At 33.9% G+C, this 57,671-nt stretch carries 47 protein-coding genes (1 of these 47 running past the window's edge); 19 read left to right on the forward strand and 28 right to left on the reverse strand.

Annotated elements, in window-relative coordinates; genetic code table 11:
* The first annotated feature begins 172 nt into the window (after positions 1–172).
* Positions 173–1,156, forward strand: a complete 984-nt coding sequence (locus DZ60_RS0107670) for a polysaccharide lyase family 7 protein (RefSeq protein ID WP_025741507.1) — start codon at positions 173–175, stop codon at positions 1,154–1,156.
* Between the two features lie 63 nt (positions 1,157–1,219).
* On the opposite strand, the gene DZ60_RS0107675 is transcribed toward DZ60_RS0107670, so the two are convergent.
* Positions 1,220–1,546, reverse strand: coding sequence for a hypothetical protein (locus DZ60_RS0107675; protein WP_025741508.1), 327 nt, complete (start codon positions 1,544–1,546; stop codon positions 1,220–1,222).
* Positions 1,547–1,574: 28 nt separating this feature from the next.
* Between DZ60_RS0107675 and DZ60_RS25085 the strand changes: the two genes are divergently transcribed.
* The 3 genes from DZ60_RS25085 (at position 1,575) to DZ60_RS0107685 (ending at position 3,132) form a co-directional block, all read left to right on the forward strand.
* Entirely contained in the window at positions 1,575–1,751 is a 177-nt protein-coding gene (locus DZ60_RS25085) for a DUF5522 domain-containing protein (protein WP_161634374.1), read from the forward strand.
* Positions 1,752–1,889: 138 nt separating this feature from the next.
* Positions 1,890–2,420 carry a DUF4136 domain-containing protein gene (locus DZ60_RS0107680; RefSeq protein WP_025741509.1) on the forward strand — a complete coding sequence of 177 codons (531 nt, stop codon included), beginning with the start codon at positions 1,890–1,892 and terminating at the stop codon, positions 2,418–2,420.
* A 91-nt stretch (positions 2,421–2,511) separates the two neighbouring features.
* Positions 2,512–3,132, forward strand: a complete 621-nt coding sequence (locus tag DZ60_RS0107685) for a DUF4230 domain-containing protein (RefSeq protein ID WP_025741510.1) — start codon at positions 2,512–2,514, stop codon at positions 3,130–3,132.
* Positions 3,133–3,514: 382 nt separating this feature from the next.
* Here DZ60_RS0107685 and DZ60_RS0107690 read toward each other — a convergent pair whose 3' ends face one another.
* Positions 3,515–3,955 carry a hypothetical protein gene (locus DZ60_RS0107690; protein WP_025741511.1) on the reverse strand — a complete coding sequence of 147 codons (441 nt, stop codon included), beginning with the start codon at positions 3,953–3,955 and terminating at the stop codon, positions 3,515–3,517.
* A 262-nt stretch (positions 3,956–4,217) separates the two neighbouring features.
* Positions 4,218–4,925 carry a class I SAM-dependent methyltransferase gene (locus tag DZ60_RS0107695; RefSeq protein ID WP_025741512.1) on the reverse strand — a complete coding sequence of 236 codons (708 nt, stop codon included), beginning with the start codon at positions 4,923–4,925 and terminating at the stop codon, positions 4,218–4,220.
* Positions 4,926–5,034: 109 nt separating this feature from the next.
* Here DZ60_RS0107695 and DZ60_RS0107700 point away from each other — a divergent pair, with 109 nt between their 5' ends.
* Positions 5,035–5,904, forward strand: coding sequence for a LysR family transcriptional regulator (locus DZ60_RS0107700; protein WP_025741513.1), 870 nt, complete (start codon positions 5,035–5,037; stop codon positions 5,902–5,904).
* Between the two features lie 9 nt (positions 5,905–5,913).
* Here the strand turns inward: DZ60_RS0107700 and DZ60_RS0107705 are convergent, their stop codons facing one another.
* The 4 genes from DZ60_RS0107705 to DZ60_RS0107720 all read right to left on the reverse strand — a co-directional run bounded on the left by DZ60_RS0107705 (position 5,914) and on the right by DZ60_RS0107720 (position 8,160).
* Positions 5,914–6,447: an alpha/beta hydrolase family protein gene (locus tag DZ60_RS0107705; RefSeq protein ID WP_025741514.1), complete on the reverse strand. Its 534-nt coding sequence runs from the start codon at positions 6,445–6,447 to the stop codon at positions 5,914–5,916.
* Positions 6,448–6,501: 54 nt separating this feature from the next.
* Entirely contained in the window at positions 6,502–7,029 is a 528-nt protein-coding gene (locus DZ60_RS0107710) for a hypothetical protein (protein ID WP_025741515.1), read from the reverse strand.
* A gap of 324 nt (positions 7,030–7,353) precedes the next feature.
* Positions 7,354–7,737 carry a VOC family protein gene (locus DZ60_RS0107715; RefSeq protein WP_025741516.1) on the reverse strand — a complete coding sequence of 128 codons (384 nt, stop codon included), beginning with the start codon at positions 7,735–7,737 and terminating at the stop codon, positions 7,354–7,356.
* A gap of 63 nt (positions 7,738–7,800) precedes the next feature.
* Positions 7,801–8,160, reverse strand: coding sequence for a hypothetical protein (locus DZ60_RS0107720; protein ID WP_025741517.1), 360 nt, complete (start codon positions 8,158–8,160; stop codon positions 7,801–7,803).
* Between the two features lie 1,000 nt (positions 8,161–9,160).
* Between DZ60_RS0107720 and DZ60_RS0107730 the strand changes: the two genes are divergently transcribed.
* Positions 9,161–9,496, forward strand: a complete 336-nt coding sequence (locus tag DZ60_RS0107730; RefSeq protein ID WP_025741519.1) for a single-stranded DNA-binding protein — start codon at positions 9,161–9,163, stop codon at positions 9,494–9,496.
* 180 nt (positions 9,497–9,676) lie between these two features.
* Here the strand turns inward: DZ60_RS0107730 and DZ60_RS0107735 are convergent, their stop codons facing one another.
* Both DZ60_RS0107735 and DZ60_RS0107740 read right to left on the reverse strand, forming a co-directional pair.
* Positions 9,677–10,540 (reverse strand): bile acid:sodium symporter family protein, encoded by an 864-nt coding sequence (locus tag DZ60_RS0107735; protein ID WP_025741520.1) that lies wholly within the window; start codon positions 10,538–10,540, stop codon positions 9,677–9,679.
* Between the two features lie 161 nt (positions 10,541–10,701).
* Positions 10,702–11,280 carry a TetR/AcrR family transcriptional regulator gene (locus tag DZ60_RS0107740; protein ID WP_025741521.1) on the reverse strand — a complete coding sequence of 193 codons (579 nt, stop codon included), beginning with the start codon at positions 11,278–11,280 and terminating at the stop codon, positions 10,702–10,704.
* Positions 11,281–11,495: 215 nt separating this feature from the next.
* Between DZ60_RS0107740 and DZ60_RS0107745 the strand changes: the two genes are divergently transcribed.
* A complete protein-coding gene (locus DZ60_RS0107745) occupies positions 11,496–11,936 on the forward strand; it encodes an META domain-containing protein (RefSeq protein ID WP_025741522.1) in 441 nt (146 codons plus the stop codon).
* A gap of 40 nt (positions 11,937–11,976) precedes the next feature.
* Here the strand turns inward: DZ60_RS0107745 and DZ60_RS0107750 are convergent, their stop codons facing one another.
* Positions 11,977–13,626 (reverse strand): T9SS type A sorting domain-containing protein, encoded by a 1,650-nt coding sequence (locus tag DZ60_RS0107750; RefSeq protein ID WP_152537392.1) that lies wholly within the window; start codon positions 13,624–13,626, stop codon positions 11,977–11,979.
* A 117-nt stretch (positions 13,627–13,743) separates the two neighbouring features.
* Here DZ60_RS0107750 and DZ60_RS0107755 point away from each other — a divergent pair, with 117 nt between their 5' ends.
* Both DZ60_RS0107755 and DZ60_RS0107760 read left to right on the forward strand, forming a co-directional pair.
* Complete coding sequence (locus tag DZ60_RS0107755) at positions 13,744–15,510, forward strand: aromatic amino acid hydroxylase (protein WP_025741524.1); 1,767 nt, start codon at positions 13,744–13,746, stop codon at positions 15,508–15,510.
* 285 nt (positions 15,511–15,795) lie between these two features.
* Positions 15,796–16,599, forward strand: a complete 804-nt coding sequence (locus tag DZ60_RS0107760) for a hypothetical protein (protein WP_025741525.1) — start codon at positions 15,796–15,798, stop codon at positions 16,597–16,599.
* 77 nt (positions 16,600–16,676) lie between these two features.
* Here DZ60_RS0107760 and DZ60_RS0107765 read toward each other — a convergent pair whose 3' ends face one another.
* Complete coding sequence (locus DZ60_RS0107765) at positions 16,677–17,624, reverse strand: GSCFA domain-containing protein (protein ID WP_025741526.1); 948 nt, start codon at positions 17,622–17,624, stop codon at positions 16,677–16,679.
* Between the two features lie 60 nt (positions 17,625–17,684).
* Positions 17,685–20,318: an alanine--tRNA ligase gene (gene alaS, locus DZ60_RS0107770; protein WP_025741527.1), complete on the reverse strand. Its 2,634-nt coding sequence runs from the start codon at positions 20,316–20,318 to the stop codon at positions 17,685–17,687.
* A gap of 358 nt (positions 20,319–20,676) precedes the next feature.
* Between alaS and DZ60_RS0107775 the strand changes: the two genes are divergently transcribed.
* From DZ60_RS0107775 to DZ60_RS0107800, 6 genes are all read left to right on the forward strand, one after another.
* On the forward strand, positions 20,677–21,654 hold the full coding sequence (locus tag DZ60_RS0107775) for a M23 family metallopeptidase (protein ID WP_025741528.1): 978 nt from the start codon (positions 20,677–20,679) through the stop codon (positions 21,652–21,654).
* Between the two features lie 10 nt (positions 21,655–21,664).
* Positions 21,665–22,771: a CapA family protein gene (locus tag DZ60_RS0107780; protein ID WP_025741529.1), complete on the forward strand. Its 1,107-nt coding sequence runs from the start codon at positions 21,665–21,667 to the stop codon at positions 22,769–22,771.
* A gap of 3 nt (positions 22,772–22,774) precedes the next feature.
* The gene (locus tag DZ60_RS0107785) at positions 22,775–23,104 is read left to right on the forward strand and encodes a MerR family transcriptional regulator (RefSeq protein ID WP_025741530.1); all 330 of its coding nucleotides are present in this window, start codon (positions 22,775–22,777) and stop codon (positions 23,102–23,104) included.
* Between the two features lie 15 nt (positions 23,105–23,119).
* Positions 23,120–23,722, forward strand: a complete 603-nt coding sequence (locus DZ60_RS0107790) for a LemA family protein (protein ID WP_025741531.1) — start codon at positions 23,120–23,122, stop codon at positions 23,720–23,722.
* The gene (locus DZ60_RS0107795; protein ID WP_025741532.1) at positions 23,722–24,159 is read left to right on the forward strand and encodes a TPM domain-containing protein; all 438 of its coding nucleotides are present in this window, start codon (positions 23,722–23,724) and stop codon (positions 24,157–24,159) included. Before DZ60_RS0107790 ends, DZ60_RS0107795 begins: the two co-directional genes overlap by 1 nt.
* 74 nt (positions 24,160–24,233) lie before the next feature.
* Positions 24,234–24,959, forward strand: coding sequence for a TPM domain-containing protein (locus DZ60_RS0107800; protein ID WP_152537393.1), 726 nt, complete (start codon positions 24,234–24,236; stop codon positions 24,957–24,959).
* Between the two features lie 10 nt (positions 24,960–24,969).
* On the opposite strand, the gene DZ60_RS0107805 is transcribed toward DZ60_RS0107800, so the two are convergent.
* Entirely contained in the window at positions 24,970–26,859 is a 1,890-nt protein-coding gene (locus DZ60_RS0107805) for a tetratricopeptide repeat-containing sensor histidine kinase (protein ID WP_025741534.1), read from the reverse strand.
* A gap of 96 nt (positions 26,860–26,955) precedes the next feature.
* On the opposite strand from DZ60_RS0107805, the gene DZ60_RS0107810 reads away from it, so the two are divergent.
* The 3 genes from DZ60_RS0107810 to DZ60_RS25095 all read left to right on the forward strand — a co-directional run bounded on the left by DZ60_RS0107810 (position 26,956) and on the right by DZ60_RS25095 (position 28,978).
* Positions 26,956–27,702, forward strand: coding sequence for a LytR/AlgR family response regulator transcription factor (locus DZ60_RS0107810; RefSeq protein ID WP_025741535.1), 747 nt, complete (start codon positions 26,956–26,958; stop codon positions 27,700–27,702).
* Positions 27,703–27,949: 247 nt separating this feature from the next.
* On the forward strand, positions 27,950–28,102 hold the full coding sequence (locus DZ60_RS25090) for a hypothetical protein (RefSeq protein WP_161634375.1): 153 nt from the start codon (positions 27,950–27,952) through the stop codon (positions 28,100–28,102).
* A gap of 726 nt (positions 28,103–28,828) precedes the next feature.
* A complete protein-coding gene (locus DZ60_RS25095; RefSeq protein ID WP_161634376.1) occupies positions 28,829–28,978 on the forward strand; it encodes a hypothetical protein in 150 nt (49 codons plus the stop codon).
* Between the two features lie 62 nt (positions 28,979–29,040).
* Here the strand turns inward: DZ60_RS25095 and der are convergent, their stop codons facing one another.
* The 3 genes from der to era all read right to left on the reverse strand — a co-directional run bounded on the left by der (position 29,041) and on the right by era (position 33,562).
* Positions 29,041–30,348, reverse strand: coding sequence for a ribosome biogenesis GTPase Der (gene der, locus DZ60_RS0107825; RefSeq protein ID WP_025741536.1), 1,308 nt, complete (start codon positions 30,346–30,348; stop codon positions 29,041–29,043).
* Between the two features lie 459 nt (positions 30,349–30,807).
* Complete coding sequence (locus tag DZ60_RS0107830) at positions 30,808–32,340, reverse strand: choice-of-anchor I family protein (protein ID WP_025741537.1); 1,533 nt, start codon at positions 32,338–32,340, stop codon at positions 30,808–30,810.
* A 340-nt stretch (positions 32,341–32,680) separates the two neighbouring features.
* Positions 32,681–33,562 (reverse strand): GTPase Era, encoded by an 882-nt coding sequence (gene era, locus DZ60_RS0107835; protein ID WP_025741538.1) that lies wholly within the window; start codon positions 33,560–33,562, stop codon positions 32,681–32,683.
* A gap of 285 nt (positions 33,563–33,847) precedes the next feature.
* Between era and DZ60_RS0107840 the strand changes: the two genes are divergently transcribed.
* Positions 33,848–35,872, forward strand: a complete 2,025-nt coding sequence (locus DZ60_RS0107840; protein WP_241448731.1) for an OmpA family protein — start codon at positions 33,848–33,850, stop codon at positions 35,870–35,872.
* A 288-nt stretch (positions 35,873–36,160) separates the two neighbouring features.
* On the opposite strand, the gene DZ60_RS22700 is transcribed toward DZ60_RS0107840, so the two are convergent.
* The 12 genes from DZ60_RS22700 to DZ60_RS0107900 form a co-directional block, all read right to left on the reverse strand.
* Positions 36,161–37,234 (reverse strand): polysaccharide lyase family 7 protein, encoded by a 1,074-nt coding sequence (locus tag DZ60_RS22700; protein ID WP_025741540.1) that lies wholly within the window; start codon positions 37,232–37,234, stop codon positions 36,161–36,163.
* 187 nt (positions 37,235–37,421) lie between these two features.
* Positions 37,422–41,186 carry an amino acid adenylation domain-containing protein gene (locus DZ60_RS0107850; RefSeq protein ID WP_025741541.1) on the reverse strand — a complete coding sequence of 1,255 codons (3,765 nt, stop codon included), beginning with the start codon at positions 41,184–41,186 and terminating at the stop codon, positions 37,422–37,424.
* A gap of 185 nt (positions 41,187–41,371) precedes the next feature.
* Entirely contained in the window at positions 41,372–42,715 is a 1,344-nt protein-coding gene (locus tag DZ60_RS0107855; RefSeq protein ID WP_025741542.1) for an alanine/glycine:cation symporter family protein, read from the reverse strand.
* 36 nt (positions 42,716–42,751) lie between these two features.
* On the reverse strand, positions 42,752–44,101 hold the full coding sequence (locus tag DZ60_RS0107860) for an ATP-binding protein (protein ID WP_241448732.1): 1,350 nt from the start codon (positions 44,099–44,101) through the stop codon (positions 42,752–42,754).
* Positions 44,079–44,921 carry an N-acetylmuramidase domain-containing protein gene (locus tag DZ60_RS0107865; protein ID WP_025741544.1) on the reverse strand — a complete coding sequence of 281 codons (843 nt, stop codon included), beginning with the start codon at positions 44,919–44,921 and terminating at the stop codon, positions 44,079–44,081. Before DZ60_RS0107865 ends, DZ60_RS0107860 begins: the two co-directional genes overlap by 23 nt.
* 51 nt (positions 44,922–44,972) lie before the next feature.
* Positions 44,973–49,016, reverse strand: coding sequence for a PKD domain-containing protein (locus DZ60_RS0107870; protein ID WP_025741545.1), 4,044 nt, complete (start codon positions 49,014–49,016; stop codon positions 44,973–44,975).
* Between the two features lie 46 nt (positions 49,017–49,062).
* Positions 49,063–50,595, reverse strand: coding sequence for a contractile injection system tape measure protein (locus DZ60_RS24120; protein ID WP_025741546.1), 1,533 nt, complete (start codon positions 50,593–50,595; stop codon positions 49,063–49,065).
* Complete coding sequence (locus DZ60_RS0107880; protein WP_025741547.1) at positions 50,596–51,513, reverse strand: DUF6734 family protein; 918 nt, start codon at positions 51,511–51,513, stop codon at positions 50,596–50,598.
* On the reverse strand, positions 51,485–53,146 hold the full coding sequence (locus DZ60_RS0107885; RefSeq protein WP_025741548.1) for a DUF6734 family protein: 1,662 nt from the start codon (positions 53,144–53,146) through the stop codon (positions 51,485–51,487). The genes DZ60_RS0107880 and DZ60_RS0107885 overlap by 29 nt, the downstream gene beginning before the upstream one ends.
* Positions 53,143–54,012, reverse strand: coding sequence for a DUF6734 family protein (locus tag DZ60_RS0107890; protein WP_025741549.1), 870 nt, complete (start codon positions 54,010–54,012; stop codon positions 53,143–53,145). The genes DZ60_RS0107885 and DZ60_RS0107890 overlap by 4 nt, the downstream gene beginning before the upstream one ends.
* Positions 54,013–54,015: 3 nt before the next feature.
* Positions 54,016–57,210, reverse strand: a complete 3,195-nt coding sequence (locus DZ60_RS24125; RefSeq protein ID WP_025741550.1) for a hypothetical protein — start codon at positions 57,208–57,210, stop codon at positions 54,016–54,018.
* Positions 57,211–57,221: 11 nt separating this feature from the next.
* Positions 57,222–57,671 carry the end of a hypothetical protein gene (locus tag DZ60_RS0107900; protein WP_025741551.1) on the reverse strand. 1,041 nt of this gene lie beyond the right edge of the window, so the window shows 450 of its 1,491 coding nt (coding positions 1,042–1,491); the start codon falls outside the window, past its right edge — the gene reads right to left on this strand; it ends in the stop codon at positions 57,222–57,224.

Genomic DNA, 57,671 nt, shown 5'->3' on the forward strand with positions numbered 1-57,671 from the left:
TCTTGTAACGATTATTCAGGACGTCACAATCATATAATTACTAAGAGACACTATTAGATATCGAAGACCTAAACACATATCTTTAAAAATCAAACTATTATATTAGCACATTTGATTTTCTTTAATAGCACAAAAAAGATCTGTACACCTATCAAAAACGGCCATTAAAACTATGATTATATCTACAAAAACTATTTACATAATCGCTTTATTCTTTTTGGCTCTTTTATTGAATAGCTGCAGTTCTGATGAGAATACTTCGAACCAATTAGATTCTCAAGAACAAATTAATGAAGATCAAATAAGAGAAGAAGATACTTCTGGGGAAGAACCCGAAGAAGTGCAGGAACAAGAAGAGGAACAACAACAGGAAGAAGAAGAAGAAGAGCATGAAGAAAGGGAAAATATTGTATGGAAAAACTGGTATCTTTCTGTTCCCCTTGAAAAAAGTGATGCATCAGGAAAAGCAACTTCTATATATTATGAAGATATTATAAATGACCAATTAACAGCTCCTCAAAGAGAATATTTCTATAAAAATGAAGACGGCAGTTACACAATGTACACCAAGTTTACTGGTTTTACGACATCGGGCTTTTCTGAAACAGCACCAAATGGAGGAACCAAATTTTGCAGAACAGAATTAAGGGAATATTGGAAAGGGAATCAGGATGCGACGGATAATTGGTATATGGATACAGGTACACATGAAATGGAATCAACCCTAAAAGTAAATTACTGCGGTGGAAGTAACCAAACCTATGTCGCACAAATTCACGCACGAAGTAGTCCTACCAAACCAGGCTCTGCTGCCACTGTAAAAGTACTATGGAAAAACGGAGATCTGGTGATTGAATATTACATAAAGCCTGATAACGGTATATGGACCAGCGATTACATTGAAAAAATCACAATTGCCACCGTAGACTATGAGAAATTCACGATCAAGCTTCGCATTATAGATGGCACACTAGAATATGCTTTAACATGTGAAGCAAAAAGTATCGTACAACCCTACCAAGAATTATATGATTATGTAAGTAATGGATATGATTTTGACAACTATTTTAAAACAGGAAATTATTTTAAATGGAATTCTGATTACACAGAATCCGCCGAAGTTATCCTATATGAAGTAAAAACTAATCATTACTAAAACATTAGCAGAACATTCTTGAATTAATACAACCGTTACTAATTTTAGAAATTTTCTCTGCAACTACATGTATCTAATAAAACTCCAAGGTCTTCGTCCTTTTAGATAATTTAGATCCTCCTCTTTTCTATAAGCCTCTCGTTCAAAAGAAATGTTTCTATAAGCTTCTTGAGAATTTCTATATTGCAATAGTCTAATTATATATTCGAACAAATAAATAATATAAAAAGGGAGTACGAGAAGTTCTGCTTGTTGTCTCAAATGAATTTTTTCGTGATTAATAAAGACCGCATCCGCTTTAAGAAAGGGATCTCTAATCACAATAAAGGGCCATAAGGCAATGCCTACAAAATGACGACCTATCAAATATTTGTTAACAACAACAGGCATATTACTGCAAGATACTATTTTTGTACATATGAACAATCCTAAAAAAGTATTAACTCCCAAAGAAGGAGATTATTATATCACTCCAGAAGGATATCGATGTTTTACAGAAAAATACCATCTTAGACGAGGGTATTGTTGCGAAAGTGGCTGTAGACATTGCCCATATGGGTATGACAAGAAAACAAATAGTTACAAAAAAAAGTAACCAATACTATAATCGAATTACATGGTATGATTATTGTGACTAGAAAATTAAAATAATAATAACTTTATCAAGCAAATACCCCGTTCATTAATAAAGGCTTAGGGGCTTACTTTTTCTTGATAGTAAAAAAACAGGATTATGAAAAAAATTTCATTGCTATCACTAATCCTTATCATAACCATCACTTCTTGCTCAACTGTGCGTGTTGCATCGGATTATGATAAGCAGGCAAATTTTGACACGTATAAAAGTTTTGCTTTTTATAAACCAGGGATTGATAAAGCAGAAGTTAGTGACCTTGACAAGAAACGTATTCTTAGAGCCATCGAAACTGATATGATTTCTAAGGGGTTTTCAAAATCTTCTTCGCCTGATGTCCTCGTAAGTATTTTTACAAAAACAAAAGAAAACGTAAATGTATACCAAAACAACTTTGGTTGGGGGTATGGATGGGGTTGGAATCCATGGTTCTGGGGAGCAGGCTACAACACTGTATCAAGAACAACTGAAGGCACTCTATACATAGACCTTATAGATGCAACAAAAAAAGAATTAATATGGCAAGGAATGGGTACCGCAGCTTTGACTAAAAATGTAGATAGAAAACAAGAAAAAATGAATGAAATAGTTTCTGCAATATTAGAGAAGTACCCCCCAGAAAATCAATAAAAACCATTTTTATACTAATTGATATAGCCTTTCTTTTTTTAGAAAGGCTATATTTTTATGTACATTTATATAAATCTTGACATATCCGTATATGCGTAATTTTTTTATAGGTGCTATTTTTACCGCAATTCTGGTATTTGGTGTTACATTTTTTATAGATAAACACAACACAGAAAAAGCAGTAATCGAGTCTTCTGATGCTATTTTATCACAAATAAAAAATGTAGGAAAATTGGTAGTAACCGAAGGGCATTTTGCTGAAGTAATTACATATAAAGATGATAAAAAACTGTATCTGGATCTAATTACAGCAACGAAAAAAGCAATTGTCGTGGTGAATGCAAAAGTTTTGATTTCTTATGACTTGAGTATGGTTACTCATCAAATAGATACTGAAAATAAAATCGTAACCATAACCAAAATTCCTGAGCCCGAAATCGATATTAACCCCGAAATAAAGTACCATGCCCTAGAAGAAGATTTTTTAAATCAATTCGATCCAGAAGATCATAATAAAATTAGAAAAACGGTAATTTCAGAATTAGATAAAAGAGTAAAAACATCAACACTGGTTGCAAATTCAAAAAATCGTCTCATTAGCGAACTACAAAAAATATACATTCTTACCAATTCTCTGGGATGGACGCTACAATATGAAGAAAAAGTAATCAATACTCAAATCGATATTCAGGAACTAATTCTACATCCTTAATCCAAGATTTACAAACACCAAAAGCATCACCAAAATTATATCACTTTCATTGTACCTAGAACGAAAAAAGATGAAAAAAGCAAAACTTTCTCCATCTCTTTTTATATAAATCTGAATTGTTAATAGAATTTATTTTGTCCCTTAAACGCTACGTATTATACAGATTTTTTTATTATTTACGTATATAGAACGAACCACATATGATATACCCTACCTTATCTAATATTTATTTAAAAAAAATACTCTTGATAAAAGATTACAAATTCTATTAGTTCGTTACTATAAGTTTATTTATTATCGCAACTCCTGAAAATAGTAACTTCTACTATCCTTTTGCTCACAATAATACAAGTTACTTATGTCATAGTACCTGCTAGTACTCTTATATACCACTCTGATGACTACACTCTGGATACTCTACATTGAAGGTGTAATCCTTATCATTTTTCTTTATCACACTTGATTCTCCATTATGATCTGGTTTATGGGCTGCCCCAGTCCCTAGATCAATAAACATACCCAACAATCCCCAGCTAAAAGCACTTAGCATAAAACTACCTGTTCTAAAAACACTGTGATATGTTTTCTTATGTTCTTCACAGTCTTCATGCTTTAGCTTTACTTCTAGTGGCCTGTTACGGTAATAAGAAGCGTTAACAGAACCCTTTCCTGCTTTTTCTCCATTAACATAGATATCTGCATTAGGGTGATTTTTCGCAACTATTGTTGCGTTATATTTACTTCCCCCAAACATTACTCCACAACTGTTCATCGTAATTGAAATTAAAATCATCGTTGCTAAAAATAGACTTCTTTTTTTCATAAAATTAAATTTGATTATTTGTAATTTTTCACATCGTTATACATCATCCATGTAAACGATATATGTTTATGTAAGATCAACTCAAAATGTTACAAACGATCGCCATTTTTTTTTACGACTTTATATAGAGATCAAATTTTCAGCTACACCAAAGCAAAAATAGTGAGGCAGTTATAAGAACTAAACGAAAATTAAACACTGAAAATTTATTTAACTGTTAATTTTCAGAATTAAAAATACCTCATTCACTTATGGCTATTTTTTATTTAATTCCGGCAAAAGCACCAAAACACATATTCTTATGTAAAATTTCTGTGGTACCAAAACCAACTTTTTTCATCAAGTCTAATTGATACGTCATTGACCTAGGCGAATCCTCTTTTTTAATATAATCAAGAACTTTATCTCTGTATTCTTTCCCATTTATACTTTCTAAATACTCTCCGTAACGCTGCCATGTATACTCATTGATCGCATACGTTTCTTGCGTGATTAAATCCGAAATCATCAAACATCCATTCTCGGTAAGTAATGAAAATAATTTTTTGAACACAGTTTCCCAATCTTTATCATCCCTTAAATGATGCAAAACCGCTCCAGCCAATATAATATCAAAATGATTTTCTTCTAAAAGCACATCTCTTATATCTCCTTGTATAATCCGTACAGATTGATTTGTATGTAAAGAAACTCTCCCTAAGGCACTATCCAACATAGGACGACTCAAATCAACTAGGGTACACTGTAAATTCGGGATTTTGGATAACATTTTTAATGTATAATTACCTGCACCACAGCCTATATCTAACACTCTTTGCGCATTTGGCTGGATTCTTTTTGCACCTTCGGTTAATACTTCTAATGAGATTTTTGCATCTATCGTCGCCACCTGCCCTGTCTCTAAATTTGAAAATCTTTCTACATCCTTATCAAACCGCTCTTTAATTTCTTTTACTGTGGATTTTTTCATAATTATCTGATTTATGTATTTGTATTTATCGAATAATTAAAAATAGTATTTCATAATATGATTCAAAAAGACTTATTTTGTTATAGAATAATACCTTATAAGTATTACTATGGAATTAAGACACCTCAGATATTTTTTGGCTGTAGCCAATGAATTAAATTTTACAAAAGCTTCTGAGAAGCTATTTATTTCTCAACCTCCCTTAAGTCGCCAAATAAAAGAGCTTGAAAATGAGATCGGAGTTCAACTTTTTGAACGCACCAATAAAAAAGTACTATTGACAGAAGCTGGCAAGTACTTTAAGAAAGAAATAACCCATCAATTACAAAATTTAGAAGCGATAGTTCTTAAAACCAAGAAGATTTCAGAAAGTGTAAGTGGTGAATACAGAATTGCTTATATAAGTTCTACTTTTTCTGATACGATTACAAAACTTGTTCAGTTTTTGACACAAAAATACCCGTACCTCAATATCAAATTATTTGAAGTTTCTACGGCAAAGCAAATCTTGGCACTCGAACAAAATAAATTAGATTTAGGTATTCTCAGAGCTCCTATTATATCTACAAAAATTGATTCTAGACTTTGGTTTAAAGATTCATATTCTTTGGTTTTCAATAATACCCATACTGAAATCAAACACGTAAATGACTTAAAAAAACTGAAAGATGAAGTCTTTGTCTTTTTTAATAAAGAGCATGCTCCTGTTTATTATAGTTCATTACTACAAATTTGTTCTCGATATGGGTTCATGCCTAATATTGTTCATGAATCTAATAATATAAACTCTATTATTCAATTGGTAAGAAATGGTTTGGGAGTTTCTATTGTTCCTACAAGTCTACAAAAAAGTCATATATATCCAGAATTATCCTTTTTGGACCTCGACCCTAATTTTTCTACTAATGTTTTACTTGCTACACCCAAAAACGAAACTTCGCAAGTAACGGCTTCAGTCGCCTCTTTTTTGTTGGAATAATTTTCTTGGCTATCGAGAAATTTTCGCTAACGCTTCGGCTACATCAATACTCAATTGTTCGCGATCTTCAATATACATCTGATGTTCTTTTCCTTTTATGATCTTATAATTGAGTTTCATTTTGTCAAACCAAGCATTTTTAGGTTTGAATATATCTTCAGCTCCATAGTACAGCTCTATTTCGCCTTTTGGTCTTTCTGTTTCATACCGCAATCTTGTTGAGGACATACAAATAAGGGAATTAATTCTATTGGTTTCGATGCCGAATCTCCAAGCAATTGTGCCTCCAATACTAAAAGCAAGAATATGTACTTTATTTTTTTCTAACCCTATCAACGCCTCAACAGCTCTATCAATCCCTCCTGCTACAAATTCTTTATGAAGACTCTCTTCTTGATATTCTGCAATATTAATCTGACCTAATTCGCAACAATCATAATATGTAATATCAAAATCTCTATCAAGAGCTGCGCTATAAGTCGCTACCCATTTAGAATGTCTTCTACCCCATAAATCCGAAAGAATCAATAGTCTTTTTCTCATGTTAGTATTTTCCTAAATTCTTTAACACATCAATCAAAGGGCTACTACTCATCACTAATTAGATGTTGTTTGGTACTTTTTGAATAAATAGACGTTCGGAATGGGGGTGTCTTTTGTTTCATTAGTGAATAGCGTACTTGCTATCCACCACCTATCTTCTAGATATACTAACTGATAACTATTTACTCCTCTCTTTTCATATGTGCCTTTTAAATTTCTACAATAGAAACTTTGAAACACAGTTGCAATTCCATTAAACTCATTTATAGTCAACCCAATAGCATATTCTTCAAAACCATCTCTTGCATAATAGGGCCCTACGTTTCTAACAAACTCTTCTAAATTCATCACATTGACCTTACTTTTGCCATCCTTTGTTTTTCTCAGTGATGTTTTTTGAGCAGTAGGCAAAAACAAATTTCTATATTCCTCCCAATTTCTTTCTTCTCCGATTTCTCCTGATATTAATTCTATCATTTTATTCGTTATTCCTTCTATTGACTTTAAGGGTAATGTATCTATTTGTCCTATCGCGTTTATATGAATCCCAAATACGCATAGTACGAGTATTATTTTTTTCATTTGGCTATTATATTTTATTCATTTGGCAAAACAAATTACGTATTTCAACGCTGTCTTTTAGTTCAAAAAACGTTAATTATCATTTATCTAGCCTAATTTTTAATTTAGACATTACACTTATGAATCAGTGAAGAAAAATGCTACTCTATTTCTCGAGTATTCTATTCTAAACACCTAGATTATATAAAATTAGTATCCATCAATTTCAATACAGATATATCCTGATTTATAGTGCTATCAGTTATTATACCTCTGAGTTACCAACCCATATAGATATGAAGTTCTATGTTATAGATATTGTAAATCGAACATCAAATAATGTTATTAAACATCATCATTTATTTCAACCCAATATCCATTTGGATCTTGAAAGTAAACCTGCTTAACCCCATCTTTTCGAATGTAATCTTTGTTTGGTGTATTAAGCCAATCAGAATAATCAATTTTCAGTATTTGCAAATGCTTTACAAATGAATGTATATCGTTTGTTGTTAAAGCAAAATGAACTGCTTTATTGATTTTTATTTCAGCATTTGGACGAGGAATGAGGTGAAGTTGTATCCCTTCATCAAAAGACAACCATCTGGTTTTAGAGCTTGAAGCGGTATTCTTGATTTCTTTAATCTGAAATACCTTTTGATAAAATTCAACGGATTCGTCAACATCTTTTACCGAAAGCGCTATATGATCAAAAGAAAAAGTATGCATGTAGTAAAGTTTATTAGGTTCAAATATCTGTATTAATAATTTAATGTAACAACTTTTATAGTCCTAAATAACACCGGTTATTGCGGCAATGAATCCAGTAACAAGAATCAATATAAACAGGCACAAGCCAATAGCATAAATCATCACTACCTCTGAGTTTGTAGAACTTTTAGGGCTGAAATATTTATGTATAAAAGGAACCCCCAAAACAGTACCAAATATTAGTAATAGAGTAAAAGGAATGGCATTTGTGAAAGTAGCAGTTTCTTTACTTCGTTTAACTATAGCTGACCGCGCGGCATAGTGACAGATTATTGGGTAAGCAATCATAATGCCTCCAAAATTTATAAATTCGCGCGAGGCATTAATTAGAGATCGATATTCTCTCCAACTACTATTGTCAAAATAGGTTTCTAGCGACAATACTATTAGATTAAAAATAACGAAGAACCCTATAAAAAATTAAGCGATTTTAAACCCTCTTCGGGCCAATCCAATTTTTGCTTCTTCGACAGAATAGACTGTACAGCGCAACCAAACAAACCATAACGACAGAAAAATACCAAAAAAAACAGAAAGAAAACTCAATAACATTGTGAACGTAACTTGTGTTGCGTGAGATTCCTCAGAAATGATCGAAAAAGTAATAATTATAATAGTGTACACCAAAAATAAAATTAACGGACCTAACACAAGATATATGGCTATTTTTTTTGGGGAAAGATTGAAAATATAATCTGCGACTTTTTGCATATCCGATTTTATAATTAAAAAAAAGAAACTAATTTTTATCCTTTTCGAATTGTAGGGAATTCTTGAATATACAATATATTGATAAAAATAGTACACGTTATAACAATCAATCATTACTTAATTATTGGTATTTCGTCTTCACAAATCTGAAGTAAACATTCAATTCATTTCCTAGTAGCTGTAATCACACAAACCTTATAACATACCTTTTTTATTCTGTTTGTTAATTCGCTAAACTTTATTTTAATTTTTCTATCAAGGTATAGGGAGTCGATATTTTTGTCAATAAAAGATGCTCTTGCACTACTACTGAAAATTTAATCTTCTTATTCAAAGATGATGTTTTTTATATACGCTTTCCTTTTCTAAACTGCATCATTTAAGACTTCAATTCATTGATATTCGTATACATTAACCAAACCCCAGTCACCTTGTTCGTATAGAAAATATTCATACACTTATTTAATTACAAACGGTTACAATCGCTTACAAACACATACAAGCGAAACTAAACACTTCCTAACCGAATCACATTTCTAAAGCATCCTATGTTTGCAGTGTTGAATTAAACACCAGAGATTAACGCTGATATCATGTTAGTACAAATAAAATCAACATAACAATTGAATACTACTAGTCAAGAAAATAATAACCATAAAAAATTAATATTATGAACACACTAAAAAACAAAGTACAATTAATTGGTAACCTAGGACAAGAGCCAGAAATCTTACTTCTCGAATCTGGAAAAAAACTAGCGAAATTCTCAATTGCAACAAATGATTATTACTACAACAAACAAGGAGATAAAATTACCGACACCCAATGGCATAATATAATTGCATGGGGTAAAACAGCCGATATCGTAGAAAAATACATCAATAAAGGACAAGAAATTGCCGTAGAAGGTAAACTCACATCACGCAGTTACCAAGATAGTGAAGGTACAAAAAGATACATCACAGAAATTGTCTGTAGCGAGCTCTTAATGTTAGGAAATAAATAAAAAACGAAATTCTAAAATGCAGCACCTCTTAAATGATCATGTTCTACCTCTAGAAAAGTTCTAGAAAAAATTATCTATTTACATATAAACAATTATTTACTAATGATACTTTATGGCCTGTTTGTTTACAAAAACAAACAGGCCTTATTTTATTTTTCTATACTGTATGTGAAAAGATAACTATACCGTTTTTTTATCGTTGCGCATCCCTAAATATACTAATGCAGCTCCTGTAAAAAACATTAACAAACTATACACTGCTGGTGCAATAGCAAAAGAGCTATTATTAAGAAGAACAACTGCAATTGTTATAGCCAGCGTTCCGTTTTGAATCCCTGATTCGATTGCAATAGAAATCGATCTTTTTGTAGTAACCCTAAATAATCTTGCTGAAAAATACCCTATTAACATAGTAAAAAGATTAAGACATATAGAAACTAAACCTGCCTCTTTAAAACCTGTAATAAGACTATCTTTTTCCTGAATAGTGATTCCTAAAATAACAACTGCCATAACAACCCCAGAAGCAATCCTAACAGGTTTTTCCATCTTTGCTGCAAAATTCTCTTTATATCTTCTAATTACCATTCCTAAGGATACAGGAATAACAGTAATTGCCAAAATCTGAACAACCGTCTTAACAATGTCTAGCTCTATTACCTGTCCTTTATCAAGAAAATGCTCTAAAGAAAAATTGACAATGAAAGGAATTGTTATAATAGTAATAAAACTACTCAAGGCTGTTAGCGTTACAGATAAAGCTATATCTCCTTTTGCCAAATGGCATATCAAGTTAGAAGTTGCTCCACCAGGACAGGCTGCCAAAATCATAATACCAATTGCAATCTCTGGCTTCAAAGAAAAAATAGAGGCTAACAAAAAGCCTACAAGTGGCAAAATCAAAATTTGATTGGTCAGTCCTACAAATACTGCTTTGGGATAAATAAATATTCTTTTAAAATCACTAAGTGTTAAGGAAAGTCCCATCCCTAACATAATAATAATCAAACTTACTCCCAAAACAATGGTAGATATCTTATCCATAGTGCTCGTTTTATATGCAATATAAAGATATTCTTAAGAAATCACAGAAAGCCTTATCAAAAACAAATAATAAAGCCAGATAGTAATTCTATTAACAGATACCAATAAACGATATTGTTTTTGCAATACTTGGCAGAACTTACAAATAAGTTTCAAAATACTTATTTGCCGCTTCTCATTCCTTTGAGTAATACAGAAATCATATCTCTTTTGAGTATATCGGGGTCGATATTTTTCTGTTTTGGATACCATAAATAAAGGGTTCTTAAGGTAGAGAGTGTAGAGAACACCATAATCTCAATATTGTATGGACTGATCTCACCAGCATCTACTCCCATTTTTACAATACTCCTGAAGTTTTCTTCATAATTATGACGCATCTTTTCAAAGTATATTAGATTTTCTTCTTCCAAGTGCATCCAATCACTATTTAATGCTCCTAATCCATCAGAATTACGTAAAGTAACATCAACATGCATACTAATGATATTCTCTAATTTTTGAATAGGATCTATATCAGCATTCATAATCTGGCTCATCCCTAATGTAAATTCTTCTGCAAGATTTATAATGATAGTAGACAAAATCTCTTGCTTTGACTGAATATGATTATAAAGACTTGCAGCCTTAATCCCCATTGCTTTTGCCAAATCTCGCATTGTTACAGCGCTATACCCCTTTTCTTTAAAAAGAATAGATGCTGCATTTATTATCTCTTGTTTTCTACTTTCGGGTTTCATGTATTTCTATTTATTATTTCTTGTACGCAAGACACCTAGACAGAATACTAAATCTGAGCAATATCTTTATATAACTACTACATGCACAAACAAACATTAGGTTTCCCTTTTTCCAAAAATAAATTTTAATCTCATAAAATGGGAGTTTTTTATCATTAAAAACAAAGATTATAATACTTTTACTGGTACAATATATTTACTCAAATTATCTACTTATGAAATTTTTAACCGTAACACTCTTGTTTTTTATACTTTCAGGTACCTCAACATGCAAAGGAAAAAAAGAAGTTGCTCTCAAAACTACAGAAAAACCAAAAAATCAGACCCTTCAAAAAGAAACCTTTTTATTAGTCTCCCTTAATGGAAATGATATTACTTCCAAAAAACTACATATAACTTTTGATGAAGCGAGAAAAGCAGCATCAGGAAACGCTGGATGCAATTCTTTTTCTTGTGGATATACCACCGAGAATGAAACAATCTCATTTGGGTTTGCAAGAGCAACTAAAATGTACTGCGAAGAAAATCATAAATTAGAACATGAATTTATGACCAGCTTGCAACAGGTCTCTACAAAAGTGATACAAAATGATTCTCTTTTTCTAAAAGATTCAGACCAAAACAAATTATTTGTTGGGATAAAATCTATGGATTGAGATAAATTCAGCAAAGTTCAAACTTTACATACGTAAAAGTCTACAGGATAATTACTTTTTTGGTAAATGAAGCACCATTTTCAGTATTCTCTATATTTACAAAATACATTCCGGCGGGTTTATCAGATAAGTCTATTTCTTGTTCTCTAGATATTAATCGTCCCGATTTTACTTTCTGACCGGTCATATCATAAATGATATATTGCAGTGTTGGGCTTACAGCATTAGCAACAGTAACAGTACTTTTTGTGATATTAAAAAACACATCAACATCTCCCTGAATCTCTTCGGGTTCTGTAGGTCCTGTATCTTGCTGAGAAAGCATATTCAAGGTTCCTTCTCCTGTGTTTTCTGGATCTAACCAGTTCGAAAGTCTAGAGGAATCAGAACTCCCAAAATCCCAAGAAATAACAAATCTACCATAATAATCTGGAGCTCCGTTATCGGTTAATCCCGAACAAAGGGCACCTCCTCCAGCAAGTTGACCAACAATTCTACCATTTTGATCAAAGAGAGCAGAGCCAGACGAACCACCTTCGGTAACACCTAAATCCCAATCTTCTACCTCCCATGAATCGACTGGTAAACTAATACCTCCAATAGACACTTTTCCGGCATCATTTGCCCCATTATCCTCTCTACACACTTTCATAATATCACCAGACGGATGATGGATTCCTACTACAAAAGCAGGTTTATTACCAGTTCTATCCCATCCAGCCCATTCTAGATCCCAAGAATCATCTAAGCCACCATCTAATCTTAATAATCTAAAATCAGATTCTGTATTGGTAGCCAATATCGTTGCGCCACTAGTTGTTTGATTAATTACAGCATCTACACTTTCTGTATTTGTAGCACAAGAAGGGACAGGGCTAATCCAATTAAAACGAAATGCCCAAGTAGCTGTATTACCACCATTACAATGATTAGCTGTTAAAAAATAAGGAGCTTTATCATTACTTGTATTATTAATAAGGGTACCTGTACAAACGAACCCGTCCATAATAATAAACCCTACAGCGTGCTTTAATCGTTCTTTTAACTCGTCAAAATCATCCCCAATAGAACAATCTACATCACGATTACAACTACCTGATGAGCCTAATGCCTTTGATTCTATCTCTTCATTAGTAACAGAACGATATCCATGTATCACCTTTGAAATATGAATATCTCCTTCTCCCGATACCGAAACAGGCTCAAAATATTCTAACCAAACGTCATCTCCTTCTATCAACCATGTTCCTAACATTTGATCAGGTCTATTAAAAATATTCGTATACGCTCCCAGAAGATCTGACCTGTCATTATTGTATACATATAATGTAGCTCCTTCAGGAATGTTATATGAATCTAAAATAAAATTCATTGTTTTGGCTCCTTCAGAAACAATATTAATTCTCCAAATTCTATCCCCATTATCCAATGTATACCAGCTTCCAGAATTCTCTAGACCCAAATCCACTTTTAATTCATATCCGAATCTATAAGGTATTGATTTGTCTGTATCATTTTGTGCATCCTCTGCTATAATCGTATTTAGATCAAAATCTTTCATGAACACAGAAGTATTCACTTGTTTGCTAGTCAATCCTAGTTTCCAACTAACAGGCACATCTTCATTAGTAACCTGAGCATTCATAAAGAATACACACATCACTGCCACTAATAACAATTTGAAATTCAAAACTTTCTTTTTTAACTAAACGTAAACAAATTTAACCATTTAAATATACTATTATATTAAAATAAAACTATTAATTTTCGATTTCATTTCATTCTGACCAAAATATATTTTCAAAATATGTCTGCAAATATAACATCCAACCCCTTGATAGATAAACTTCCGGATCATTTAAAACAATTCATAAAACCTCAAAATTATGATGAATACACTCCTATTGATCAAGCGGTATGGAGATATGTTATGCGTAAAAACATCACTTCTTTAAGTAAAGTAGCCCATAGTTCTTACCTCAATGGGTTAAAAAAAACAGGGATTTCTACTGACGAAATTCCTAGTATGTATGGTATGAATAGAATTCTTAAAGAAATAGGCTGGGCAGCGGTAGCAGTTGATGGTTTTATTCCGCCAAATGCATTTATGGAGTTTCAGGCCTATAATATTCTTGTTATTGCTTCAGATATAAGGCAACTTGAAAATATTGAATATACTCCGGCTCCCGATATCATTCATGAAGCCGCAGGGCATGCTCCGATTATTGCGAATCCTGATTATGCAGAATACCTAAGACGTTTCGGAAAAATTGGCTGTAAGGCTATCTCTTCTAAAAAAGATTATGATATGTACGAGGCCATCCGCGAACTCTCTATCCTAAAAGAAGCACAGAATACTAATCCAAAGGATATTAAAAAAGCCGAAGAAAGAATTGAAGCTCTTCAAGATATAAAAGAAACACCATCAGAAATGGCATTGATACGTAATCTGCATTGGTGGACTGTAGAATATGGACTTATTGGGACTCCTGAAAACCCAAGTATCTATGGCGCGGGCTTATTATCTTCTATTGGAGAAAGTGAATGGTGCATGACTGATCATGTAAAAAAACTACCCTATTCTCCAGACGCGGCTTTTCAGGATTTTGACATTACAAAACCACAACCGCAGCTATTTGTAACTCCGGATTTTGCATACTTATGTCAAGTTTTAGAGGAATTTGCAGACACTATGGCTTTACGAAAAGGCGGGCATCGTGGACTTAAAAAATTAATAGCGTCAGAAAACTTAGGAACCATAGAATTAAGTACCGGATTACAAATCTCAGGAACTTTTACTCGAATGATTACAAATGAAGATAATCAAGTAATTTATTTTGAAACCAAAGGTCCTACAGCGCTTTCTTACAGCAAAAAAGAACTTATCGGTCACGGAACTACAACACATAATAAAGGTTTTGGCTCTCCTTTAGGAAAGCTAAAAGGAATTAATCTTGCCATAGAAAACATGTCTCCTAGAGATCTAAAAGCCTATAATCTACACGAAGGAAAATATGCCGAATTCGTTTTTGATAGTGGCATTACGGTTTCAGGAACAATTATTACCGGAACCCGAAATATAAAAGGGGAATTAATTATTATTCAGTTTAGTGAATGTACTATTATGTATCAAGAAGAGTATCTCTTTAAACCAGAATGGGGAACCTTTGATCTAGCCGTTGGCAAAGAAATTATTTCGGCATTTTCTGGACCTGCAGATGATCAATCTTTTGATCTAATCACCTATAACCCTTCTTCGGTTGCTGTAAAAAAAACGTATACTCATGAGCAACAAGAGCTTCACGACTTGTATCAAAGTGTTCGAAATATCAGAGAAGGTAAAAATGCCAAATTTTCTCTGGAAGGAATATTCGAAATCATAAAAACCGACCATACCGATGACTGGTTACTTTCGATAGAAATCTATGAGTTAGTACATGATAGAGATATGGCGTTTGCCAATGTTATTCTAGAACATCTTACCCAATTAAAAACTAAAAAACCCCAAATTGCTCATCTTATTGATGGTGGTCTCAAAACAGTAAACAACTATCAAGAAACACATAGTTTATAACTTTAGAAAGACACTCTTCATGTTTCCTAGTAAAATCTACTGATTTTATAAACTAATACAACCTCTTAGCACATATAATCACTATAAATAGTAATAAGATATTTGAAGTAATTTTTGGGATAACCTATAAAACACCCGATCATTACCTCAAATTCATCGTGTATTACTTTGTACTTCTTACTAAGTAGTATTTGCCATAGATTTAATCTTGTAGATAATAAAAATACAGCACTATTTTCTACATAAATAAATACACTGAATATTAACTTTAAAATACTATTTATTATGAGAGTACCAGCATCAGTAATGCACATGAATACTTTGAGAGACGTTAGAAATTATACTCGTCAAATTAATCGCTCAATAGAAATTCAATCAATACAACAAGAGCTTGCTAATTTTCGTCATGATTTAATCACTATGTATCAACAAAATATTGCATACCAACCGGGGATTAATCGTGTTCCGAACAGAGACATAGCGGGTCTTATCAACACTCGCTTGCAAAACATAAACAACCTACAAGTACAGCAACAGCTAGCTCCTGGAGTTTTGCAAAACGCTCAAGGCGTTATGCAACAAATTCAGCAAATGATTCCTACTAATGGAAATATCACAACAGCTAATCTCATTCCAATCATACAACAGGCGATACCCTTGTTAGAAGCATCTTTTCAAGCAGCACAACAACAAATACAATATCCTACTGCGCAACAAATCACTGACGTTACTACTCGCTTCAATAATATACCGCCTCAGTACATGAGATTTGCTCGAGGTGTTACACCACCAACACAACAAAATCGCAATACTGTAGTGCAGAACGAACAACTCTTAACAGGATCTTTAGCACAAAGACAAGGTATTGTACCCCCGTATGTTGCTCCGAGACAACCGAGACAACATAGACCAATACCGGCATTACCTGTTCGAAATAATCCTGTAAACCAACAGCAGAATTTAGCAGGTCTAGGACAACTTCCTCCAGGAGCAGCTGCCCAAAACCAAAATGGTCTAGGAAATCAGCCTGCCCGAGGTAGACGCCAGAATCAGAACAATAACAGAAGGGCTGGTCAAGGTATGGGGTGACTTTAGAAATAGATACAAATGCACAACCCGAAGTATACTTTTGTAGCGCCAATCTAAGCGCTACAAAAGTTTATTTTCTAAAAATCCATAAAAGGATATGTTTCCTGTAGTTCTTGTTTTTTGAATTGAAGCTGTTGCAGAAAGTCCTGATGTTGCTTACTATTAGGATTAAAAGCACGATGGTTTAATCCTCTGGTAATCTCTTCTACTTTTCTCATTATTGGATATACTTTTTCTTCAATCCAAGTTTTAGAAAAACGATCCCAAATATACTCAATGGCCAACACAGAAGGGTGGATCATATCAGTATCATAAAAACGATAATCTCTAAGCTCATCCATCATAATCTCATATGCAGGAAAATAAGATACATTCTGGTTTCTATCCAGTACAGTATGTACACCAGTAACTAAGTGAGACTTACTCCTTGTGTTTTGCACAAAACCATCTTTACTATGTCGCACAGGGGATACCGTAAACATAATATGTACAGAAGGATTAATACTGCGTATTAAGTGTATACAATTCTGAAGACTCTGTTCGATATCCTTTACAGCGAGTAATTCTTTTACAAATTCTCTTTGGGGAATCTTGTGACAATTAGCTACAAGCATATCTAATGCCTTCAATTTATAGACCCATGCTGTCCCTAGGGTTATCGCAACATGTGTTGCTGACTTTAACTCTTCTTTAGTAAGCAACAAGGCCTCATTAAGACTTGCTAACACCTCATTCTTATCAGGGCCACTTAAGGCTGAGTGCGCATCAAAACAATGCCATTGCTCGTTTACATAAAAAAGATCCGTTTCTGTATATCGCTCTCCTTGAGAGGCCATCCATAAAAAAGTTTCTATGGCTTTAGGGTGAAATAAAATCCCAAAAGGATTTATGCTATTTTTAAACTTAAAATACGCTAATTTATCACCTATATTTTCGGCAAAACAAGATCCCAGAAGTACGATTTCACTATCATACCCTATTTTTGGCTGCTGCTCTTGAATTGGTATTTTTGTTTGTAATTTCATACCCTCTACATACTCTCATACCTTAAGGAAGAGAGTGATGACATGTTATGTTGTCATTTATTATTTTATGTATTGCTTTGCATTATCTAATGCTTCAAGAATTCCTTCTGGTTTTTTACCTCCTGCAGTTGCAAAAAATGGTTGACCGCCACCACCACCTTGGATGTATTTACCGAGTTCACGAACTACTTGCCCAGCATTTAACCCTTTTTCTTCTACCAAGTTCTTCGAAATGTAGCATGATAATAGCGCTTTATTATTCTGTTCAGCACCAAATACCACAAATATATTATCGACTTCTCCTCCTAACTCAAATGATAAATCCTTAATTCCTGACGCATCCAGATCTACGTTCTTGGCCAAAAACTGAATCCCATTAATATCTTCAAATTGGGACTTGAGTTCTCCTTTAAGGTTTTTAGCCTTATCCTTGAGAAGAGCTTCAATCTGCTTTTTAAGACTAGTGTTTTCTTCTTGTAAAGACGTTATCGCTTTTACAGGATCTTTCACATTTTTCAATACTTCTTTTACCTGATTATATGATTCTGACTGAGAAGTAAAATACTCTTTTGCTGCATCTCCTGTTATACCTTCTATTCGTCGAATCCCTGCTGCTATTGCACTTTCTGATGTTATCTTAAAATGCCAAATATCTCTTGTATTCTCAACATGAATTCCACCGCATAACTCCATTGATTCTCCGAATCGAATTGCTCTTACCGAATCTCCGTATTTTTCTCCGAATAAAGCAATAGCACCTTGTTCAATAGCTTTTTCATACGAGATCCCTCGTTGTTCATCTAGCATCAAATGTTCTCTAATACGAGCATTTACAAAATCTTCGACTTGTTGTAACTCATCACTACTCACTTTTGCAAAGTGCGAAAAATCAAAACGTAAATTACCACTATGAACCATGGATCCTTTCTGTTCTACATGTGTCCCCAAAATTGATCGCAATGCCTGATGCAATAAGTGTGTTGCCGTGTGGTTGGATGCTGTTCTTGCTCTTTGTTTATTATCTACTACTGCTTTAAATTTGTCAGAAATATTTTTAGGCAAATTTTTTGCAAAATGCATGATCACATTATTCTCTTTTTTAGTATCGATAATATAGGTAACATCACCATTTGCAGCCTCTAAATACCCTTTATCTCCTACTTGTCCTCCTCCTTCTGGGTAAAAAGGAGTCTTATCGAATGCTAACTGATATAAAGCTCCGTCCTTCTTACTATCTACTTTTCTGTATCGTGTAATCATAACATCGCTAGAGAGATGGTCATACCCTATAAATTCTTCTGAAACATCTGAAACTAAAAGCTCCCAATCTCCTGTAGAAACTTGTGATGCTGCTCTAGATCTATCCTTTTGTTTCTGTAACTCAACCTCGAAACTCTTCTCATCTAACTCATACCCTTGCTCACTTAGAATTAACGCTGTTAAATCTATAGGGAAACCATAAGTATCATACAACTCAAACGCCTTCTCTCCCGATACCACTTTACCATCAGTATTCTTTAGTACAGTATCCAAAAGTGTCAATCCTTGATCTAGCGTTCTCAAGAAAGAATTTTCTTCTTCTTTAATAACATTTACAATAAGGTTTTTCTGAGATTTAAGTTCAGGAAATGTACTCCCCATTTGCGAACTCAATGTCTCTACCAATTTATAAATAAATGGCTCTTTGGTATTTAGAAATGTAAAACCATATCGTATTGCTCGGCGCAAAATTCTACGAATTACATAACCTGCGCCTGTATTACTTGGCAATTGCCCATCTGCAATAGAAAACGAAACTGCTCTAACATGATCCGCTATTACCCGAATTGCTACACTTACTTTACCGTCTTTGTCTGTAGGTGCACTAAGTTTATCATATGTTGAATTAGTGATGGTCTCTATTTCACGTATTAAAGGTGTAAAGACGTCTGTATCATAATTAGACTTTACTCCTTGTAATGCCATACATAATCTCTCAAATCCCATACCTGTATCTACATGCTGCGCAGGCAGTTTTTCTAGAGACCCGTTTGCTCTGCGATTATATTGCATAAAAACCAAATTCCAGATCTCTACTACTAGAGGGTGATCTTGATTCACCAAATCCCTACCCGATATGTTAGCTTTCTCTTCTTTTGACCGCAAATCAACATGAATCTCTGAACAAGGACCACAAGGCCCCTGATCTCCCATTTCCCAAAAATTATCCTTCTTATTCCCCATAATAATGCGGTCCTCAGGCACAATTTCTTTCCATAGGTCATATGCTTCCTGATCCATCTCCAAATCATCTTCTTTTGCTCCCTCAAAAACAGAAACATAAAGTATATCTTTATCAAGACCATATACATCTGTTAATAACTCCCAAGCCCATTGGATAGCTTCTTTCTTAAAATAGTCGCCAAAACTCCAATTCCCGAGCATTTCAAACATCGTATGATGATAGGTATCCATACCCACCTCTTCTAAGTCATTATGTTTACCACTTACTCTCAAACATTTTTGAGTATCTGCGATACGGTTACTTTTAGGAATACTATTCCCTAAAAAGAACTCCTTAAACTGGTTCATCCCTGCATTTGTAAACATTAATGTGGGATCATCTTTGATTACCATAGGGGCAGATGCCACAATACCGTGTTTTTTGGATTTAAAAAACTCTAAAAACTGATTTCTTATTTCTTGGGATTTCACAAGTCTACTATTTTACTTCATTAATTATCATATCAAACCGATACTCTTAAGTCTATATTTTGAGATCTGATCCAAACTGTATTCTTTAAATAACACTTATAACTATTTTTAAAATACACCTCTAATCGTGGAGTTTTGAATAAAAATCACTTTTTACCTCGTGCTTTCAAACTCAAAAAAAAACCTCTCAATTATCTAAAAAACAATACCTTACAAGGATTACATGCAAGAATCATTTAACAGAAAACCATTGATTTACCTCAAACTTTACAACAATTTATTATATTTGTTGTGATGTCATGTTTTTTAACATGCCACACATTGGTTGATATCCTGCAAAAATAGCATATTTTAAATTATGTCAAAGATTAAATACTACTATGATAGTGACACGCTATCATATCGCAGAATAGAGCAAAAAAAGGGGCGAAAATTTGGTATAGCAGCATTAAGTATCATCGGGTCTTTTTTAGCCGGTTTTATCCTTCTTCTTATTTATTTAAATATTCCTCAGTTAGAGACCCCCAAAGAAAAAGCTTATCGCAGAGAGCTAGAGAACATGCAACTTCAGTATGACCTGATGAACAAGCGACTCAAGCGTGACGAGAATATTCTACAAGAAATTGCCGAACGTGATGACAATATTTATCGTTTATATTTTGGCGCAAATCCTATTCCTGAAGCCTTGCGTAACGCAGGTTTTGGCGGTGTTAACAGGTATAAAAATTTAGAAGGATTTGATAATTCTGATATTATTATACACAGTAGTGAGCGAATAGACAAGCTAACAAAACAAATTGTAGTGCAATCAAAATCACTCGATGAAATTGCAGATTTGGCCAAACAAAAAGAAGAATTATTAGCAACTATACCGGCAATTCAGCCAATACAAAACTCTGACTTAAAAAGAATGGCATCTGGATATGGGTGGAGAAGTGACCCGTTTACAAAGGCAAGAAAGTTTCATTACGGAATGGACTTTTCGGCAGCTACAGGAACACCCATTTATGCTTCTGGCAATGGCGTTGTCACCAGAGCAGATGCTAATTCAACAGGATACGGAAGACATATACGAATTGATCACGGCTTTAATTATGTTAGTCTCTACGCACATTTAAGCAAATACAATGTCAAAAAAGGACAAAAAGTAAAACGTGGAGATGTTATCGGATTTGTAGGAAGTACCGGAAGATCGGTAGCTCCTCATTTACACTACGAAATATTTAAAGATGGTGAACGTATTAATCCCCGTAACTTTTATTATGGCAGCTTAACTTCTGAAGAGTTTAGCGAAATGCTCAAAGCCTCTAATTTGATTAACGAAACTTTAGACTAAACACCAATCAATGCGTAAACTTCTTCTTTTAGCCATCATTTTTGGTTTCAGTAGCTCTATACAATCCCAAAAATATTCGAAAGAAGTTATTGATTCGATGTTTGTCATCGCAAAAAAAACACAGCAAGAACTTGCAGCTCCCAAAAGCATCAAAATAATGGCCGTTGGCGACATTATGATGGGTACTGATTTCCCTAATACAAGCTATCTCCCTCCTGAGGGCAAAGGACCATTTGATGATGTAAATAGTATCCTGACTAACGCAGATATTTTATTTGGTAATCTAGAAGGTACCCTAACCGATGAAGGAGAAAATGCAAAACGCTGTTCTGATCCTTCTAAATGCTATTCTTTTCGATCTCCCGAATACTTTGGTAAATATCTCGAAGAAACTGGGTTCGACGTAATGAGTATTGCCAATAACCATATAGGTGACTTTGGTCCAATCGGTATTAAAAACACGACAAAAGTATTAACCCAACATGGTATTGCCTATGCCGGAGTTTTTGCACAACCGTCCACAATTTTTGAGAAAAATGGAATTACATATGGATTTTGTGCCTTTGCTCCCAACAAAGATTGTGTAAAAATTCATAACTTAACCAATGCAAAAAAGATAGTAATTGAACTTAAACAAAAGGTAGATATTGTGATTGTCTCTTTTCATGGTGGAGCCGAAGGACTTAAATACACTCATGTTCCTAGAAAAACCGAACGTTTTTATGGTGAAGACCGTGGGGATGTTTATAAATTCGCCCACACATTAATTGATGCAGGTGCCGATATTGTTCTCGGTCATGGGCCTCATGTCTCTAGAGCCTTTGAAGTATATAACAATAAATTTATCGCCTATAGTTTAGGTAATTTTTGTACATACTCACGATTTAACCTCAGCGGAATCAAAGGATATGCTCCTATTGCAGAAATTGAAATCGATACCGATGGTAATTTTATAAAAGGGGTATTGCATTCTGCACGACAAATTGATGAGATTTATCCATTTATAGATGATAAAAAAAGAGCACTGAAAGAAATTAAAAAGTTAACCGCCGAAGATTTCCCTGAAAGCAAGTTGATTTTTGAGGATGATGGAAGTTTTACACAACAAAAAGAATAAACTATGTATGTAGACTTACCTAAAAAGATGTACTATGGTATCGGTGAGGTTGCTGATGCATTTGGCGTTAATACGTCTCTAATTCGATTCTGGGAAAAAGAATTTGACATTCTTAAACCCAAAAAAAATGCTAAAGGTAATAGAAAATTCACTCCAGAAGACATCAAAAACCTTGAGCTAATCTACCATTTAGTAAAAGAACGAGGATTTACACTCGAAGGAGCAAAAATTCACCTCAAAGAACAAAAACAAGATGCCTTAGATAGTTTTGATATTATCAGAAAATTAGAATCTATCAAAGGACAACTACTTAAAATTAAAGAACAATTATAACAAATCAATTGACTCATGAAAAAGTTTTTAATCCCCATAATCGTAATTGTAATAATTATTGGCGTTATCTACTCTCTTTTTGTAGGAAGATACAATACGGCAATTACACTTCAAGAAGATGCAAAAACTGCATGGTCTAATGTAGAAAGTGCCTACCAACGGCGTAGTGACCTTATCGGAAATCTGGTAAAAACTGTGCAAGGTGCTGCCGATTTTGAGCGTAACACTCTTAAAGAAGTAATCGAAGCACGTGCAAAAGCTACTTCGGTAACTATTGATCCTAGCAATATCACGCCTAACCAAATGGCTCAATTTCAGCAAGCACAAGGAGGATTAACCTCTGCCTTATCTAAATTATTGGTAACCGTAGAGCGTTATCCTGATCTTAAAGCAAATCAGAACTTTATGAATCTACAAACACAATTAGAGGGGACAGAAAATAGAATTAATGTAGAACGTAATCGATTTAATGAGAAAGTCGGAACCTATAATAAACACCTTCAAATTTTCCCTAATAATTTCATCTTAGGCCTTTTTAGTAATTTCGAAGAAATGACTAGATTCGAAGCAGATGCCGGAACAGAAAAAGCTCCTGATGTTGATTTTGATTTTAAGTAATGTCTAAAGTCGAAGAATTTCTTACCGCAGCTCAAGAACAGCAAATTATTGCTGCAATAAGAGATGCCGAAAAAATGACATCCGGAGAAATTCGGGTACACCTAGAACCCCATACCCAACTAGATGTTTTAGAGAGAGCATCAGAAGTTTTTCATCAACTCAAAATGGATACTACAGCACAACGCAATGGTGTATTAATTTATGTCGCTGTAGAGGATCGCCTTTTTGCCATTGTAGGAGACCAAGGGATCGATAAAGTAGTTCCTGATAATTTTTGGGAACAGACAAAAAATGCGATTCTCGAACAATTTAGAGCAGGTAATTTTTGTAATGGTATTATTAATGGAATTCTAAGCGCAGGTGCTCAATTACAAAAATATTTTCCGTGGGATCATACAGATACCAATGAACTCTCAGATGAAATCTCAAAAGGCTAATGAAAGGTGCCAAAAAAACTATACCACTCTTTTTTCTGAGTATCGCTATTTATTTATGTTCTATAAACATAGTAATGGCGCAACGAACAATACCTCAGAAACCATCACTACAAACTTCGGTATTTGATGAAGCTGGTATGCTGTCAAAGTCTCAAGCCAAGCAATTAGAAGATAAACTAATTCGCTACGCTGACACAACTTCTACTCAAATAGTGGTTGCCACTATTACTTCATTACAAGGCGAAAATATTGGACTCTATGCTGCAGAATGGGCACACAAATGGGGGATTGGTCAAAAAGATGAGGATAACGGTGTATTTCTATTGGTTGCCAAAAATGACAGAAAAATATGGATCACTACAGGATATGGTGTCGAAGAAAAATTAACGGACTTTACGACCAAAACAATTATTGATCAAATCATTACTCCGGAGTTTAAATCAGGTAATTTTTATACAGGTTTAGACAAAGGAACCTCAGCAATTTTTGCAGTTCTTGATGGCACTTTTAAAGGATCCCGAAAAGGCAATAATAACCTCCCCATAGGACAGTTGTTCATGCTTTTAATTTTTATCATTATCATCATTAGAGCATTTTCTAAAAGCAATCATAACGATGGTAGCGGAAACCGAGGTAATAGATCGCGAGGAGGCAGTTTATTAGACATTATAATCCTAAGTAACATGGGACGTGGTGGTTTTGGTGGCGGATCTTCTGGCGGTAGTTTTGGTGGTGGTGGCTTTGGCGGTGGTTTCGGAGGTGGTGGTTTCGGAGGTGGCGGAGCCGGAGGAAGTTGGTAGTGACAAGATGTTAATCCTCTAAATAAGGAATCAAAATAATGACTTGAGTCCCTATGACCTGGTCGAATTCATCAATCTTATCTTCTATTTGAAATTTAAATTTTGTTTTAAACTTTTTTCTATAAATATCGAGCCTCTCTCGAACTATATCAGTAGATAAAGATTCATACCCCCCATTGACTTTTCTCTTCCTATTTTTTCCTTGAGTATAACCAATACCATTATCTTCAATTATACATTTAATTAATTTCTTATCATAATAAGAAGAAAGTGTAACACGTATTTCTCCTTTATCTGTTTTCTCAATTCCATGCTCTACAGAGTTTTCAACAAAGGGCTGAATCAACATAGGAGGTATACAAATTCTATTTTGATCCAGAGATCTATCTACACTAAGTGTATAGTTAAATTTATTATTGAAATCTGATTGTAAGACCAGATAATTCTCTAATGCCATCACTTCATCTTCTAATAAGACAAATTCTTCTCTAGAATTATTAAGAATAAGTCGAAGCAGACTAGAAAAATTTGATATATATATCCTTGCCTTCTCTGTATCTTTATTGATCAAAGACCTAATAACACTAAGTGCATTAAAAATAAAATGAGGATCCATTTGAGATCGCAAAAGGCGCTGCTCTAAACTAACCTTTTCATATCTACCCTGTAGGTTTCTTTGTCTCAACAGCACTCCTCCCAGTACCAAAAACAAAACCAATAATGTCCCTATACTAATGGCAATAACATTCTGTTGCTTGATAATCACCTTCTGCGACTTCGTAGTTTCTTCAAGTTGAGATATTGACTCATCTTTTTGATTACTTTGATACGCAACTTCTAAGTCATTAATTTTCTCCTTAAAAAGCTTTTCGTAAAAAGTCTTGATATAGTTATTTTTCTCCTCAAGCAGTTTATATGCTTCTTTATGATTATTTGTTTTTTTATGATATAATATGTTACGATCTAAAAATGATTGATATAATTCATAATCATTCCTGTCAATTTTTTCTATTACTTTTATTGAGTCCTCCAATACCAGTAAATTAGTCAATGCTTTTTGATAGTGTTCCTCTTGAAGCTCTACATAAATTTTATTTGCCAAAACAAATAAATTGGCCAACTCATACTTTGGTTTAAACTTAATATAGGCTTCTTCTTGTTGTTTATAATGATATACCGCCGAGTCAATGCTATTGTTTTTTTCATACAAGTAACCCAAATTAGAATGGATCGCTGTAATATTTCCTGTAACATTAGATTGAATTGATTTGTCTAATGCCTTTTTTAAATAAAACTTAGCAGAGTCTTCATCGATTTTCTCATACAAATAAACAACACCAATTTTCGTATGAGCCGCAATATTTGTTCTCGGAATAGACATATAAAAAGAATCTTTCAACGTCTTTTTATAGTATTTTAATGTGGTTTCCGGATTTCCTAACTCCAGATGACAGCTAGCGATCCCAGCAAGTATATATGACTTAAATTTATAGGGATATTTTTCTGACAAATTTAACGATTTATGAAAATTCTCTATCGCTCTTTTGTACTGTTTTTTATGTTTTAAAACAGTACCAATATAAAAATAAGTTATCAATAAACTTTCCGCATCTAGATCGCGCTTTACAGAGGATCTTTTATAATTATCCACAGCACTTTGGCTATAATACAACACAGAGTCATACTCTTTTTCAAAATACTGTTGAACTCCCTTATTGCCATAATAATATGTCCAACCTAACAAACTTTTATCACGCTCCAAATACATTTTGAAACTATCTAACTTTTGAGAAGAAGCTCTGTATAATTTAATTGTATCTAATTCTTGTTGAGTGATTTTTTTTGTCTGAGCATAAAAGACACTTGTTATTAAAAAAAATGCGACTGTAAATTTGTACATGTTATTCAAACTATTATTTTAAGTTTGTTAAAACTAGAAAAAAAATCTAAGTAAATATTCACTATAGTCAGTATTTAAAAAATGTAATACAAGGATATGGATCTGAAAATTAGGACTATCATAATAGAAGATGATCAAGACGCATTTGATGATCTAAAATTACTTATTGATAAGAATCTAGACACTATTGAAATCATAGGTCATTGTGATACGATCAAAGCTTCTATAAAAATGATCAATACTCTAAAGCCTGAAATTGTATTTATGGATATCATTTTAAAAGACGGTAATGCTTTTGAAATACTAGATAATATTGATAATTCTAATTTTGAAGTTATATTTGTAACTGCTCATAATCAATACTTAGAAAAAGCCATAGCACATTATGCTTTTCATTACATTCTAAAACCCATTGAATTATCAAAACTTGAGCATGTTATAAAAAGGTATAAAACCCTTAAGGAGCGTATGTTTTCTTTTGCCAAATACGAAGTGTTCTCAAAGTTTATCAAGGATCAATTTTCGCAGTTGATGCTTCATGTCAATAATGAGCATATTATGGTGAATCTAAACGATGTAATAAAGTGTGAGGCCGACAATAATTATGCGCTTTTTTTTCTATCTAATGGCAAAAAATTACTTGCATCAAATACACTAAAGTATTATGATGAATTATTATCTCACAAAGGCTTTTTTAAGGTACATCGTTCTTGCTTAATAAATGTAAAACACATTAGTTCTATTTATAAAAAAGAGGCTATAATACTTAATACTAAAGAAAAGATTATGGTTTCACAAAGAAATAAATCGAATTTGTCAGATTTGATTAAGCTCCTTTCATAACCATATATCGCTTACCTCTTCTTTCTTATCGTTTACCAAAGTTTTCGTATCACTTACAACAATTAGGTTGTCGTTAAGCGCTATTACGACTAACTATGTCTAAAATTTAAAAGGAATTTGAATACAATCTTATGTATATAATTTTTTGAGAAAGATCCCTCGAAAATAACAGTGTACAATAAGAAAGACATAATCCTCGAGTGTCTATAAATGTTCAGGGAAAATAATTATTTAAAAAAACAAATTTATGACAAATTTATCAAGTTTAAAAGGATTCAAAACACTTAACAGAGTACAACAACAAAGTATCAATGGTGGACTTTATATCTGTAATAATGGCCTGCAACCATCACCATGTGATTCTGAAGAGAAAGATGATTGGGATATTATAAACGAATAGTCATTAACCCCGCTTTATGCATTAGAAAATTTATTACATCTTGAAAACTGACGGAAAACCTTAAGCTTTGCTCTGTTTTTCAATTTAACCGTAGATAGCTACGCTGAAAATCAATAAAACATTTCCCCACATCATCTGGCCTCTTTATATAAAGCCAAACCATTGGCTTTACAGTGATCCTATTGCATTTTTAAGCTTCATTACAAAGTTCTAGCACATAAAGCGGGTTAAACTTACAATATCAAAAGCACATCTTTATCAAGATGTGCTTTTTGTTTTTAAGACTATCGTTACGTAACTCTTTCCCTAAGTACACTGAAATAGGCACCTATCAAAAACAAAAAATACTAGCTTTTATTGGGCTTTAAAGCCTCATGACAAAGTATAATAACCTAAACTGGGTTTAACAAAAAAATTCTTTTGCTTTTTCGAAGCTTACATTTGAAATACCCAAATCACATTCACATTGTCTTGTTATATTTTTTAAATCATGCATCATTAATATAGAGATGTATGAATACTTAAGAAAAGTCATTGTAAGCGTATCTGTATTTACTCAGATTGCACATTGGACAATCCGGAAGTATGCTACCCAAAATAACAGTTGATAGTTTTGGTCTCTTTATACCCTCGAAAAAATGAGCTAAAACATTTATAAAAAAAGGCAGAACACCCTGAATGCCTTAAAAGAAAATCAGGGAATAACAAATCATTAAATTTATTAATATGAAAGCATTATCAAATTTAAAAAACTTCACAACTTTAAGTAAAACTCAACAAAGCACTATTTCTGGTGGATTTATCGGAGCAAACTGTGGTATTGATCCTTGTGCACCACCTAAACCTATTGACAATTCTGACAATGCAAATAAGTAATATATTTTTTTGCAGATAAATATTAAAACAGCTTATCCAAATAACGATAAGCTGTTTTTTTATTATTTCTTCCTTAAATACACCGAAACAGGTACTCCGTGAAAATCAAATTCTTTACGTAATTGATTCTCAAGAAAACGTTTATAAGGATCTCGTATATATTGTGGTAGATTACAAAAAAATGCAAACTGCGGTTGCGGTGTAGGTAATTGGGTAATATATTTTATTTTCACATACTTCCCTTTATATGCTGGTGGTGGGCTACGCTCAATAATAGGCAACAACGTATCATTAAGCTCACTAGTTTTGATCTTTTTTGATCTATTTTTATATACATCGACAGCAGTCTCTATTGCTTTAAACAAACGCTGTTTTGTTAACGCCGAAATAAATACAATAGGAACATCTGTAAAAGGTTCTATTTGCTTTCGGATGTATTTTTCGAAATCTTTGAGCGTATTACTTTCTTTATTTTCTATAAGATCCCACTTGTTTACAAGAATCACTACCCCTTTACGGTTGCGTTCTGCCAACCAAAATATGTTCTGTACTTGTCCATCAAAGCCTCGTGTCGCGTCCAAAACAATTAAACACACATCGCTATGCTCTATCGCCCGAACTGAGCGCATTACAGAATAAAACTCAAGATCTTCTTTTACTTTGGACTTACGGCGTATTCCTGCTGTATCTACCAAATTAAATTCAAAACCAAAACGATTATACTTGGTATCAATTGCATCTCTAGTGGTACCTGCAATATCAGTTACAATGTATCTATCTTCTCCTATTAAGGCATTAATAAAAGAAGATTTTCCTGCATTAGGCCTACCAACTACAGCAAATCTAGGCAAATCATCCTGAACATCTTCTTCTTTCTCTGGCAAAGCTTCTACTAATGCATCCAAAAGTTCTCCTGTACCACTACCATTAATACTTGCGATCGTATAATACTCCCCTAATCCCAAACTATAAAACTCTACCGCATCTGCTGCCCTCTTGGTATTATCTACTTTATTAACGGCAAGAAATACAGGTTTATCAACTTTGCGAAGTAAGTTTGCTACATCTTCATCCATTCCTGTTACCCCAGACTCTACATCGACTATAAAAATAATGGCGTCTGACTCTTCTATAGCTAACTCTACTTGTTTATCTATTTCTGATTCGAAAACATCATCACTACCAACTACATATCCACCAGTATCAATTAAAGAAAACTCAACACCATTCCAATCACTTTTTCCATAATGACGGTCTCGTGTAACACCACTTACAGCATCAACGATCGCTTCTCTTCTTTGAATTAATCGATTAAAGAATGTTGATTTTCCGACATTTGGTCGTCCAACAATTGCTACAATACCACTCATTATTATCTTTTTCTAAATTTTGCACAAAATTAGACTTTTTATTTTAGAACTCACTCTTAAATATCTACCTAAACTAAAATGTCTTTCTTTTCGCTGTTTCTTTTTGGCAACTCTAATATATTGAGGTTCTTTTTTGGAAATAATTCTATATAATACTCAGAAGGACAATGTTCTTTATCATAAAATTCATCCGGTTATTTAGTCCAGCTAAAGAATGAAAATAAATATGAAGGTGGCAAAAAAAAATTCCATGTCCCGCATTTGGGTCCATGGAACTTTTCAAAAATTGATAGTCAGTCAGTGAAATAATTACTCAAATCAAAGATAACAAGTATTGTACCTTAGTTGGTTACTGTAAAACAACAAAGTTTTTATGGATAAATATTTAACATCTTTAATGATAACTTTAACATCTTATTTTGAAGGCAATTAGCACAATTGAATACAGAAATATTTATTTTAGTGATTCCTATCAATTTCATAAATCGCTACTGTGTTTGATACTTCATTGGTAACAATGATCAAATCATTCCCGGTAGGACTATCTTTTCCTTTTATTGCAATCAACCCTTCTGGGGCAATATCATTTTCATCATACAACCATTCTAAAAATGTAGGATTTGATGGATTAGTCATATCATACACCATAACTCCTCCTGTTCGCTCTAGCCCTACAAAAAGTAAAGTTCTATCCTTAACTTTTAGGGTTACTACAGCTTCGGGTTCAGTACCTTTATCATCAGATCGGCTATCGGGCCCATCCCCTTGATTACTGTTAAACGCATTGGTATCTATATCAAAAATTGTTTTAGCTATTTGATCTCCACTATCATAAATAACAGTTCCATTAGTTGACCATATAGTAAAAGATCGGGCCCCATATCCATAAATAGCGTCATAATCTCCATCTGCATCTATATCACCGTTGGCATTGGTAATCTTTAACCTCCCTAAATTTTCTTCAGATTGTAAAGCTTCTGCATTAGGAAACACCATTGGATCAAGAGTAAGATCACCTACTCTGTCTTCCTCAGAAAAACCATCGTAATCTCTTGCATCTCCTTCATTAGCGGTAACCAAATACCCGGTTCCTCTTATGGAGACAAATTCGATTGCATCGGGCTGATAAAAACTAAGGACTGGCCAGTTCTTAAAGTTGCCTAAAACGTCATCTTTATCACTAGCATCTATTTGATTATTCGATACACTATAATCCTTTACTCCCAACCCAATAACATCGGTTATTGTTTTTGTTCTTAAATCTACTATTGCTAATCCATTATTCTCTTGTAGTGTCACATAGGCCTTCTTAGAATCTTTAGAAACAGCTATATATTCTGGTTCTACATCTTGAGCAAGGGAGGCGTTAGGTCCAAAAACCCTAAAATCATTCCCAATATCTTGCCCATTAAATGCAGTAAAATCAAGATGTGAAATTTGCTCTGTTGCAACTTCTATAATGGTTATTGAACCTTCTGGATCATCTGTATACTCATCATTAGGCTCTCCTTCATTTGCAACAATAATGTATTTACCATTAGGGCTAAATGTTACCATATCTGGCAATGCACCCGCAGCATAGGTATTAATTAGAACTTGAGAGCCTGAATCATAGACTGCAATCACACCATTATCCTGTTTATTTATGGCATTCTCTAAGGCAACTGCTACCATACCGTCATGAACTGCAACACTATTAGGAATACCCGAAAGCGGTATATCTGTGCCACTAACTGGAGAACTTGGATCAGAAATATCCCAAACAGAAAGTTCTGTATCATTTGGGTTTACGATAAAAAGTTTATTTGTTTTTGGATCAAAGGCAGAGATTTCTGCGAACCCTTCATCTCCCGAACCATTAAAAAGACTACCTATTTTTGTAAATGTCAATTCGGCACTCCCGACACCACCATGATAGTCGTCTAAATTACAAGCACTGAATAGTCCTGAAAAAAATAGAGAAAAAAGAAACAATTTGTTGAAGATTTTCATGTTGAATAATTTGTGTGATTAAACCCTCTAAAATTCACAACAAATATTTCTTAAACGTTATGGTAAGTATAAATAATTAACATAAAAAGATATGCTCATATATACTTTATTTACATATACTTATTCTTTAGATCTCAATAACAACTCTCTAAACATTCTATCCCCTTTTTTTCTAATTATTATAAAATAAATCAATGAAGAAAATTGACTATTCCTATGCAAAACTTTAACGATTATGTGTTAAACAAAAAAATCAAGAACCTCGAAAGCACCTAATGTATTATCGCCAATACAAATTTTGGGGCAATAAAATTTTCAGGAGATTGCCATCAAGGTCAATTTAATTGTTATATCCAAACCGCTTTAATTGATTATTATTACTCCGCCAATTTTTATTGATTTTAACGTATAATTCTATATGTATCTTTTTTCCAAAGAATTTTTCAAGATCCTTACGCGCTTGCGTTCCAACTCTTTTTAGTGCAGATCCTTTATGACCAATGATAATTCCTTTTTGAGAGTCTCTCTCGACCATAATAACTGATCGAATTCTGATTATATCCTCATCTTCAAAAAATTCTTCGGTATCAACTTCGACTGCATAAGGGATTTCCTTTTTGTAATTCTCTAAGATTTTTTCTCGTATTGTTTCATTAACAAAAAAACGTTCGGGTTTATCTGTAAGTTGATCTTTTGGGTAAAAAGGAGGCGAATCTGGCAGCAATTCTACAATTCTGTCAAAAACTTCTTTGATATTAAAATTTTCGAGAGCAGAAATTGGATATAATTCTGCACTTGGTACTTTTTGTGCCCAAAACTGAACTTGTTCCTCTAACTGTTCTTGATTAGATTGATCTATCTTATTAAGTAATAGTAATACAGGGATTTTTGCATTGGTAATTTTATTAAAAAACACCTCATCCTTAAGTTCTTTCTCTCCTATCTCTACCATATATATAAGTACATCAGCATCTTCGAAAGCAGATTTTACAAATCCCATCATTGACTCCTGAAGTTCATACGCTGGTTTTATTATACCAGGTGTATCTGATACAATTACCTGGAAATCTTCTCCATTTACAATTCCCAGAATACGATGTCTTGTAGTCTGAGCCTTAGATGTTATAATAGACAGTTTTTCACCAATAAAAGCATTCATCAATGTAGATTTCCCTACATTAGGATTTCCTATTATATTTACAAAACCAGCTTTATGCGTCATAAAAAGAATTTTAATTACGCAAAGGTAAATGAATATTGCCCAGTAAAACAATAACTAAGGCCTGAATACGGTGTCGTAAGCGTAAACTTTTCTAATCTCATTTAAAAACCTACTTTTTATTTTTTGAAAAAAACGATATCAGTTTATTAACATTTACAGGTAAAAAGATGTTACTAAACTATTGATCAAGAATTTTTTTTTAATCAAAATTTTACTAAATTTAACATAAGTTTGTTTTCAAGAACCCCGTGAAGACTCGTTCTCGCAATTAAATCTCGGATTCGTTTGAAAAAAAATTTAATACTTTTTACACAAATTTTTGCAATAAAAAAATATCTCTTTTTTTATTTTGCAGTTATATTCTCCTCTCCTATCCTCTCTCAAGATCAAAGTAAAATCATAGCAAAAGCTGATCAGGTTTTTAAAGAATTTGCATATATCGATGCAAGAGCTATCTATTTGGATGTAGCACAGCAAGGATATACATCTAAAAACTTATTTTCTAAATTAGCAGATTCATATTATTTTACTGCGGATATGGAAAACTCTGTAGAGTGGTATGAAAAATTAATCCAAAACTACCCTGAAGATCTCGACCCTGAATATCTATTCAGATATGCACAAAGTTTAAAAAGTGTAGAACGCTATCAGGAATCTGACCAAATAATGAATCAATTTTATGAGTTTACCAAAGGGGATAAAAGAGCTACACAATTTATAGAAAAAAGAAACTATCTCGATTTTATAGATATGCAATCAGGAAAATTTGATTTATATTCTTTGAGTATCAATTCAGAAAATTCTGAGTATGCACCCAGTTTTAATGGAAAAAATCAAATCATTTTTGCTTCTTCTAGAGAAAAAAATGTCAGTGATACAAAACTTCATGGATGGACCAAAATGCCTTTTCTGGATTTTTATTCTTCGAATATCTCAGAAGACCAACTAAATCTTGATGAACCCGTAAAATTAAAAGGTCCAATTAACTCAAAATTTCATGAGTCATCAGCTACTTTTAGCGAAGACGGAACAACAGTGTATTTTTCGAGAAATAATTATAATAACAATAGAATAGGAAAAAATAAAGAAGGGATTATTTTACTGAAACTTTATCAAGCTACCTTCAAAAATGATAGATGGGGAGATATTGTAGAGTTACCATTTTCTAGTAATAATTACTCGGTTTCACATCCTGCCTTAAGTGCTGACGGAAGTAAATTATACTTTGCTAGTGATATGCCAGGTACCATAGGTCAATCAGACTTATTCGTAGTAGACATTCTGGGTAATGGAAAATTTAGTAGTCCAAGAAATCTAGGAGCCTCAATCAATACAGAGGGTAGAGAAACGTTTCCCTATATTAGTAAAGATGGCACATTATATTTTGCCAGTGATGGCCATGTTGGGTTAGGAGGACTGGATATTTTTATTGCCAAACCAGACGAAACTGGTTTTTCTAATGCTTTTAATGTAGGAAGACCTATAAATAGCCCAAAGGATGATTTTACTTTTGTAATTAATGATGATACTGGTGTTGGTTTTTTTGCCAGCAATAGAAAAGGAGGTAAAGGGAATGATGACCTATATAGCTTCAAACAAACCGAAGAATTAATTACTTCCTGTCTTCAATATATAGAAGGCTCCGTAAAAAATAGTAGAACAAATGAAATTCTAATTGGAGCAAGCATCACATTATTAGATGACTCTAGAAATGTCATAGACCGAATGATCTCTGATGATAATGGCCTATATAAGTTTACTATCGATTGTGAAACCAACTATATCCTGAGAACAGAATTAGACAATTTTCTACCGAGAGATATTGATTTGACAAGTGATGATACTTTTGAGTTTACACATACCGTTCATATCCCGTTAAAACTTGATGAAACTACACTTTTATCTACTACCGTCGAGATTAATATTGGTGATGATCTGTCTAAAACACTGCAACTTGAACCCATCTATTTTGGAATCGACGATGCAGTTATTAGTTCTGATGATGAAGTAGAACTACAAAAAATAATTTCGGTACTTAAAAAATATCCAGAAATGAAAATCGATGTATGTTCGCATACCGATAGTAGATCCAGTCATTGGTACAATAAAAAACTTAGTGTAGAACGTATGCGAGCGACCATACGTTACTTGGTAAGACAAGGAGGGATTGATTGGCGCAGATTACATGGCAAGGCTTATGGAGAACGACGCCCAATTAATAATTGTACGGATGATACCCCATGTACAGAAGAACAACATCAAGAAAATAGAAGGAGTGAGTTTATTATTACAAGAATTGGTACTGATTAAACCCTCTCTTGGAGTAGAAACATAAGACTTATACACAGATTCATATAATTCCATTAATCTACATTTTTTCTTACAAAGGATACGATTTTTTAAAAAAGTATTATCCCAATTGTACGTTCCATGTGCTATTAAAAGAAAATCAGCTAATTTTTCTTCTGAGACAGATCTAAAAAAGAGCATTTTGTTTCGGTAAATTGAAAAGTCTACATAATATGAACCGTTGATATCAATTAAGTAACTACTAAAAACCACAGTAACTTAAAAATAATGTTCATGTCAAAACATGTTTTAAAGTTGCGTATGGGATGTTTCTAATTCATAGAAAGTTACTTGGGCATAATCATCATCATCCCCTGTATTGTTGGCATGATAAATACCTGCTTTAAAATACTGATATTGTCCACCTTCATCATAACCACTTTCGCTCATATCCACATACTGAATAATATCTTCTTTTCCTTCGCGGGATAAAGTCACCCACATTTCATTACCTACTACTTTTATGGTATAAGAAAACTTCTCATTAAGGGCAATTCCATCTTCGGGGTTTTCACTATTGTTCCCTCTATCACCAATCATGTAATAATAGGTATCTTCTCCATGATTTATTTCATGAGCGAAATAGATAGAACCTAATGTATTATCTTTTAATTTACGGTAATATATCCTGATAGGCTCATCAGTATTGGCATGAATTTGACCTATTATTAGTCGACCTATATGACCATTACTACCAGTAGTGGTTACTTTATTTACTGCTAATGTCGCACTCATTTCGCCATCTACTGCGGCGGCGGCGTTTAGGTCTTCAGTAGGTGCACTACTAAATACCCAATTATTTTTATTTACACCTGTATTTTTAATACTGGTATCTCCATTTCTTAGCATTTCTCGTAATTCTACACGTACGTATTTAGTGTTTGACGAGGTTGTGGCTCCTTGTACTGGGCATCTAAACACCATACCACCATCTTCACCTGTGTAAAAATAATCTGGATGTTCAAAACCGTTGTTTAAAGCTGCTTCATACGTACTATCGGCCTTTCCATTATTATCATTGTCAGTAGGCAAACTAATGTACCAGCTAGATAAATCAAAATTTTCAGATGGAGAAAGGCTTGGATTTAAACTACCACAAGGCTCAGCAGTAGTTTCTTCGGTTTCCTCAGCTTCTTCTTCTACCTCTTCCTCCTCTGTAGGGTTTTCTTCATTAGATGATTCTGTATCTGAATTATCGACAGCAGCATCATGGTTATTTTCAATTTCATTTTCAGGAGAGTTTAAGGCTTCATTCGAACTACAAGATGTAATTGAAAAACTAGCGAAAACAATTACTAAAGCGCTTATAAATTGTATCATCATATTTGAATTTGGTCTAAGATAATAAAAACCAACACTTAATCGATAAAAAAAGCATTTAATCTATGTTTTAATGTGAGATAAAAATCGAATTAGGAGAAATGAATGTATTATTACAAGAATTAGTATTGAGGATTACCATTAAAATAATACCAATCTTCAATACTAATGGATGAATGTAGAATATCACTTATGAAACATTTAGAACTTCACGCTGTTGCTGTTGCTGATCTACAATGCGTCCAATAAGCCATATAAAAGGCTCCACTTGTCCTTTTAGCACACAGGTACCGTTACAAATACCATATAGCAATTCTTTTATATCAGATAACTTCAATGCCAAAAAAGCATCATTATTAGTAAAACGTAATGAACAAAAAGGCAAATTAGAATCCTTATGAGGACCCCATGTCACATCTCCATCTTTGCAAACTATTGTAATTGGTTCTGATGGTTCGGGAATACTAACTGATATAGAAAGGTTTGGAGTCGGAGCAGCAAATTTGCCCATCCATTTTTTTAGGTACAAAGAGAATGTACTGGCCCAAATTTCAAGATCAGATTTTGTTATATTTAATTTACTTGTTTTACTCGCGATTACAGCGAACTGCTCATCTACCTCTCGTTCTGCTACGATAAGCGCTTCTATAGTTTTGTCTACATCTTCAATAGTATGAGAAGCAGAACAAATAAATCTCAAGCGACCTTGTCCACTTTCTACTATCGGATAAGTCACCGCTGATGTCTGAATGCCTAATTTATACAACCTTTGCACTATTGCATAAAGCTTATCTTTATTACTAAAATGTGGTGTTACAATAGGGCCATCTCCTGTTCCTAAATCATACCCTGCATCCTCGAATCTTTTGCGCATATACCGAGTTGTATCCCACAACCGATCACGCAACCGATCATCAAAACGGAGTCGTCGTAATGCTGTGAGTGCTGCAGCCATATCGGCTGGACTAACAGAGGCCTGAAAGATATAGGCCCTTGATGATGATTTCAAAAGGTCAATATGTTCTTGACTAGCAGCAACCACTCCACCAAGACTACCTAAGGCTTTACTGAGTGTTGTCATAATAAAATCTACCTCTTTGGTAACACCTTGAGCAGCACAAATGCCGGCTCCTCCTTTGCCATAGAAACCAAAAGAATGTGCTTCATCGACGAGAACGAGTGCATTATATTTTTTTGCTGTACGCACAATTTCTGCGACTGGCGCAGCACCTTCTCCCATGCTATACACACCTTCTAATACCACTAGAATAGTACGATAGGGTGACATTTCTGATTCAAGGACAGCTTTTAGATCAGCTACGTTGTTGTGTTTGAATGTTCGAAGAGTAGCTCCAGACAAACGAGCACCATCCACAATAGATGCATGACATAATTGATCAATAACAACAATATCATTATTCCCTAGAAGCCCTGCAATGGCTCCAACATTGGCCGTATATCCCGTAGGAAAAAGACAAGCACTCGGTTTTCCTACTAAATTGGCAAATTCTTTTTCGAACTCTAGATGTTGATTAGTCATTCCTGATGCGGCAGCAGAGGTTCCCATTCCTGTTCCAAAACGTTCCAAAGCAATTGAGGCTTCCTTCATGACTTCCTTATCTCGGTTCAAACCAAGATAAAGATTAGTTGTCCATATAATTGCCTCTTTCTCTTCATCATTATAGGCATCCCCAACAATACCTCGGGTTGCACTTCCTGTTCGAAGTACCTTACTGTAAGGGTTTCTGCGATCATCATTCACCATGCGCAAGACTTCTTGAACAAGTTTACCCTTATCAGTAGCACTCCACGCAGAGGCTTTCGCAGCCTGAAATGTCGGATGACTAGACTGAATATGTGTCTGAAAACTACCTAGTGAATCCTTATCCAAACTATAAGGTGTATTCATGGAGTGATGATCAAAACCATTCTCTAGCTTATTGATTATATAATTTGTTAATGTATTGGGGCTAGAATATTCAAAAATCGCCTGAGCTGGCAATTCTTGACCCAACACTTTTGTGAGCCTACTACTAAACTCTAATGTAGTTAATGAGTCTAGGCCAAGGTCATTAAATGAGTAATCTGGCACTACCTGTTTGGGGTTGTCTAAATTAAGCAGATAGGCCACTTCCTTCTGAATAATAGATAGTATTACTGCTTGTTTTTCATTGTCGGATCCTTTAAAATTCTTTATGAGAACACTATTGCTGCGGTCATTAACGGTATCAAAACTTGGGCTTTCTATTGCTTCATTTTGTTTACAGCTTATAGCTTCTGGGTTTGCAAGTTTCTTACGGTCAATTTTGTCATTAGGTAAAAGGGGGAACTCTTTTAGATATTTTACGACCTGTGGAACCATATACTTAGGTAATCGTTGTGATAAATAAGCTTTTACTTTTTCTTCTGTTACTGCTTTATTCTTACTGACTATATAAACCACTAATATTTTCTGACCAACACCACCTTCTACAGCGGCAGCAGCGGCAGCATCAATACCATCCATCAATTCAAGTATTGACTCAATCTCCTCAAGTTCAATCCGAAAACCTCTTATCTTTACTTGTTGGTCAACTCGACCAAGAAATTCGATCTCTCCATTACCTGTCCAGCAACATAAATCACCTGTTTTGTACAATCGATTATCAGGAATCAGATCGGTAGGTTTGACATCTATAAAACGCTCTTTTGTAAGCTTTTCATCAAACAAATAACCACGAGCTAGTTTGCTCCCTGCAAGATATAATTCTCCAGAAACACCCATAGAAACGGGCTTTAGCGTATCATCTAAAATATATGCACGTGAGTTCGGAACAGATCTACCAATCGTTACCATCTTGGTACCAAAAGGAATTTCGGCAATGGTTGAATAAACAGTATCTTCAGTTGGACCGTAGGCATTTAATATCCTTAGATCTGGATTTTGTGCATGGATCTGTTCAACTAATGAACGTTTGAGTGCTTCACCTCCAAAAACGAGACATTGTATTCCAGTTGGCAATTTTTCGGTAGTAAGTAATGCTTGCATTGAGGATGCAACCATTACACATGTTCTAACCTGATCCAAAGCAGGAAGTTTGGTTAGTTCAAGCGCATTTTTTGCTAGTATTATAGTACCTCCTAGTGATAAAGTCCCCATAATTTCCATGACAGAGGTATCAAAACATACTGAGGCACCCGCAAACATTCCCTTCAACTCTTCTTCACTAAATAGCTGACCCATTGATTCACTCATATGTACTATGCTCTTATGCTCAACGGCCACCCCTTTTGGTCTCCCTGTCGATCCCGAAGTATAGATAACATATGCTAAATCAGTGATCGATACTCGTCCCAAATTACCTGACTGATTACCTATTGTGTTGATCCAAACTAGTTCTTTAACTCGACTGCATAGGCTTGCAGCCTTATCACTATCTACAATAGCTGCCGCAGCACAAGAATGCTCTAACATATAATGTATCCTATCTTTCGGATATTCAGGGTCAAGCGGTACATATGCGCACCCTGCCTGCATCACACCTATTAAAACTGCGACTAGTTCCCAAGAACGATTCATGCATACCCCTACCAATGAGCCGGGTTTTACACCACGGGATTCAAGTGCTACGGCAACCTCTTCTGCACGTTTTATCAGACTCCTATAATCTATTTTTGTATTACCATCAATAATAGCCGTACGTTCTGGAGATCCTAACATTTGCTGTACAATCAAGTCACAAATCGTTATTTCTACATCAATACTGTTTTTCTGAGTCAATTCTTGCTCTATTAATTTTGGTAATTCCTGAATCAATACCTCATTCGTATCCTTTGCATATTTAACTCCTGAAGAGTTTACCTTCTTTTGTCTATTACTACTAGTAGCTTCAACATTCCTCAAATCTATATTCGAGTTGTATAATCTATCCTTATTGGTTAATGTTTTACTGAAAAATTGAGTTAGTTTATCCATGTTATTTCTTGTTTTTGCTAATGTAAAAAAGAGCATAAACATGGATCATAAAAATGAAGTGTACAATAAGTGCACTCACTGAAACCAATTGTTAAAAAAAAGTAGACAAGTAGTAGACAAGAAACTATTAAAAATCTAATGGTGAGATATTTAAATTTTATTGTTTTTTATGATTTTTATAAGCACTACACTTTTAGACTAGTAAAGTATTCTTTTGCTCTCTTATTTACTTTTGGAGCAAGAATCAAGGTAGAAATTACGGTTGGAATTGCCATCAGAGCGAAAGCACTGTCTATAAGATTTATTGCAAACTCTATTTTGACCACTGCAGAAACAACAATTGAGGCTATATAGACGACATTGTAATAGTTTCCAAATTTTGGTTTTGTCAAAAACCCTAAACATACAATACCATAATAAGAATATGAAAACAACGTAGAAAATGCAAAAACCAGTACCATTATCATAACCAGAATATCTCCTAATCCATAAGGCAAAACAGAGTTAAATGCATCTAATGTTAAGGTAATCCCATTACTATCGGTATGCTGCCATACTCCCGTTGATAGAATCGCCAGAGCGGTTAATGTACAAACTAGCAGTGTATCAATTGCTGGACCAATCATGGCGACCAATCCTTCTCTAATAGGTTCATTTGTTTTTGCGATACCATGCATCATGGGTGCTGTACCAATACCTGCTTCGTTAGAAAACGCTGCTCTTTTTACTCCGGTTTTTATCAAATATCCCAAAGCACCTCCTGCAACTGCTTTTCCTGAAAATGCATCAGAGAAAATCAACATAAACATATCTGGGATTTTTTCTAATTGTAGTAGTAAAACAACAATCACAGTCACAAAATATAGCATGACCATTGCAGGCACTAATTTACCCGCCACATTCCCAATTCTTTTGATGCCTCCAAAAATTACTAATGAAGCTATGCCTGCCAAGAAAAGGCCTATATACAAACGATCACTATCATCCCACGCTAATACATCTATCAATGTTTGGGTAAGTTGATTCGCAGTAAATGCAGGGATTGTTCCTACTAACCCCGCCAATGCAAAAAGAACGGCCAAGGGTTTCCATGTGGTTCCCAGGCCATTCATAATAACATACATAGGACCACCCAGTACACTTCCCTTATCATCCTCTGATCTATACATCACTGCCAAAGAACAGGTATAAAACTTCGTTGCCATCCCTATAAAAGCACTAATCCACATCCAAAAAATGGCTCCTGGTCCACCAGAAATAATTGCTACAGCTACACCACTTATATTACCCATACCTACAGTAGCTGCTAATGCAGATGACAAAGCCTGAAAATGGCTTAGTTGACCTGGATTTTTTGGGTCATCATATTTTCCTATAAGTATTTGAATGGCATGTTTGAAATAAAAGAAAGGTACACATTTCGAATATAGAAGTAAAAACAAACCGCCTCCTATTAAAAGGACCAATAAAGGCCAATCCCACACCCAAGAACTAAAATAAGCAATACTCTCTTCTATTGTCTTGAACATAAATAATTCCTGTCTTTATTCACTAAATATTAAAAATCAAATAGTAATTGTCTTTCCTTCTTTAGTATATTCTTTCTTGAGCCCTTCAAGAATATAATTTCGCTGAATTTTATCCTGTTTTTTGGCAATCGTTTTTAAACAGGCATACTGTGCTATATTTACAATATTAGCTCCTGTGATTGCATATTTTCGAGCCAAATCTTCGAGAGAAACATCGTTATCAACGGCTATATTCTGGGGCAATATTTTCTGCCATAATTGTAATCGTTCTTGCACCCCCGGAGGTTTAAACTCAATTATAGACTGAAACCTTCTCGTAAAAGCAGCATCAATATTTGTTTTAAAATTAGATGCCAAAATCACTAATCCCGGATGGGCTTCTATTCGTTGTAAAAGATACGATACTTCTTGATTCGCATATTTATCATGTGCATCTCTTACATTTGTACGTTTACCAAATATTGCGTCTGCTTCATCAAAAAACAGGATCCAGTCTTTATTTATAGCTTTGTCAAATAGGGAAGATAGGTTTTTTTCGGTTTCACCTATATATTTAGAAACCACCATCGACAAATCTATTCGATACACATCTCTGCCTGTGTATTTACCCAATAAACCTGCTGTTAAAGTTTTTCCGGTGCCAGGAGGTCCATAAAACATGACTCTATATCCTGGTTTTATATTATTTTTCATATTCCAGTCATTCATGAGTACTTCATTATGGCTCAACCAAGTTTCTATTTCCTGTATTTGATCCAATGTTTTTTCTTGAAGCACAAGATCTTCCCATTTTAATGCTGTTGTAATCAGACTGGCGGGGAAACTTTGACTTAATTTAGGTTTCGAAACTTTTCCTGTAGTCAAAAGAGATAGGTATTCATCATCAACAAATAGTCTCCCACTCATTTTAGGTTCTCCTATGGGTACCTGTTCTAAATACACTATTTGTTCCTTAAAGAGTATAGAACCGGACTCAATATAATCTAATAATGTCATGCGATCATCTAAATGATTTCCCGCCAAAACATACAAAATTGTTTCTCCTGTAGGAATTATACCTCTGTGATATTTACCCGTCGCCCCCCCAAAGGCAATAAATTGTCCTCCATCTGGAAAAAAAACAGTAATTATTTGTTGTAACAAAGATGGATTTATATGAGGAACTAATGCCAAAAGCAATATGATTACTTCTGCTTCTGATAACTTGGTAGAAACAATAAATTGAGCAATGGGTGATGTGGCAGCATCCAAATGTAATTCAGGAAGCTTAGTTGTTTTAATTTTGAACTCACTATTGAGTCTATAAGTAATATAATCTTCTAAATACTGAAACAGCATCTGGATTTCGGTTGAATGAATGGTATTAGCTGTTGCTGTATTTGACATAAGCATTTTTTAATTTGGTATCATATTTATTCTTTTTATACCCGGGGCCATTGTATCCATGTGCAAATCGAGCCCAATTTTTTTCTTTGATCCAGTCTAATAATTTTTTTCCCTTAAAACTGGTAGTCTCTATAAATTTACCAAAAGCTTTGAGATGTTCGTGTTCATTTTTATGCATTTTTGAAACAAATTCATCTATAGAGGCATATCCAAGGTTCTTATAATGAAATCCCATAATCTGAAAAGATCCCCAGGAAGCAGAAGAATATGCAGCTTCGTGAAATTCTTTCTGAGTGGATATCTCTGCTGCTTTTTTAAGGCGGTCATGTTCTCCTGCTCCTCCTTTATAGTGAATCTTTGTCCATTTTTTGTAGAGTACATCTTTGGTAGCACTAGAAACAAACTGAGCGGGATTTACACCTCTCTTATCCAATTCTCTCCAAAAAATATGGCCTTCAAACAAAATTCTTGGTCTTCCGTCTACCAAAAAACCCTTACCACTACTTTCTATCTCATTGACTGCCTTTACCATAGCCAGCTCAAGACCAAATTGATTTGCAAAATCCTTAACATCTTGTTCTGACAATAGTTTTGTGTTAAAGGCAATAGCATTATCCTGAACTTCTATAAGTTTTAACCAAGTTTTTATTCCCACAATACCATCAATCACCAAATTATGTTTCTTTTGAAAGTCTTTTACAGCAGCATCTGTATCTCTTCCAAAATAATTAGACACATACACTGTATATCCCAACTGTGTAAGAATTTCTTCTAAATAATGAACGTCTTCTCCTCGTGAACGATAGCGTATTGTTTTCATAGTTTTATTTGTTATTCTATAGTATTCAAAAATTAATTATCATCCACTCCACTACTCAATGGATCGTCTTATGTTTAAAGATGCTTCATAAGACTCACAAAACTTATCTATAATTACTAATTTCACGGTTACATTAAAATCAAAATCTGTAGTACTATATATGTGTCCTATTTGACTTTCATTGCCTTCATGAGTGCTTCCATCTCCAAAATCCCACCTGTAGGTATATTCATTATCGTCTTCTTCACTTGAATAGAAGGTAAAACGAATTTTCCATAAACTATTTGGTCCACTTCCTATTACTGGCCCTTCTGTAACAAGCACCCCTTCTTCAATAAAGCTGTCAGAGCGTATTACGGCTCGGGGTTTTTCATATACGGTTATAGTATTTGTAACAACTTGACCATCTACCGTAAATTCTATAGGTATATTAAATGTAGTAAATGTTCCTGCTGTAAATAATAGTTCATTAATACCTACTGTCATTCCTTTTACCTCGGTAACTGGTTTTACTTCTGCCTTGTCTGGTGTTGTTTCGAATGGTACACTTTCTGGTAGTATTGCCTCGTTATATGTATCTAAACAGAGTGTTTCTGGTATTTTTAAGGATACTTCTTCGGCAGGTTCATCAAAAACAATATTTATTGCTTCTTTTATTGAACCACAAATCAATTTTTCTGATATTACTGCAACATTTACAGTTCTATTTGTAAAGCTTTCGAGGTCTGTATATAGATATTCCTGTACGAGTGTATCTCCTCTAAACACAGGTTCTTCGTCTCCAAAATTCCATAATAACGCTACAGGTTCTTCTAGATAATCACCGCTCAACTTAAACTGTACATTAGCCTCTGTATATTCGGCGTTATAAGTAATATTTTCTACAACTAATCTTACATTTTCTATTGTTCTGCCAACAATTAAGGTTGCTTCTGTTGCGAAACCATCAACAGTAAATTCTATCACCTCTCCAAAAGCTTCGAATTCTTTTGGGTTGATAAAAATACTTCGTTCATCAATAGTTAACCCTGCATATACTTGCATCCCTGCAGTATCAATACTACCATCTTCAGGTTCTAGTACAATGGCATTCACTACTTCTATACAACCTACAGAATTATCTAAAATCTGTTTGAGATTTCTCAAAAACTCTCCTAATTGCTCAAAACTATTAAATGTGCCATAATCAGCTGTTTCAATGGTGCTGAAACTGTCATCTATTTCAATAGGAACTCTATCAAGAATAGTGTCTCTAAGGTATCCGGGCAAATCATTTCCATAGCCTCCGGCTGCTACATCGGGATCGGTTAGTGCATAGAAAAAGATATGAGAGCGTTCATTAAGACTAGCCACTCGTTCCTTAATGCGTTCTGGATCAATTAACTGAATCCCATCTGTAATAAGGATCACAATATCGGGATTCGTTTGTAACCCATTTGTTATCCCCGGAAGATCATTTACCAAATACCCAATACTACTCGACCAATAATCAGCACCCGAAGAAATTTGTCCGTTTCTATAATTTTCGATCCAATTTGTAAACAAACTCTTGGTGCTCGTAGTTACTTGAGTTTCTTCAATTATTCGCAACGGTGCTTCATCATCATTATTGCTCATATTTAATAATGTGATCAGGTTATTGGTTCCTTCCTGATCATCTATAAACAATGTTAATCCATCCTGGATTTGGGTGATCTCTTCGTTTCTAATAGAACCTGATTCATCAACAATAACTGCAATATGAATAGGAAGATCACAATCAGATGGTGTAACACATATCTCATTTCTATCCAGTTCTAGTTCTATTACTATTGGATCATCTAGAGTAATCGGATCCAAGAGTATCGTATTCTCACAGAATGCTGTGGTTACTCTAAGGGATGGAGTAATTGTTTTTGGGGCTGTTTCTGGAGGATTATCATATGTTCTAAGCACCTGGCTCATCCCGTTGGGAATATCGTTCCCTACAGTACCATCGCCAAAATCCCATTCGTATGTTTCTATTTCATCGATATGAGAGCCCGAAACAGTATAAGTCACTGTGGCAACTGTTTTATAAGGATTATCATAGTTAACATTCGTTGTTATTATTGGTTCAGGTTTGCGATGAATTGTAATTTCTGCTTCGGTATCCTGATTATTTACTTCAAATTTTATTAAGGTCCCTATTAATTCTGGACTGACCTGATTGGGATCAAAAAACGATTGCCCATTTTCATCTCTTATAATTCCTGCACTTAAACCTACAGGGATTATAGCCGTCACAAAACCATCTGGTGGAGTAACATTAAAAGGAATTGGCTCTGTATCATGACCAAAACACAGTGTATTTACAGGCAACTCTAATGCTAATACACTTTCATCACAACATAAATAAGGAACCATAAAATCTGCTATAACCGGTTCTTCTAAAATTGTTTCTCCTTCTCCCTCGAATCCAATATAATTTTCTAAAAATACCACAACAAAAGTTCCGCGAGGAGACACTCCGGCTTTATGTTCTAATCCTGAACGCTTATTAAGATAGTATTGTGTATAGTCCTCTTGTTCGATAATATTCTCAGAAACGCCTAAGGCAACAATATTAAACGATATTCCTTTTTTACTTTTAATAGTTTTTAGTTCACTAATCACATTTTTATAATTCCTACCTTGATGTCCTTCTATTCTATAAAAATTGGTGTCGATTGATAGATTTAGAGGGTTCTTATAGGCTAATAAAGTATCATGATATCCGATATTAAATGCCTCTCTATTTTTTGATGTTTTATCAAAATCCCAAACCTTTAATAAATGTGTGTCTACCTGACTATAAAATGGAATCGCTTTTTCTCCTAATCTAGCAAGATCCAACGAAGGTGTGATTTTAATTATATCGTAATTGGGATGATAATTTTCTAATTGTTTAACTGCTCTAAAAAGTAAACTTTTTAGTCGTTGTTCGGGTTGATGAATATCAAAGCATATAGGTATATCTTCGAATCCTTCATCATTACAATTATGACACAAAGTTGCACTTTTGTACGTATTCACTGCAGAGGCATAAAAACTATGTTTATAAGCAAAACAAGGCCCTTCTTTTAGTAATTCACCGAGCATTAAATGTTTCGGAAAATCTAGAACATTTGGATTACATACCGTGCCTGATAACTTAAGTAACCACTGTTTAATTTCTGTATATGTATCTACAATATCTTTGAGCACATCATACCGATATTGAATATCCTGAGGAATAACATCTTCAGGAAAATCAAAAATTTCATCAATTTTGGTTTCTATTATTATAGAATAAGCAGGAGCTTCTATTGCTTCAAGAAGTTGCACAAACCCTTCCTTAAGTTTAGGTATTAATTGATCTTGTTTAAATGGTGCTGCTAAAGATGCCATTAAATCCTCATAGGACTCAAAATTTTCGATAATTGGGATTACCTTGGGTATAAAAATTTCGGGGAGATCATAGTACAGCGCTTTATAATTTGTTCTGCGTATAGTGGTGTCATGACTATTAATATATGCTGCATTTGCTTTTGTCGTCATGAGCATTCTATAATTCGCCACTACATCGACTCCCTCCCCATCACAACTTAAGCTACTGCATTGATTGGTATTGCGCTCATAGTGTTCGAGATAAATCAGGACGACCATGTCTTCTATAGCAGTGCCTTGATTATCCTCAAATTCATTTATGGCAAAGGTTTCGCTATCTTCTTTGTCTGAAAGTAACTCAAATAAGATGATTTGTTCTTCTCCTTGATAAAAGAAAGGTGAATAATCAGCTTTGCTGTTATCATATTCTCGATAATAATTATAGGTGATTTGCGAAATATTAAGCGTCTTTTGATCCCCAAAATCTTCATACAAATGAAGTAAGTCTCCATCTGTAGTTATTCCTAAACCCTGATTAACAATCACTTCATTGGCAGTTCTACTTACCTCAAAACCACAAACAATGCCTACGCCACTTAGGCCTATTCTGGACAAACGAATTTGATCATCAAAATGATCAACAATTTGATTAAGATGGCTTTCTTCGAGATACTGACTCTTTGAAAACCTTCTAAAACCTTGCGTTACTTTTGCTAGTTTGGTGATCATGATTATATTCTTTTAATTATTCTTTATAATATATTTTGTTTTCCCATTACCAATTCACGAAAATTAATTTTGGTTTCCACGGAAGTTTTATGATACTAATATTCCATGGAACTCTATCCAGTAAAATGTCCTGTGTCTTTCTTTCCATAGTAATTTTGGGATGCTCTTCTGTGAGTATTAATTTCCCTGGACGTTGTACAAATTCATTTCGCAATAGATCAATAGAAGATGTTTTTAGCCCCTCCCAATTTTCTAAAGCTGCTTTTAGTAATTCGTCGGCTTCGTCCTTTATGGTTTCAGAAAGTTTGATATTTCTGTCTATGGGTTCTTGAATCGGGATGTTGCATATAAATTTTTCAAAAACCATAGCACACTCTAATTGTTTCTCTTTTTTTGTGGCTATGTAGTGTAAGGCATGGACCGCCAAAGCAGGGTTTTTGAAATTTTTATTTTCATCAAGTAAATCACAATGTTCAAAAAAATGTTTTAAAAACGGATGCAATAATAATAAACCCGCATTTTCTATGTAATACTCACTTTGTTGTTCATAGCTTATTTCTTTTTGAATTTCTTCATCCTGCAATATCAAACCGTTTTGTACTTCTTCTGATTTTTTAACTTCTGCATCTTTTTCTTCACTTTGCAATGCATCTAGATCTTCTGATAGATTTTCTAAAAGAATATCATTTTCTAATTTTTTGTTAATAGGTTTGACCTCTGATAATTTCTTATGTATCATGCCTCCTTTACTTTTTTCTGATTTTAAGAATTCAAGAATAGCATTTAACCATTGTTGTTCTTTAGACATCTTGATTTGAGGAATCTCCTGTACTTTCTTTAGCACATGGTAAAGTCTCAAGACATTTTTGGTTTGAAAAAATAAAAACAATTCCTCCCAAAGTAGTTCTCTATTTTTTGAGGATACTTGGCTTAAAAAATCATTGAACTCATGAGTCAGAATTTTTTCAGTAAGGATCCCTGAAACACCTTCAATATTCTCATATAAGTTTATTACTATTTGTAGAATCAATTCATCCGCAAGTTGCTTCACCAAACGTTGCCTTATAATCGGTCTTTTTAAACTTTCTATTAATTTATTTTTAAATACATTCGAACGGATTACTTCAAGAAATCTTTCTCTTTGCTCTAAGAAATGAAGTGCTTTTTTATCACCCCACCAGGGTAAAACTCCCTGTTCTAGAAAATAAAAAAAAGTAGCTACATCACTTTGTCGTTCACTCAAAAAAACTTTAGAATCCTCATGATCCAAGGACATATTTTTACTTTTTGATTGTACCTGTTCGTTTATTTGAGTACCTACACTTTTTACAATGGCATTTTGCACATCTTCGTATGAAAAATCAGGGCGAACATTCATATCCAACTCTAATCTATCTATTCTTATAATATTGTGTTCTACTAGTTCTTCGAGGTTTTCAAAATACTTTTCTAGTTCAGGAAACACTTGTTCTTTCAAAAACATATCTAATCGATCCTTGATTTCAAAAGCTTTAGACTTTGAGGTAGTTTGTACCTCAACAAAAACTTTATTAATGATATGTTTCTTAGAGCCCGCCATTTAGTATATATATTTCATATTTGACATTAATTTCGCAAACTCTTTGGGATACTTTGTAAAAGCGAATTCGATTACATCTGTAGAGACTTCTTTCATCTGTTTAAAGTGCATCAGATGTGTATAGCCTGTTTTATCTATATTATTAATATCTGATGGAGACATATAATAATTTCTATCAGGGTAATTTTCTGAGCCTAAATAGGTATCCATTATTTCACCCAATTTGTAGTCATATGCCGAAAATTTGTAATTATTATAGGCCTTCTTATCTCTAGGGTAATGCTCATAAACATGATCAAGCTTATTATGTTTTTGAAGGGTTTTATAGATATAGGTTTGTTCTAAAAAAATAGAATATTGAGCCAAATCATGTGAGTCCATACCTATATGTTTGTTTTCATATATTGTAGTAAAGTAACTATCATAATAGTCATAAATAACTTTTTTATCAGTACATCTAAAAAGTCCCATATTTAAAAAACGTAGATCCTCTTGCTCATATTCGTAACAAAAATTAACTCCTTTGTCAATAAAGTATTTGTGTAAGCAAAAAGGGTGAGAGTTTTCTCCTTCATCGCATTGCACCATAATATCTCTCTTTTCTATCTCCTTAGTTATAAAAATATCATAATCGAGATATAAGTAACCAGGTAATATATCTGCTAATGTTTTATACCCATATATCTTTGCATCAACAAATGATGACATTTCTTCCATATACCCATCAGTTGTATACACCTTATCATACGGAAGCTCTAGAGACCTAACAATATCATGCCCATAATAATCCGTAAGAATATGAACCTCTCCATATATATCTTTGGTCATTTGTGCACTTAGAAACATATATATACAGGACTCAAATTTGGTATTACTCTCATTAAATGGTTTAGTCCAAAGTAATTGTACTGGCGTCATAGACTTTTATTTTCTTCTGATTATGATTTAGTTTAAAAAGCTCCAGATTAATTGTTTTATCCTTATTTGGGTAGAGCTCAAAATTGATTCTTTTATTTTGAAAATCTGATTCGGCTATTGGGTGAATCCCATTTGGGTTCTCGGTATTTCTTTTTTCATTGGCAATCCTTAGATCATCATCATGCTCAATAACATCACTAAATAAATGCGCTGGTGCCTGAAGCTGAGTAATTCCCATTTTACGTAAGCGCAATGAAAGCTCTGTATCTTCATAACCATAATTACTGATTTTGAGATTGTATCCTCCTATTTTTCTAAAATCATTGCGATTGACCATAATTCGACCATATGCCCCGCGGTTGCATAAAATAGAAGGGCGCAAGAAAAAGTTCTTTTTATATCTTGCAACATGTAAACAGTAGTGAATGTATGCATTGCTTATAAAATTATCTGCATCTATATTGATTACATATTCTCCTAAAGCCAAAAGGTGAACTACATTTTTGGGTAGAGAACGATGGTAATATTCTGCTGTATAGTTTTTATAGTAAATAATCCACCCTTTCTCAAGAGCTTCAATAAACCAATCTTGATCAAACAGATATTCTTCTAAGCCGTCTGTAGAATTGTAATCAATAATATTTATATCTACTACTCCATCAAAAGTTTTGACAATCTCAAGATTATGTTTTAAGGTTGTGATCAAATGATCCAATCTGTTCATCACAACGGTACAAAGGCTAATTTTAATCTTATTATCTTTTGATACTTTTGAGTCTACCAAAAAGCTGTACTTAGGAAACTCCTTTTTTAGGGTGGTAACAATTTGTTCTTGTACGGGTTTGGTATATTTATTCAAAAAAGTAAGGTGTGTATATCCAATTCTTTTTGCTTCTGATTGTATGTCTTCTTTTTTAGGAAATAATACATGAGGAGTTATTTTTTTTGAATCTGCTAAACAGTACATGAGATACTGATCAATCATCCTTGAGATATCATCAAAAGATTTGTATATGTAATCATCACCATTAATTCTAAGGCACATCAAGAAATTTTGAATATACTCATCTCTTAGTGTAAGATTATTAAACCCCAATATTGCGGTATTATAAACACTTCTATGTGATCGACTAAGTCCTTCTATATAAAAAGGACTGTTATCAACTACCCATTTAAAATTTTCTAAATGTCCTTCATGAACCCCAACTCCAGAAATAGGAAATTCTGATGATATTACATCGTCTATACTCTGAACAATAAAATCTGCTTTGCAATTTTTAATAATGTTAGCAACCTCTTCTTTTCTTAGCATTACATCCCAATCTAAATGTACAAAAGGTTCGGTTTGCTTAGATATTGCCCACATCTTGCCCTCTACCCAACAAGACCCACTGTATGTTAGAAAAGTTAGATCTGTAGATATCGAATCGATTGGCAAGTCCTTAAAATAACTTTCGCTATCGACATCGGTAACAATTTCTATTTCAAAACCCAATTTTTTAGCATACAAAACAGAAAGATACAAGCAATTGATCGAAGATTGTAGCACATCTTCTAAATCTAATCCTTTGCTATATTTTTCCCATCTATGTGCAAGAGGTGCTTTCCAAAAGCTATAAACGATTTTATTCATAATTTTAATCTTACCAGTTTATGTTGGCTTTCATCTAATTTGTATTGAATTTTTGTATACTCATCATAGAACTCTTTTTGTAATAGTTCCTTAATTTTATCTACGTTTTTAGTATGATACTTTGATGCTCCCAAAAGGTGTACATAACCAATTTCATTGGCATATTTTGATTGCTCATAATGACTTTCTCCTTGAATGATTACCCTTGGCTCAATATGCCTTTCTGTTAACAGGCTAGTAAGATTATACTGTTCTAATAACAAACTTGGTTCAAGATAACCGCCCCCATTATGACAGTTTTTTTTAAACTTTAGGTAAGCATCTTGATTGGTAATCAAAATATTTTCTAAAACCTCAAATGCAGTCACAAAATCATCCCGCAATTGTAAATCAGTAAATCCCAAAACTCCACAACTCCACGCATAGTTGATTGTAGGGTTCCAGAATTCGAAACCTTGGCAATACGTATCAAAAAAAGAAATCAGATCTCTATAATTATGATAACCATTATCTTTTCGTTCTACCAAAACCTGATCAAACTCAAACTGGTTTGGTTTTCTTAGAAAAATATCTGTATCTATATGAATAAATGGTTCTGTTTGATCCTTGATTGCATATATTTTTGATTTCATCCATATTTCTTGATCTTCATCAAAGTTTACTTGAGTTACTTTACAAGGTAACTCACTTAGGTATTCATAGCCTCTGGCATCTACGTAAAACTCAATCTGGTCAAATACACGGCATCCATATAAAATGCTTAGGGCAGTCATATAGATTGTTTCTGTGAACTTATCACCCATATTCCATCGATTGTTACTAATGGGATGTGTGTTTAGACTATATATACCTTTTACTGTATGCATCCTTTATGATAAATCCCCAATTGACATTGACAATATGGTATCGCCACTTATTTCTACTCCTGTTTCACTATCTGATGCCGAATAACCATAGTAATAGTAATAAGGTACTTCGTCAAATGCAATTGATTCTATAGGGATATCACTAGTACAAAAATCTCTTGATATGGTTAATTTTGGATATACCACACTTCCTCCTGTTAAAGGTAAACTGTAGCTATAAATAACCTGATCTGATAAATTAGGCTCGACATTAGAAAGAGGGGACCCATCACCAAAATCCCATGTATATTCTGAGATTGTTTCTAATTCGCTACCAGTAACAATGAATGTAACCGTAGCTATGGTTTTGTTATAATTATAAGAAATTGTTCTACGTACTTCTAATGTAGGTTTCTCATATACACGCACTCCAAAATTAGCATTCTGATTATTGACTATAAATCGAATACTTGTACCGTGTAGTGAAGGGCTTACTAACCTTGCATCAAAGGAATATGTCCCATCATCATTTCTAATAACACCACCATTAAGACCTTCGGGTACATCTGCTCTAACCACGGCTGTTGCAGGAACTACTTCAAACGGAACTGGCTCTGTGGTTTCATCAAAACAAATGACCTCATCTGGCAAGCCTACAGCTATTTCGTTTTCATCGCAACATAAATAGGGTAAACAAAAATCAGCAACGACAGGATTGTTTATATTGGATACCGTTCCTTCTAAATAAAATAATACTAGGGTTCCTCCAGGAGGTACTCCTGCTTTGTGTTCTAAACCATAATTTCTGTTAAGATAATACGACTTATAGTCTTCGCCTAAAGTATCCGTAGTTTCCATGGGAAGTGCTACTACATTAAAACCAAGACTACTTTCTTTTTTTATCGTATTGATTCTACCGACAACTTCTACATAATTACGCCCCAAATGTCCTTCTACACGATAAAAATTACTATCCAAAGAAAATTCTAGTGGCTTTTTTATGACCAATAGACTATCGTGATAACTTAAGTTTGTTTTCTGTCTACCGAGTATAGTTTTATCAAAATCCCAATACTCAATTAGTTTTTCACCGACATTATAGTAAAAAGGTATTGCTTTTTTACTAAGTATACCCAAATCCAGTGTAGGTGTTATTTTTATAAATTTATAATCAGCGTTATAATTCGTTATCTGTTGCGCAGCTCTTTTTAATAATGTAAAAAATCGCTGTTCACTTTTTCCTGCACGATAGCAAATTGTGAGTTCACTATTATCTGGATCTATGACCACCTCATCTTCGGTGGTTTCTGGGCACAAAATATTAGAATTTATTAGAGACTCGTTAAGGTTGGTAATTTTGATTTCTAGATCTCTAAAATCTACTGCCAGAAAATAATCAGTGGTATCAATATCTGTTTCTCCATCCACACTGGGTACTGAGTCAGAAGAAATCGCATATGCCGCTATGGAAGTCAAGGTAGCACTGCTATCATTATCAACTATATAGTTAAATAATTTCGATTCTCTTTTTATAACGCCTGCCCTCTCTAGTGTAACACTATGACTATCTGAATATGGTCCTGGACCTTCATCCCCCAATACAATAACTATAGTTGGATCAGGAATCTCTGTATCCAGAATTGATTCTATAACTACCTGATATCCGCTAGACCAATAATCTGAACTATTTCCTCCCTCAGAGATCGAGGTCCCATAGATACTATCAATCCAATTGGTTAATTCTGGATCATTAGCCTGTTTATATATCACATGATCATCTCTTGAATTATCGATACTACTGGACATTCCTATTAAAGATATTTGGGTTTGGGTCTCCGAAATAGAAGTCAAATATCCATTAAGAGCGTCCTTTACGAATTCTATTTGTGCCCTAAAAGATCCTGATTCATCAATAACAAAAACAATATGATTGTCTGCCGTACCATCACTACCGACACACCCTCCAGCATCATCGCCAGTTTCGATATCGTAATCTAGTTCAATCGGGTCACAGCTATCGCATGTATTCGCCACCTGATCCGCTAAAATGGGAGATTTATAAAATCCATGTCTATATTCATGGCAATATGTTTGTTTTTCTATTTCTCCTAACATCAAATGTTTTGGGAAATCTTTATAGTCTGCACAACAATCAGACACATCAATATTGAGAAGCAACTCTTTAATTTCATTATACGTATCTACTAGATCTTTTAATAGATCATAGCGATATTGAAAATCATCTGGAACATCGGTTATGTCAAAATCTAATAATTCTAGGATTTTGGCATCTACTTCGGCTGCCAGATCATTCGCTTTTAATGTTTTAAACAAAATATCGTATCCATCTCGTACTTTTTGAATGGTATTATCAATCGTTATGGCATCAACAAAACTCTGTCTAAGATCATCATAAGTGTCAAAAATCGCAGGTGCCGCAACCACCTTATGCAACACTATTTCTGGAAGGTCATAATACAACTTACCATAATTTGTCTTTTGGATCGTGTCATCATGACTCATAATATAACTTGCATCCGTTTTGCTTACGATCAGCACTCTATAATTAGCCACTTTATTTTCTCCTTGATTATCACATCCCAACGTAGTACATAGATCTGCTTCTTCAATATAGGTTTCGAGATATATTAAAACTACCATATCCTTGAGTGTAGACAAATTACTCAAAGGCCTGATCCCATCTCCTGAACTTTCTAAAGTGAGTTCTCTAAGTGTAAGTTGCGCACTATTTCTGTAAAAGAATGGTGTGTATTGTGCATCGGTATTATCATAACTGCGGTATCCTGCATAGGTTAAAGACTCCAAATCTATAGAAAAATCTCCATCAAGGTCTTCTTTATACAAATGAAATAAATCGCCATCGGTCGTCACCCCCACCCCTTGAGTAATGGTAATTTCTTGCGTTGTATCATCACAACTTACCTCAAAACCACATACGATTCCTACCCCGCTAAGACAGGTCCTGGACAATCGTATCTGATCATCAAAATAGTCTACAATTTGATTGAGGTGTCCTTCTGTAAGTACCTGATTTTTGGTAAACCTTCTAAAATTGGTGGTTATTGCCTCTAATGTCGTTGTCATAACCTTATGTGTGTTTTGTTGTTGTATCTGTTTTTTTACTGAGTTCCAATCTGTATGTTGTGACTCTTTCTTATTATCTATTCCTGCATCTCCTCTTGTTTGGAAACTTTGCAAAACGGGATTAGCTATTTATTTCTATATTTTGATAAATTAGCATTAGGATTTAATTTTTCTAAAATTCTAGGAACATTTGGAGACTTTCTAATAATTTCTCTAGCATCCTCATCATCTTCTATAAAAAATCGCACCCAATATTGAAGCCCCATATTTTCAAATAAAAATGCTATAAACTCGTCAAAATTTATATTGAGTTTATGAAAAAAACCTCCATTTATATATTCACACAAATACAGGTATGGTTCCTCCTCCTCATCTTCAAATCGTATAACTACGTTATTTAATTCTGATCCATAAATTAGAAAACAAGTATTGGCAAATAATAATTCCTCATCACTCATGTTTATTGGATCAGATACTGCACCCGGCCAATTATCTCTATTCCAATGAAAAGTATCGATAGCTTTATTTCCTCCGAACACCTCATGTAATGCATAGAGTTTGAAATTCCCAAATAA

The sequence above is a fragment of the Aquimarina pacifica genome (genome assembly GCF_000520955.1).
Lineage (GTDB): Bacteria > Bacteroidota > Bacteroidia > Flavobacteriales > Flavobacteriaceae > Aquimarina > Aquimarina pacifica.

Excerpts from the sequence above, each read along its gene's own strand:
- DZ60_RS0107670 (WP_025741507.1), top strand. The coding sequence starts at position 173 with ATGATTATATCTACAAAAACTATTTACATAATCGCTTTATTCTTTTTG.
- DZ60_RS0107675 (WP_025741508.1), bottom strand. The coding sequence starts at position 1,546 with ATGCCTGTTGTTGTTAACAAATATTTGATAGGTCGTCATTTTGTAGGC.
- DZ60_RS25085 (WP_161634374.1), top strand. The coding sequence starts at position 1,575 with ATGAACAATCCTAAAAAAGTATTAACTCCCAAAGAAGGAGATTATTAT.
- DZ60_RS0107680 (WP_025741509.1), top strand. The coding sequence starts at position 1,890 with ATGAAAAAAATTTCATTGCTATCACTAATCCTTATCATAACCATCACT.
- DZ60_RS0107685 (WP_025741510.1), top strand. The coding sequence starts at position 2,512 with ATGCGTAATTTTTTTATAGGTGCTATTTTTACCGCAATTCTGGTATTT.
- DZ60_RS0107690 (WP_025741511.1), bottom strand. The coding sequence starts at position 3,955 with ATGAAAAAAAGAAGTCTATTTTTAGCAACGATGATTTTAATTTCAATT.
- DZ60_RS0107695 (WP_025741512.1), bottom strand. The coding sequence starts at position 4,925 with ATGAAAAAATCCACAGTAAAAGAAATTAAAGAGCGGTTTGATAAGGAT.
- DZ60_RS0107700 (WP_025741513.1), top strand. The coding sequence starts at position 5,035 with ATGGAATTAAGACACCTCAGATATTTTTTGGCTGTAGCCAATGAATTA.
- DZ60_RS0107705 (WP_025741514.1), bottom strand. The coding sequence starts at position 6,447 with ATGAGAAAAAGACTATTGATTCTTTCGGATTTATGGGGTAGAAGACAT.
- DZ60_RS0107710 (WP_025741515.1), bottom strand. The coding sequence starts at position 7,029 with ATGAAAAAAATAATACTCGTACTATGCGTATTTGGGATTCATATAAAC.
- DZ60_RS0107715 (WP_025741516.1), bottom strand. The coding sequence starts at position 7,737 with ATGCATACTTTTTCTTTTGATCATATAGCGCTTTCGGTAAAAGATGTT.
- DZ60_RS0107730 (WP_025741519.1), top strand. The coding sequence starts at position 9,161 with ATGAACACACTAAAAAACAAAGTACAATTAATTGGTAACCTAGGACAA.
- DZ60_RS0107735 (WP_025741520.1), bottom strand. The coding sequence starts at position 10,540 with ATGGATAAGATATCTACCATTGTTTTGGGAGTAAGTTTGATTATTATT.
- DZ60_RS0107740 (WP_025741521.1), bottom strand. The coding sequence starts at position 11,280 with ATGAAACCCGAAAGTAGAAAACAAGAGATAATAAATGCAGCATCTATT.
- DZ60_RS0107745 (WP_025741522.1), top strand. The coding sequence starts at position 11,496 with ATGAAATTTTTAACCGTAACACTCTTGTTTTTTATACTTTCAGGTACC.
- DZ60_RS0107755 (WP_025741524.1), top strand. The coding sequence starts at position 13,744 with ATGTCTGCAAATATAACATCCAACCCCTTGATAGATAAACTTCCGGAT.
- DZ60_RS0107760 (WP_025741525.1), top strand. The coding sequence starts at position 15,796 with ATGAGAGTACCAGCATCAGTAATGCACATGAATACTTTGAGAGACGTT.
- DZ60_RS0107765 (WP_025741526.1), bottom strand. The coding sequence starts at position 17,624 with ATGAAATTACAAACAAAAATACCAATTCAAGAGCAGCAGCCAAAAATA.
- DZ60_RS0107775 (WP_025741528.1), top strand. The coding sequence starts at position 20,677 with ATGTCAAAGATTAAATACTACTATGATAGTGACACGCTATCATATCGC.
- DZ60_RS0107780 (WP_025741529.1), top strand. The coding sequence starts at position 21,665 with ATGCGTAAACTTCTTCTTTTAGCCATCATTTTTGGTTTCAGTAGCTCT.
- DZ60_RS0107785 (WP_025741530.1), top strand. The coding sequence starts at position 22,775 with ATGTATGTAGACTTACCTAAAAAGATGTACTATGGTATCGGTGAGGTT.
- DZ60_RS0107790 (WP_025741531.1), top strand. The coding sequence starts at position 23,120 with ATGAAAAAGTTTTTAATCCCCATAATCGTAATTGTAATAATTATTGGC.
- DZ60_RS0107795 (WP_025741532.1), top strand. The coding sequence starts at position 23,722 with ATGTCTAAAGTCGAAGAATTTCTTACCGCAGCTCAAGAACAGCAAATT.
- DZ60_RS0107800 (WP_152537393.1), top strand. The coding sequence starts at position 24,234 with ATGGCGCAACGAACAATACCTCAGAAACCATCACTACAAACTTCGGTA.
- DZ60_RS0107805 (WP_025741534.1), bottom strand. The coding sequence starts at position 26,859 with ATGTACAAATTTACAGTCGCATTTTTTTTAATAACAAGTGTCTTTTAT.
- DZ60_RS0107810 (WP_025741535.1), top strand. The coding sequence starts at position 26,956 with ATGGATCTGAAAATTAGGACTATCATAATAGAAGATGATCAAGACGCA.
- DZ60_RS25090 (WP_161634375.1), top strand. The coding sequence starts at position 27,950 with ATGACAAATTTATCAAGTTTAAAAGGATTCAAAACACTTAACAGAGTA.
- DZ60_RS25095 (WP_161634376.1), top strand. The coding sequence starts at position 28,829 with ATGAAAGCATTATCAAATTTAAAAAACTTCACAACTTTAAGTAAAACT.
- der (WP_025741536.1), bottom strand. The coding sequence starts at position 30,348 with ATGAGTGGTATTGTAGCAATTGTTGGACGACCAAATGTCGGAAAATCA.
- DZ60_RS0107830 (WP_025741537.1), bottom strand. The coding sequence starts at position 32,340 with ATGAAAATCTTCAACAAATTGTTTCTTTTTTCTCTATTTTTTTCAGGA.
- era (WP_025741538.1), bottom strand. The coding sequence starts at position 33,562 with ATGACGCATAAAGCTGGTTTTGTAAATATAATAGGAAATCCTAATGTA.
- DZ60_RS22700 (WP_025741540.1), bottom strand. The coding sequence starts at position 37,234 with ATGATGATACAATTTATAAGCGCTTTAGTAATTGTTTTCGCTAGTTTT.
- DZ60_RS0107850 (WP_025741541.1), bottom strand. The coding sequence starts at position 41,186 with ATGGATAAACTAACTCAATTTTTCAGTAAAACATTAACCAATAAGGAT.
- DZ60_RS0107855 (WP_025741542.1), bottom strand. The coding sequence starts at position 42,715 with ATGTTCAAGACAATAGAAGAGAGTATTGCTTATTTTAGTTCTTGGGTG.
- DZ60_RS0107860 (WP_241448732.1), bottom strand. The coding sequence starts at position 44,101 with ATGTCAAATACAGCAACAGCTAATACCATTCATTCAACCGAAATCCAG.
- DZ60_RS0107865 (WP_025741544.1), bottom strand. The coding sequence starts at position 44,921 with ATGAAAACAATACGCTATCGTTCACGAGGAGAAGACGTTCATTATTTA.
- DZ60_RS0107870 (WP_025741545.1), bottom strand. The coding sequence starts at position 49,016 with ATGATCACCAAACTAGCAAAAGTAACGCAAGGTTTTAGAAGGTTTTCA.
- DZ60_RS24120 (WP_025741546.1), bottom strand. The coding sequence starts at position 50,595 with ATGGCGGGCTCTAAGAAACATATCATTAATAAAGTTTTTGTTGAGGTA.
- DZ60_RS0107880 (WP_025741547.1), bottom strand. The coding sequence starts at position 51,513 with ATGACGCCAGTACAATTACTTTGGACTAAACCATTTAATGAGAGTAAT.
- DZ60_RS0107885 (WP_025741548.1), bottom strand. The coding sequence starts at position 53,146 with ATGAATAAAATCGTTTATAGCTTTTGGAAAGCACCTCTTGCACATAGA.
- DZ60_RS0107890 (WP_025741549.1), bottom strand. The coding sequence starts at position 54,012 with ATGCATACAGTAAAAGGTATATATAGTCTAAACACACATCCCATTAGT.